54 protein-coding genes, 2 pseudogenes and 1 CRISPR repeat array (2 of these 57 cut by a window edge) are annotated in these 57,671 nt (G+C 40.2%); of the genes and pseudogenes, 41 read left to right on the forward strand and 15 right to left on the reverse strand.

Annotated features, from left to right (window positions below; translation table 11 throughout):
• The 14 genes and pseudogenes from D2908_RS07915 to rpsD form a co-directional block, all read left to right on the forward strand.
• On the forward strand, positions 1 to 820 hold the 3' portion of the coding sequence (locus D2908_RS07915; RefSeq protein ID WP_117306161.1) for an aldose epimerase family protein. Its footprint begins 218 nt before the window's first position; the window shows 820 of its 1,038 coding nt (coding positions 219-1,038); the start codon falls outside the window, past its left edge; it ends in the stop codon at positions 818 to 820.
• Positions 820 to 1,620: pseudogene (locus tag D2908_RS07920) on the forward strand (choline-binding protein C); the annotation flags it as partial. The gene D2908_RS07915 and the pseudogene D2908_RS07920, both read left to right, overlap by 1 nt.
• A gap of 191 nt (positions 1,621 to 1,811) precedes the next feature.
• A complete protein-coding gene (locus D2908_RS07925) occupies positions 1,812 to 2,666 on the forward strand; it encodes a VOC family protein (RefSeq protein WP_117306163.1) in 855 nt (284 codons plus the stop codon).
• Positions 2,667 to 2,771: 105 nt separating this feature from the next.
• The gene (locus D2908_RS07930) at positions 2,772 to 3,329 is read left to right on the forward strand and encodes a sugar O-acetyltransferase (RefSeq protein WP_117306165.1); all 558 of its coding nucleotides are present in this window, start codon (positions 2,772 to 2,774) and stop codon (positions 3,327 to 3,329) included.
• Between the two features lie 347 nt (positions 3,330 to 3,676).
• Complete coding sequence (locus D2908_RS07935; protein WP_117306167.1) at positions 3,677 to 4,927, forward strand: dicarboxylate/amino acid:cation symporter; 1,251 nt, start codon at positions 3,677 to 3,679, stop codon at positions 4,925 to 4,927.
• A gap of 14 nt (positions 4,928 to 4,941) precedes the next feature.
• Positions 4,942 to 5,880, forward strand: a complete 939-nt coding sequence (locus tag D2908_RS07940) for an alpha-L-glutamate ligase (RefSeq protein WP_117306169.1) — start codon at positions 4,942 to 4,944, stop codon at positions 5,878 to 5,880.
• Positions 5,881 to 6,182: 302 nt separating this feature from the next.
• Positions 6,183 to 6,947: a nucleoside phosphorylase gene (locus tag D2908_RS07945; RefSeq protein ID WP_117306171.1), complete on the forward strand. Its 765-nt coding sequence runs from the start codon at positions 6,183 to 6,185 to the stop codon at positions 6,945 to 6,947.
• Between the two features lie 33 nt (positions 6,948 to 6,980).
• On the forward strand, positions 6,981 to 8,360 hold the full coding sequence (locus D2908_RS07950) for a potassium transporter TrkG (RefSeq protein WP_117306173.1): 1,380 nt from the start codon (positions 6,981 to 6,983) through the stop codon (positions 8,358 to 8,360).
• A 13-nt stretch (positions 8,361 to 8,373) separates the two neighbouring features.
• Positions 8,374 to 9,039: a TrkA family potassium uptake protein gene (locus D2908_RS07955; RefSeq protein WP_117306175.1), complete on the forward strand. Its 666-nt coding sequence runs from the start codon at positions 8,374 to 8,376 to the stop codon at positions 9,037 to 9,039.
• Positions 9,040 to 9,380: 341 nt separating this feature from the next.
• Complete coding sequence (locus D2908_RS07965) at positions 9,381 to 10,397, forward strand: glycosyltransferase family 2 protein (RefSeq protein ID WP_117306177.1); 1,017 nt, start codon at positions 9,381 to 9,383, stop codon at positions 10,395 to 10,397.
• Between the two features lie 115 nt (positions 10,398 to 10,512).
• Positions 10,513 to 12,777 carry a fibronectin-binding SSURE repeat-containing protein gene (locus D2908_RS07970; RefSeq protein WP_117306179.1) on the forward strand — a complete coding sequence of 755 codons (2,265 nt, stop codon included), beginning with the start codon at positions 10,513 to 10,515 and terminating at the stop codon, positions 12,775 to 12,777.
• A gap of 124 nt (positions 12,778 to 12,901) precedes the next feature.
• Positions 12,902 to 13,597 (forward strand): response regulator transcription factor, encoded by a 696-nt coding sequence (locus D2908_RS07975; RefSeq protein ID WP_117306180.1) that lies wholly within the window; start codon positions 12,902 to 12,904, stop codon positions 13,595 to 13,597.
• Positions 13,597 to 14,637 carry a HAMP domain-containing sensor histidine kinase gene (locus tag D2908_RS07980; RefSeq protein ID WP_117306182.1) on the forward strand — a complete coding sequence of 347 codons (1,041 nt, stop codon included), beginning with the start codon at positions 13,597 to 13,599 and terminating at the stop codon, positions 14,635 to 14,637. Before D2908_RS07975 ends, D2908_RS07980 begins: the two co-directional genes overlap by 1 nt.
• Positions 14,638 to 14,831: 194 nt before the next feature.
• The gene (gene rpsD, locus D2908_RS07985) at positions 14,832 to 15,443 is read left to right on the forward strand and encodes a 30S ribosomal protein S4 (protein WP_008810013.1); all 612 of its coding nucleotides are present in this window, start codon (positions 14,832 to 14,834) and stop codon (positions 15,441 to 15,443) included.
• 132 nt (positions 15,444 to 15,575) lie between these two features.
• Here the strand turns inward: rpsD and D2908_RS07990 are convergent.
• The 3 genes and pseudogenes from D2908_RS07990 to rpmF all read right to left on the reverse strand — a co-directional run bounded on the left by D2908_RS07990 (position 15,576) and on the right by rpmF (position 16,520).
• Positions 15,576 to 16,076, reverse strand: a pseudogene (locus tag D2908_RS07990) (HXXEE domain-containing protein).
• 96 nt (positions 16,077 to 16,172) lie between these two features.
• Entirely contained in the window at positions 16,173 to 16,322 is a 150-nt protein-coding gene (gene rpmG, locus D2908_RS07995) for a 50S ribosomal protein L33 (protein WP_001265622.1), read from the reverse strand.
• 15 nt (positions 16,323 to 16,337) lie between these two features.
• A complete protein-coding gene (gene rpmF / locus D2908_RS08000) occupies positions 16,338 to 16,520 on the reverse strand; it encodes a 50S ribosomal protein L32 (protein ID WP_117306184.1) in 183 nt (60 codons plus the stop codon).
• 230 nt (positions 16,521 to 16,750) lie between these two features.
• Between rpmF and ilvD the strand changes: the two genes are divergently transcribed.
• A complete protein-coding gene (gene ilvD / locus D2908_RS08005) occupies positions 16,751 to 18,454 on the forward strand; it encodes a dihydroxy-acid dehydratase (RefSeq protein ID WP_117306186.1) in 1,704 nt (567 codons plus the stop codon).
• A 257-nt stretch (positions 18,455 to 18,711) separates the two neighbouring features.
• Here ilvD and D2908_RS08015 read toward each other — a convergent pair whose 3' ends face one another.
• Entirely contained in the window at positions 18,712 to 19,053 is a 342-nt protein-coding gene (locus tag D2908_RS08015) for a metal-sulfur cluster assembly factor (RefSeq protein ID WP_117306188.1), read from the reverse strand.
• A 123-nt stretch (positions 19,054 to 19,176) separates the two neighbouring features.
• Between D2908_RS08015 and D2908_RS08025 the strand changes: the two genes are divergently transcribed.
• The 11 genes from D2908_RS08025 to D2908_RS08080 all read left to right on the forward strand — a co-directional run bounded on the left by D2908_RS08025 (position 19,177) and on the right by D2908_RS08080 (position 28,414).
• Entirely contained in the window at positions 19,177 to 20,028 is an 852-nt protein-coding gene (locus tag D2908_RS08025; RefSeq protein ID WP_117306190.1) for an Rgg/GadR/MutR family transcriptional regulator, read from the forward strand.
• Positions 20,029 to 20,340: 312 nt separating this feature from the next.
• Positions 20,341 to 21,588 (forward strand): transporter, encoded by a 1,248-nt coding sequence (locus D2908_RS08035; RefSeq protein WP_117306192.1) that lies wholly within the window; start codon positions 20,341 to 20,343, stop codon positions 21,586 to 21,588.
• A gap of 77 nt (positions 21,589 to 21,665) precedes the next feature.
• Positions 21,666 to 22,946 carry a histidine--tRNA ligase gene (gene hisS / locus D2908_RS08040; RefSeq protein WP_117306194.1) on the forward strand — a complete coding sequence of 427 codons (1,281 nt, stop codon included), beginning with the start codon at positions 21,666 to 21,668 and terminating at the stop codon, positions 22,944 to 22,946.
• Positions 22,946 to 23,410, forward strand: coding sequence for a hypothetical protein (locus D2908_RS08045; RefSeq protein WP_117306196.1), 465 nt, complete (start codon positions 22,946 to 22,948; stop codon positions 23,408 to 23,410). The genes hisS and D2908_RS08045 overlap by 1 nt, the downstream gene beginning before the upstream one ends.
• Before the next feature lie 9 nt (positions 23,411 to 23,419).
• Positions 23,420 to 23,626 (forward strand): helix-turn-helix transcriptional regulator, encoded by a 207-nt coding sequence (locus D2908_RS08050; protein WP_117306198.1) that lies wholly within the window; start codon positions 23,420 to 23,422, stop codon positions 23,624 to 23,626.
• On the forward strand, positions 23,626 to 23,814 hold the full coding sequence (locus D2908_RS08055) for a hypothetical protein (RefSeq protein ID WP_117306200.1): 189 nt from the start codon (positions 23,626 to 23,628) through the stop codon (positions 23,812 to 23,814). Before D2908_RS08050 ends, D2908_RS08055 begins: the two co-directional genes overlap by 1 nt.
• Before the next feature lie 11 nt (positions 23,815 to 23,825).
• Positions 23,826 to 24,560 carry a DUF3169 family protein gene (locus D2908_RS08060; RefSeq protein ID WP_117306202.1) on the forward strand — a complete coding sequence of 245 codons (735 nt, stop codon included), beginning with the start codon at positions 23,826 to 23,828 and terminating at the stop codon, positions 24,558 to 24,560.
• 11 nt (positions 24,561 to 24,571) lie between these two features.
• A complete protein-coding gene (locus D2908_RS08065) occupies positions 24,572 to 25,213 on the forward strand; it encodes a type II CAAX endopeptidase family protein (RefSeq protein WP_117306204.1) in 642 nt (213 codons plus the stop codon).
• A gap of 17 nt (positions 25,214 to 25,230) precedes the next feature.
• A complete protein-coding gene (locus tag D2908_RS08070; protein WP_033682917.1) occupies positions 25,231 to 25,461 on the forward strand; it encodes a hypothetical protein in 231 nt (76 codons plus the stop codon).
• A gap of 270 nt (positions 25,462 to 25,731) precedes the next feature.
• Entirely contained in the window at positions 25,732 to 27,495 is a 1,764-nt protein-coding gene (gene aspS, locus D2908_RS08075) for an aspartate--tRNA ligase (RefSeq protein WP_117306206.1), read from the forward strand.
• Positions 27,473 to 28,414: a YitT family protein gene (locus tag D2908_RS08080; protein ID WP_117306208.1), complete on the forward strand. Its 942-nt coding sequence runs from the start codon at positions 27,473 to 27,475 to the stop codon at positions 28,412 to 28,414. The genes aspS and D2908_RS08080 overlap by 23 nt, the downstream gene beginning before the upstream one ends.
• A 29-nt stretch (positions 28,415 to 28,443) precedes the next feature.
• On the opposite strand, the gene D2908_RS08085 is transcribed toward D2908_RS08080, so the two are convergent.
• The 5 genes from D2908_RS08085 to D2908_RS08105 form a co-directional block, all read right to left on the reverse strand.
• A complete protein-coding gene (locus tag D2908_RS08085) occupies positions 28,444 to 29,430 on the reverse strand; it encodes a LacI family DNA-binding transcriptional regulator (protein ID WP_117306210.1) in 987 nt (328 codons plus the stop codon).
• 9 nt (positions 29,431 to 29,439) lie between these two features.
• The gene (locus tag D2908_RS08090; RefSeq protein ID WP_117306212.1) at positions 29,440 to 30,240 is read right to left on the reverse strand and encodes a DUF1189 domain-containing protein; all 801 of its coding nucleotides are present in this window, start codon (positions 30,238 to 30,240) and stop codon (positions 29,440 to 29,442) included.
• A gap of 260 nt (positions 30,241 to 30,500) precedes the next feature.
• Positions 30,501 to 31,343, reverse strand: a complete 843-nt coding sequence (locus D2908_RS08095) for a sugar ABC transporter permease (protein WP_117306214.1) — start codon at positions 31,341 to 31,343, stop codon at positions 30,501 to 30,503.
• A 1-nt stretch (position 31,344) separates the two neighbouring features.
• A complete protein-coding gene (locus tag D2908_RS08100) occupies positions 31,345 to 32,637 on the reverse strand; it encodes a sugar ABC transporter permease (RefSeq protein ID WP_165847476.1) in 1,293 nt (430 codons plus the stop codon).
• A 108-nt stretch (positions 32,638 to 32,745) separates the two neighbouring features.
• Positions 32,746 to 34,017: an extracellular solute-binding protein gene (locus D2908_RS08105; RefSeq protein WP_117306217.1), complete on the reverse strand. Its 1,272-nt coding sequence runs from the start codon at positions 34,015 to 34,017 to the stop codon at positions 32,746 to 32,748.
• Positions 34,018 to 34,491: 474 nt separating this feature from the next.
• On the opposite strand from D2908_RS08105, the gene malQ reads away from it, so the two are divergent.
• From malQ to D2908_RS10290, 9 genes are all read left to right on the forward strand, one after another.
• The gene (gene malQ, locus D2908_RS08110; protein ID WP_117306219.1) at positions 34,492 to 36,009 is read left to right on the forward strand and encodes a 4-alpha-glucanotransferase; all 1,518 of its coding nucleotides are present in this window, start codon (positions 34,492 to 34,494) and stop codon (positions 36,007 to 36,009) included.
• Between the two features lie 25 nt (positions 36,010 to 36,034).
• A complete protein-coding gene (glgP, locus tag D2908_RS08115; RefSeq protein WP_117306221.1) occupies positions 36,035 to 38,293 on the forward strand; it encodes a glycogen/starch/alpha-glucan family phosphorylase in 2,259 nt (752 codons plus the stop codon).
• A gap of 240 nt (positions 38,294 to 38,533) precedes the next feature.
• Complete coding sequence (locus D2908_RS08120) at positions 38,534 to 39,436, forward strand: XRE family transcriptional regulator (RefSeq protein WP_165847477.1); 903 nt, start codon at positions 38,534 to 38,536, stop codon at positions 39,434 to 39,436.
• A gap of 150 nt (positions 39,437 to 39,586) precedes the next feature.
• Positions 39,587 to 40,489, forward strand: a complete 903-nt coding sequence (locus tag D2908_RS08125) for an XRE family transcriptional regulator (protein ID WP_117306225.1) — start codon at positions 39,587 to 39,589, stop codon at positions 40,487 to 40,489.
• Positions 40,490 to 40,567: 78 nt separating this feature from the next.
• Positions 40,568 to 41,464: an XRE family transcriptional regulator gene (locus D2908_RS08130; protein ID WP_117306227.1), complete on the forward strand. Its 897-nt coding sequence runs from the start codon at positions 40,568 to 40,570 to the stop codon at positions 41,462 to 41,464.
• A gap of 158 nt (positions 41,465 to 41,622) precedes the next feature.
• Entirely contained in the window at positions 41,623 to 41,844 is a 222-nt protein-coding gene (locus D2908_RS08135) for a hypothetical protein (protein WP_033679542.1), read from the forward strand.
• A 41-nt stretch (positions 41,845 to 41,885) separates the two neighbouring features.
• A complete protein-coding gene (locus tag D2908_RS08140; protein ID WP_117306229.1) occupies positions 41,886 to 42,710 on the forward strand; it encodes an ABC transporter ATP-binding protein in 825 nt (274 codons plus the stop codon).
• Positions 42,703 to 43,458: an ABC transporter permease gene (locus D2908_RS08145; protein WP_117306231.1), complete on the forward strand. Its 756-nt coding sequence runs from the start codon at positions 42,703 to 42,705 to the stop codon at positions 43,456 to 43,458. Before D2908_RS08140 ends, D2908_RS08145 begins: the two co-directional genes overlap by 8 nt.
• A gap of 531 nt (positions 43,459 to 43,989) precedes the next feature.
• Positions 43,990 to 44,196, forward strand: coding sequence for a hypothetical protein (locus D2908_RS10290; RefSeq protein WP_117306233.1), 207 nt, complete (start codon positions 43,990 to 43,992; stop codon positions 44,194 to 44,196).
• Positions 44,197 to 44,550: 354 nt separating this feature from the next.
• Here the strand turns inward: D2908_RS10290 and D2908_RS08155 are convergent, their stop codons facing one another.
• The 4 genes from D2908_RS08155 to tyrS form a co-directional block, all read right to left on the reverse strand.
• Complete coding sequence (locus D2908_RS08155) at positions 44,551 to 45,399, reverse strand: putative RNA methyltransferase (RefSeq protein WP_117306235.1); 849 nt, start codon at positions 45,397 to 45,399, stop codon at positions 44,551 to 44,553.
• 54 nt (positions 45,400 to 45,453) lie between these two features.
• Positions 45,454 to 46,155 (reverse strand): ABC transporter permease, encoded by a 702-nt coding sequence (locus D2908_RS08160; protein WP_117306237.1) that lies wholly within the window; start codon positions 46,153 to 46,155, stop codon positions 45,454 to 45,456.
• On the reverse strand, positions 46,148 to 46,975 hold the full coding sequence (locus D2908_RS08165; RefSeq protein ID WP_117306239.1) for an ABC transporter ATP-binding protein: 828 nt from the start codon (positions 46,973 to 46,975) through the stop codon (positions 46,148 to 46,150). The genes D2908_RS08160 and D2908_RS08165 overlap by 8 nt, the downstream gene beginning before the upstream one ends.
• Before the next feature lie 234 nt (positions 46,976 to 47,209).
• Positions 47,210 to 48,466: a tyrosine--tRNA ligase gene (tyrS, locus tag D2908_RS08170; RefSeq protein ID WP_117306241.1), complete on the reverse strand. Its 1,257-nt coding sequence runs from the start codon at positions 48,464 to 48,466 to the stop codon at positions 47,210 to 47,212.
• A 141-nt stretch (positions 48,467 to 48,607) separates the two neighbouring features.
• Between tyrS and pbp1b the strand changes: the two genes are divergently transcribed.
• The 6 genes from pbp1b to D2908_RS08200 all read left to right on the forward strand — a co-directional run bounded on the left by pbp1b (position 48,608) and on the right by D2908_RS08200 (position 55,316).
• Entirely contained in the window at positions 48,608 to 51,010 is a 2,403-nt protein-coding gene (gene pbp1b, locus D2908_RS08175) for a penicillin-binding protein PBP1B (RefSeq protein ID WP_117306243.1), read from the forward strand.
• Between the two features lie 56 nt (positions 51,011 to 51,066).
• Positions 51,067 to 51,978, forward strand: a complete 912-nt coding sequence (locus D2908_RS08180) for a DMT family transporter (protein WP_117306293.1) — start codon at positions 51,067 to 51,069, stop codon at positions 51,976 to 51,978.
• A gap of 229 nt (positions 51,979 to 52,207) precedes the next feature.
• Positions 52,208 to 52,906, forward strand: coding sequence for a 2,3,4,5-tetrahydropyridine-2,6-dicarboxylate N-acetyltransferase (gene dapD, locus D2908_RS08185; protein WP_117306245.1), 699 nt, complete (start codon positions 52,208 to 52,210; stop codon positions 52,904 to 52,906).
• Between the two features lie 67 nt (positions 52,907 to 52,973).
• Positions 52,974 to 54,104: an N-acetyldiaminopimelate deacetylase gene (locus D2908_RS08190; protein ID WP_117306247.1), complete on the forward strand. Its 1,131-nt coding sequence runs from the start codon at positions 52,974 to 52,976 to the stop codon at positions 54,102 to 54,104.
• A gap of 11 nt (positions 54,105 to 54,115) precedes the next feature.
• Positions 54,116 to 54,655: a 5-formyltetrahydrofolate cyclo-ligase gene (locus D2908_RS08195; RefSeq protein WP_117306249.1), complete on the forward strand. Its 540-nt coding sequence runs from the start codon at positions 54,116 to 54,118 to the stop codon at positions 54,653 to 54,655.
• Positions 54,639 to 55,316 (forward strand): rhomboid family intramembrane serine protease, encoded by a 678-nt coding sequence (locus D2908_RS08200; RefSeq protein WP_117306251.1) that lies wholly within the window; start codon positions 54,639 to 54,641, stop codon positions 55,314 to 55,316. Before D2908_RS08195 ends, D2908_RS08200 begins: the two co-directional genes overlap by 17 nt.
• Before the next feature lie 60 nt (positions 55,317 to 55,376).
• Positions 55,377 to 56,599: a CRISPR direct-repeat array (repeat unit 36 nt; unit sequence GTTTTGGAACCATTCGAAACAACACAGCTCTAAAAC).
• 90 nt (positions 56,600 to 56,689) lie between these two features.
• Here D2908_RS08200 and csn2 read toward each other — a convergent pair.
• Together csn2 and cas2 are read right to left on the reverse strand one after the other, a co-directional pair.
• Positions 56,690 to 57,352, reverse strand: a complete 663-nt coding sequence (gene csn2, locus D2908_RS08205; protein ID WP_117306253.1) for a type II-A CRISPR-associated protein Csn2 — start codon at positions 57,350 to 57,352, stop codon at positions 56,690 to 56,692.
• On the reverse strand, positions 57,342 to 57,671 hold the 3' portion of the coding sequence (gene cas2 / locus D2908_RS08210; protein ID WP_117306255.1) for a CRISPR-associated endonuclease Cas2. It continues 15 nt past the right edge of the window; only the last 330 of its 345 coding nucleotides appear in the window; its start codon lies beyond the right edge, outside the window — the gene reads right to left on this strand; its stop codon occupies positions 57,342 to 57,344. Before cas2 ends, csn2 begins: the two co-directional genes overlap by 11 nt.

Here is a 57,671-nt window from a genome sequence, read left to right on the forward strand (position 1 = left end):
GAGCGTAGGTCCTGTGGCAGGCCGTATTGCAGGTGCGACCTTTGAGCTCAATGGTAAGAACTATGACCTTGAGGTCAACAATGCTAGCAACTGTAACCACAGTGGTTCAACAGGTTGGGATTCGAGCTTGTTTGAACTAGTTGAGGTAAGCAATCATGGCTTGACCCTCTACACAGAGCGTACAGATGGGACAGGAGGATTTCCTGGCAATCTCAAGATTTGGATCAGTTACCACTTAGAAGAAACTGGTGCCTATGAAATCAGCTACAAGGTAACGACTGATCAGGATACGCTGGTTAATCCAACCAACCACAGCTATTTCAACTTGTCTGGTGATTTCACGCAGACGATTGACCGTCATGTCTTCCAACTAAACACAGAGGGGATTTACCCAATTGCTCCCGACGGTGTTCCGGCTAAAACTCCAGATGCCAACCGTGATGTGGTCAAACACATCTATAATGGTGCCTTGTTGAAGGATATCTTTGCAGAGGAAGATGAGCAAATCCAGCTGGTATCTGGCTTGGATCATCCATTTGCCCTTCCTACAAGTCATGACAATGCTGGTTTTCTTTATGATCAAAACTCAGGTCGTTTCCTGCTTTTCAAGACAGAGGCTCCTTGCTTTGTAGTCTACACAGCAAACTTTGTAGATGAGAGTGTCATCATAGGAGGTCAGCCAATGGTACAGCACAATGGAATTGCTCTTGAAGCGCAAGCTTTACCAGATGCTATTCATAGTGACCTCAAAGACCAAGTCATTCTTAAAGCTGGTCAAACCTTCACCAGTAAGACACGTTATGAACTTGTTGTGAAATAAATAGTATAAAAGGAGAAGCTTTAGATGTGAACTATGAAGGTTTTCTAAAAGCAATTGAAAACTGGAATGCTGAGAAGGCGAATTATGTAGCGAAAAAGAAGGGTGGAACATCTAAAGAATTTACAGGTTATTATGAGCTTCTAATCAATACTAAATTTACCTATGTGGGACTTGCAGCCTTTAGAAATTCAGCTAGTTCTCAGAAAGTAGCAACGATTTCTCTAGCTTTAGGTGATGATGCTTCTTCAGAGGAATTGGCTGGTGGATATGGTTCTGCTATTCAGTATACAGAAGTGACTGCATCAAACCTTTCAACAGTTAAAAGTAAAGCTACAGTTGTAGAAAAACCGCTGAAAGAATTTAGAACTTCTAGTTCAGAACAATCTGGTTGGGTGAAATCAGGGGGTAACTGGTATTTTTATGAGTCTGGTGATGTAAGGACAGGCTGGGTGAAAACAGGTGGCAAATGGTACTACTTGAATGGTTTAGGTGTCATGCAGACTGGATTTGTAGAAGTTGATGGAGCATGGTATTTCCTTGATAGTTCTGGCGCAATGTTTACAGACTGGGGAACAGATGGTAGCAGATGGTTCTACTTTGATGGCTCAGGTGTCATGAAGACAGGTTGGTATAAGGAAAATGGTGCTTGGTATTATCTGGATCAATCAGGTGTCATGAAGACAGGTTGGTTTAAAGTAGGCAAGTACTGGTATTATGCATATGGTTCAGGAGCTTTGGCAGTTAACACAACAACACCCGATGGTTACCGTGTAAATGGTAATGGTGAATGGGTAAACTAGGCTGAAAATAGCCAGTTATAGGTACAGTATTCATCTTACCTAGGAAAAAGAATGAACGATAAGAAAGAGGTTGATGGTGAACGTTGACCTCTTTTTCTTGGAATAGAGGCCTCAAGTTGTCTGGCTTGACTTTCCTGATGGAAATTATATAATAGTTGTAACAATAAAAATTACAACAAAGGAAACATCCTATGACTTATGAATACAAGAGCCACATTTATTTGGCAGAGGCAGTTTTAAATGTAAAGGATTTGGCAAGCCAAACAGCCTTTTATCAGCAAATTATTGGTTTAGAAATCTTATCTCAAACTGAGACAGAGGTCATTCTAGGCCTTAGTGGAAAAGCCTTGGTGCAGCTGGTTCAAGCACAAGAGAGCGGTGAAGTAAGGGAACATTATGGCCTTTACCATCTGGCCATTCTTTTGCCGACACGAAAGGCATTGGCTGATGTCTTGAAACACCTGACAGATTTACAGATTCCTCTTGTCGGCGGTGCAGACCACGGTTATAGTGAGGCTATTTATTTGGAAGATTTGGAGGGAAACGGCATTGAACTCTATCGAGATAAGCCGGTTTCCACATGGGATATTCGAGATGATGGACGCATTATTGGGGTGACTGAGGCCCTTGCGGCACAGGACATCTATGAGTTGGGGGAAAGAGTAGAGCCCTTTACTTTAGCAGAGGGTACGAGAATGGGGCATATCCATTTGTCCGTCAAGGATAGTCAAAAGTCCAGCCAGTTTTATCAAAAGGTGTTAGGACTAGAGGATAAATTTAGTGTGCCTAGCGCTAGTTGGATTGCAGCTGGGGACTATCATCATCATTTGGCAGTCAACGAATGGGGAGGAAAAGGTCTAGCTCCGCGTAAGCAAGGCTTGTCAGGTTTGGCCTACTATGTCATTGAAGTCGCTCGTAAAGAAGAACTGTTATCGATTGCCCAGCGAGCACAAGAAATTGATGCACCAATCAAATGGCTGACATCTAGACAGTTGGAACTTACAGACCCAGATGGAATCGTGACTCGTATTCGTTTAGCAAGATAGACTGAATGTGATGAAAATCAAAGCATAAATTGTAGAAAGCAGCCCTTATCCTAGTCAAATAGGTAGAAAATTTGATATGATAGTGGAAATAAGGAGAAGAATACAATGACTAGTGAATACCAGAAAATGATAGCGGGAGAGGTTTACTGTCCATCGGACCCAGAATTGCGGGCCTTGGCTCAGGCTTCTCGTCAAAAACAGGCTGCTTTTAACCAGGAACCAGACCCCTTGAAAGGGGCGGAGATTATCAAGACTTGGTTTGGGTCAACGGGGAAAAATCTCTATATCAATCCACGCCTGGTGGTCGATTATGGGGTCAATATCCATCTAGGGAAAAATTTTTATTCTAATTGGAACTTGACCATGCTGGATGTTTGCCCTATTCACATCGGAGACAATGCCATGATTGGTCCCAACTGTCAGTTCTTAACTCCCCTCCATCCACTAGATCCGCAGGAACGTAATTCAGGTGTGGAGTACGGCAAGCCTATCACCATCGGTGATAATTTCTGGGCTGGAGGCGGTGTCATTGTCCTTCCGGGAGTAACACTGGGCAATAACGTTGTTGCTGGAGCAGGGACTGTAATTACCAAGTCCTTTGGAGACAATGTTGTTCTAGCCGGCAACCCTGCGCGCGTGATTAAGGAGATACCTGTGAAATAAAGAGGTTGGTAAAAAGGTTTTTAAGATAAGAAAAAGGCATAATATCAGGTGTTGAAAAACTTGATATTATGCCTTTTGTTGTGGGAAGATTTACTTTATTTTCTCCAGTCTTATTGTAGTGGAACCACTCTTCTTTACTATTATGGAATTGTGCATCTTGTTGAGTAGTTGAGATGGTAATGTTTTTCTAGATTTACAAAAATTCATAATGGATAGCGAAATAAATATGACGGCACTTTGAGATGTTGTCATAAATCTTTTTTATGGTCACAATAGAAAATATATATTAGTCAAGCCAGAAGATTCGTAGTAGAATAATTAGCAAATAAAAGCAAAGAGGTTATTTTATGAAATTAGTTAATTTATGGTCAAAACTTTCACTTGGTTTGCAATTATTGCTAGCTTTGATTTTAGGTGTTATTGTTGCAGTAATCTGGCCACAATTTGCAGGTTTTTATCAATTTCTAGGACAAGCGTTTATTAAATTGGTGAACATGGTCATTGTTCCACTGATATTTCCAATTATAGTAGTTGCAGTGGCTAGTGTTATTGGAAAAAAATCGTTTGGTAAAATTTTAACGAAGACCTTACTCTACTTTTTTGCTGTTACAACTGCGATTACTTTATTATTTGTATTTGCTAGTTATTATTTGGGATTTGGTCAAGGTGTGAATATTGGCCAAACTGGTGGTAATATTGATGGGATAGCTAATAATGTCCAATTGAGTGAGTTTTTACTTGGTTTTATTCCTTCAAATATTGTGAAGTCAATTTCAGAAGGCTCTCTTCTTCCAATTATTGTTTTTGCTATATTTCTTGGTTATGGAATTGGTAGCTTGAAGAGTGATAAAACCCAAAAAATTCTTGAAGGTTTCCAGATCTGGATTGAAGCTATTTATAAAATTATAACTGTTATTGTAAAATTATCTCCTGTCGGAATATTTGGCTTTATTGCAAAAGATGTCGCAAGTACAGGAATTGATAAGTTAGTTGGACTTGGTCAATTTGTTATCGGAACATATTTGGCTTATGGAGTTCTCATTTTAGTTGTTTTCCCTCTGATTGCCTCTATCTTTAAAGTTCCATATTTGACTGCTTTTCGTGAAAATTGGAGCCTCTTGACTCTAGCATTTATTTCAGGTAGTTCGAGTGTTGTGTTGCCGTCCCTATTGAAGGATTTAAAGAAACAGGGACATGATGAGAATACGATTGATTTGGTTGTCCCTTTAGGATATACCTTTAATCTAGAAGGGGCAGCTGTCTATTTTTCAGTAGCCACTGTTTTTATCGCACATGCTTACGGTATTCAATTTTCATTATCAAGTCTCTTATTTACAGTTTTACTTTTGACCTTAATTGGGAAAACTGCAGCTACTGTTCCATCAGGAGCTATCGTAGTTTTGTTGGCAGCAGCACCCCAGCTTGGATTGCCAGTAGAAGGAGTAGCCTTGATTTTTGCAGTTGATTTCTTTGTGAATGCTGGCCGTACAATGATCAATGTTTTGGGTCAAATCTTAACAGTCAGTGTCATTGAAAAAACAGAAGGTTATAGTTTAGAGGAAGACAAGCAACATCAATTGTCAGTTAACTTTTCTTAAAGGAGATAGGAGTTATGAGTAACGCAAAAGTTTATGTGATTCATGAAAATATTGAATGGACACAGCATTTAGTAAAATGGTTAGAAAAAATACAAGTACCTTATGAATTATGGGATCTGTCGAGTGGGATATTAGATCTTCAAAGTCCACCTCCACAAGGAATTTTTTATAATAGGATGTCCGCATCTTCTCATACGAGAGGGCATCGCTATGCACCAGAGTTTACGGAGCAGGTGCTTACATGGCTAGAGGCTCATGGACGTAAAGTAATTAATGGAACTGGAGCCGTCAACCTAGAAATCAGTAAGGTGAAACAATATTTGAAATTAAATGAATCTGGTATTGAAACTCCAGCAACAGTTGCTGTTTTGGGACCGGAAAATATTATTGAAGCAGCAAGAAAATTGAATATCTATCCTTTGATTACCAAGCATAATAGAGCAGGAAAAGGATTAGGAGTTCAACTTTTCCAAAATGAAGAGGAACTTGAAGATTATGTTAATAGTCCCCTCTTTGAACCTTCAGTGGACGGGATTACCTTGTTACAAGCCTACATCAAACCAAGTGATGGTCGTATCCGTCGTTCAGAGTTTATCAATCAGAAGTTTCTTTATACTGTTTCAATTGATTCTTCAGATGGTTTCCAACTTTGTCCAGCAGATGGTTGTCAAATCGGTAAGAGGCCAGAACAACTGGAAACTTCTGAAAAATTCCAAATTATAGAACCTTTACCAGAATCTCAAAAAGAAGCTTATGAAGCCTTCCTTAAAAATGCTCATATTGATGTGGCAGCGATAGAATGGGTTCAATCAGAAAGCGGAGATATTTATGTGTATGATGTAAATACTAATACAAACTATAATCCTACGGCGGAACAGAATGCTGACATCTTTGCTCATCAACATCTGGCTGAATATTTAAAGAGGGAGTTAGAAGTTCTTTATAGTGAATGATCATCTTGGAAGTTAATCTTTTAAAAATTTGATAATAACTTTCAGATAGAGTGCGATACAAATACTTTTCTTTCAATGTAATAGTTGTCAGCAACAACTACTAATATATAACGCCCCTCTGAAGATTTTAATTACAGAGGGGCTACATTTGTGATGTTCACTCTAATTCCTTATGATTTATGAAATCACTGTATGTTGAGAATTCCAAGAATACTGAGATTATTTCCCCTTGGTTCCTCAGCTTCCTCCTTGACACTTTGCCATCTTTTGATACAATAGTACAAAATTAGAGGAGGTAGGCTATGATTCAGAAACATGCGATTCCTATTTTAGAGTTTGATGACAATCCTCAGGCGGTCATTATGCCCAATCACGAGGGACTGGACTTGCACTTGCCAAAGAAGTGTGTCTATGCTTTTTTAGATGAGGAGATTGACCGCTATGCGGGGGAAGTCGGGGCGGACTGTGTGGGCAAATTCGTTTCTGCCACCAAGACCTATCCAGTCTATGTCGTGAACTACAAAGGCGAGGAGATTTGTCTGGCTCAGGCTCCTGTGGGGGCAGCTCCAGCAGCCCAGTTTATGGATTGGTTGATTGGCTATGGTGTGGAGCAGATTATTTCCACCGGAACCTGTGGTGTGCTGGCTGATATAGAGGAAAACGCCTTTCTCGTTCCTGTTCGTGCTCTGCGAGATGAAGGAGCTAGTTACCACTATGTGGCCCCTTCCCGTTATATGGAAATGCAGCCAGAGGCTATTGCTGYTATTGAGCAAGTTTTGGAAGATAGAGGGATTCCTTATGAAGAAGTCATGACCTGGACCACAGACGGTTTTTACCGAGAAACTGCTGAAAAGGTGGCTTATCGTAAGGAGGAAGGCTGTGCTGTTGTGGAGATGGAGTGTTCTGCGCTTGCGGCAGTAGCCCAACTGCGTGGGGTCCTCTGGGGAGAATTGTTGTTCACAGCTGATTCCTTAGCAGACTTGGATCAGTACGATAGTCGTGACTGGGGTTCAGAAGCATTCGAGAAGGCCTTGGAACTCTGCCTTGAGATAGTCTCTCAGTTCTAGCTACTCTCCTACTTTTTATGGTACAATGGATGTATGTTATTCAAATTATTTGTGAAAAAACTTGAAAGGGTCTTTGGCGGACTTTCGCCTGCTCGTCGCATTTTGTTAAGTTTCGCTGGAGTTATTTTTATAGGCTCTCTCCTTTTGAATTTGCCTCTTGTCCAGGCGAGTGGTTCGCAGGCTACTTATTTTGACCATCTCTTTACGACGGTTTCTATGGTCTGTGTAACTGGCCTTTTTACGCAACCAGTAGCTACTACCTATAATGTTTGGGGGCAGTTGATTTGTATGCTCTTGATACAGATTGGTGGTCTGGGGCTCATGACTTTTATCGGGATCTTTTATATTCAGGGGAAGCAAAAACTCAGTCTTCGCAGTCGTGAAACTATTCAGGAGAGTTTTAGTTATGGGGAGACTCGGTCGCTGAAGGCCTTTATGCGCTCCATCTTTTTGACGACTTTTCTGGTGGAGAGCTTGGGTGCCTTCCTGCTAAGTTTCCGTTTTATTCCTGAGTTCGGCTGGGGACGGGGCATTTTTACCTCTATCTTTTTAGCCATTTCAGCCTTTTGTAATGCTGGTTTTGATAATTTCGGCAGTAGCAGTTTAGTGGCTTTTCAGACGGATCCCTTGATCAATTTGGTCATTGCTGGCTTGATTATCACAGGTGGTCTCGGCTTTATGGTCTGGTTTGACTTGGCAACCCAGTTTGACAAGAAGAAAAAACGCCGTCTGCGTTTCCACACCAAGCTGGTTCTCTTCTTGACTGCAGGGATCTTGCTGTTTGGGACGGTATCCACACTCCTTACGGAATGGCACAATCCAGGGACTATTGGAAATCTCAGTGTTCCAGAGAAAGTGTTGGTCAGCTTTTTCCAAACCGTTAGCATGAGAACAGCTGGCTTTGCTTCTATTGACTATACCCAAGCTCGGCCTGTTACCTTGTTTATCTATACCCTGCAGATGTTTCTCGGTGGGGCGCCTGGAGGGACGGCTGGAGGGCTCAAGATTACGACTTTCTTTGTTTTGTTGGTCTTTGCTCGTAGTGAGTTGTTGGGCTTGCCTCATACCAATGTTGCACAGAGAACCATTGAGGCTCGCACAGTCCAAAAATCCTTTAGTGTCTTTATTATCTTTTTGATGACCTTCTTGTTGGGCTTGATGTTGTTGGGAATTACGGCAGAAGGAACACCGCAATTTATCTACCTCATGTTTGAGACCATTTCAGCCCTTGCGACAGTTGGGGTAACGGCAAATCTGACACCAGAATTGGGCAAGTTAGCTCTCAGCATTGTCATGGTGCTCATGTTTATTGGCCGTATCGGTCCCTTGACCTTGCTGGTTAGTCTAGCAGATTACCAGCCTGATAAGAAAGATTTGATTCAATATATGAAAGCAGATATTAGTATTGGATAAGAAAGGAAGAACGATGGCAGATCGTACGATTGGAATTTTAGGTTTGGGGATTTTCGGGAGTAGTGTCCTAACGGCCCTAGCCAAGCAAGATATGAATATCATTGCCATTGACGACCACGCAGAGCACATCAATCAATTTRAACCTGTTTTGGCGTGTGGAGTTGTAGGCGATATTACAGATGAGGAACTCCTCAGAACAGCAGGAATTGATACCTGTGATACGGTTGTAGTGGGGACAGGAGAAAACCTGGAGTCGAGTGTGCTTGCAGTCATGCATTGTAAAAGTTTGGGGGTGCCAAGGGTTATTGCCAAGGTCAAAAGCCAGACAGCCAAGAAGGTGCTGGAAAAAATTGGTGCCGACTCGGTGATCTCGCCAGAGTATGAAATGGGGCAGTCCCTAGCGCAGACCATTCTCTTTCATAACAATGTTGATGTCTTTCAGCTGGATGTAAATGTGTCTATCGTGGAGATGAAAGTTCCAAGTGTTTGGGCAGGTCAAAGTCTGAGCCAGCTAGATCTACGTGGCAAATACAATCTCAATGTCCTAGGATTTCGTGAACACGAAAATTCACCGCTGGATGTTCAATTTGGTCCCAATGATCTCTTGAAGGCAGATGTTTATATCTTGGCGGTCATTAATAATCAGTATCTAGATGACTTGGCAGAATTAAATTCGTAAGGAGGGGCACCCCTCTTTTTTGATGTCCTAGATAGCAAATAGAGAGAAACCTTTTTACCGACTGAAGCTAGAACTCCTTGTAGCCTAGTAAAAGTTCTTCAAAAACGGAACTTTATGGTAGAATAGAAAGAAGTGACAAGAGAGAGTAATATTCTTCGAAAATCTCTTTAAACCACGTCAACGTCGCCTTGCCGTAGGTATCATGGGTATAGGTAACTGACTTCGTCAGTTTTATTCACAACCTCAAAACCGTGCTTTGAGCAACTTGCGGCTAGTTTCCTAGTTTGCTCTTTGATTTTCATTGAGTATAAGAAGAAATCATTCCCTTAAAGGAGTAGATTATGAAGTTATTGTCTATCGCCATCCCTAGCTATAATGCAGCAGCCTATCTTCATTACTGTGTGGAGTCGCTAGTGATTGGTGGTGAGCAAGTTGAGATTTTGATTATCAATGATGGGTCTCAGGACCAGACTCAGGAAATGGCTGAGCGTTTAGTCAGCAAATATCCTAACATCGTTAGAGCCATCTATCAGGAAAATAAAGGCCATGGCGGTGCGGTCAATCGTGGCTTGGCAGAGGCTTCTGGACGATATTTTAAAGTAGTTGATAGTGATGACTGGGTGGATCCTCGTGCCTATTTAAAAATTCTTGAAACCTTGCAGGAACTTGAGAGTGATGATCAAGAGGTTGACGCCTTTGTGACTAATTTTGTCTATGAAAAGGAAGGACAGTCTCGTAAGAAGAGTATGAGTTACGAATCAGTCTTGCCTGTCCAGCAGATTTTTGGCTGGGACCAGATTGGAAATTTCTCAAGAGGCCAGTATATCATGATGCACTCGCTGATTTATCGGACAGATTTGTTGCGAGCGAGTCAGTTCCAACTGCCTGAGCATACCTTTTATGTCGATAATCTCTTTGTCTTTACCCCCCTTCAGCAGGTCAAGACCATGTACTATTTGCCTGTCGATTTCTATCGTTATTTGATTGGGCGTGAGGACCAGTCTGTCAATGAGCAAGTCATGATTAAGCGCATTGACCAGCAACTAAAGGTCAATCGACTCTTGGTAGACCAGCTTGATTTGTCCCAAGTGAGCCACCCCAAAATGCGAGAATATCTGTTGAATCATATTGAGATTACGACGGTGATTTCTAGTGCCCTGCTCAACCGAGCAGGAACAGCGGGGCATCTGGCAAAAAAACGGGAGCTGTGGACCTATATTCAGCAGGAAAATCCAGAGGTCTTTCAGGCTATCCGTAAGACCATGCTCAGCCGTTTGACCAAACATTCAGTCTTGCCAGCTCGCAAACTTTCCAATGTTGTTTATCAAATCACCAAGTCTGTTTATGGATTTAATTAATATAAGTATTTCATAAGATGGATTTAAGAAAAATTTTAACTTTTTCTTAATCCTTTTTAATTTTAGGAGATTATACTAGAGTCATCAAATAAAGAAAAACTCTAAGGAGAATCCTATGAAATTCAATCCAAATCAAAGATACACTCGTTGGTCTATTCGCCGTCTTAGTGTCGGTGTTGCCTCAGTTGTTGTGGCCAGTGGCTTCTTTGTCCTAGTTGGTCAACCAAGTTCGGTGCGTGCTGATATGGTCAATCCAACCCCTGCTCAAGTTGTGCCAGACGCACCTTCGGTGAGTGAAAAGAACGACTTACCAGCAGAGGTTCTCAAAAAAGCAGTCGATGTAGCTCTTCCTTCAGAACAGGCAGAATCAGCACCTAAAGCAAGCTTGGATGCTACAAGCTCTCCAGAAAAAGCAGATGCAGGTGCTAAAGACCCAGTAGTAGCACCAAAAGAAGAAGCGCAAGCAAAACCAGAATCTAAGAAAGAAACAGAAAATGCGGTTAAACCTGTGGAAAGTCCTGCAGCTACAGTTGCTGGACAAGACCGTGAAGCAAGTGAAGCGCAACCAGCAACTACTCCAGCTGAAGTGCAAAAAGGTGTGGCTGACAATACTAAAGACACAGTAGATGTCCCAGCTACTTACTTGGATAAAGCTAACTTCCCTGGACCGTTCACAGCTGGTGTTAACCAAGTTATTCCATACGAATTCTTCGCTGGTGACGGTATGTTGACTCGTCTGATCTTGAAGGCTTCAGACAAGGCTCCATGGTCAGACAATGGCTCAGCTAAAAATCCAGCCCTTCCACCAGTAGAGAAATTGGGCAAAGGCCTTTACTTCTATGAAGTAGACTTGGCAGGTACTCAAGGTAAATCAGATAAAGAACTACTTGACCTCTTGAAACAAAACGGCACTCAAAGCTATAAAGCTACCATCAAAGTGTACGGTGCCAAAGACGGCAAGGCTGATTTGAGCAATCTCGTAGCGACAAAAGATTTGGATGTCAACTTGAATGGCCTAACTACTCCAGCTGAAGTGCAAAAAGGTGTGGCTGACAATACTAAAGACACAGTAGATGTTCCAGCTGCTTACTTGGACAAAGCTAACTTCCCTGGTCCATTTACAGCTGGTGTCAACCAAGTCATTCCATACGAATTCTTCGCTGGTGACGGTATGTTAACTCGCCTTATCTTGAAAGCATCAGACAAAGCTCCATGGTCAGACAATGGCTCAGCTAAAAATCCAGCCCTTCCACCAGTAGAGAAATTGGGCAAAGGCCTCTACTTCTATGAAGTAGACTTGGCAGGCACTCAAGGTAAATCAGATAAAGAATTGCTTGATCTCTTGAAACAAAACGGCACTCACAGCTATAAAGCTACCATCAAAGTTTACGGTGCTAAAGATGGCAAGGCTGATTTGAGCAATCTCGTAGCGACTAAGGATTTGGATGTCAACTTAAACGGCTTGACTACCCCAGCTGAAGTGCAAAAAGGTGTGGCTGACAATACTAAAGACACAGTAGATGTTCCAGCTACTTACTTGGATAAAGCTAACTTCCCTGGACCATTTACAGCTGGTGTCAACCAAGTCATTCCATACGAATTCTTCGCTGGTGATGGTATGTTAACTCGCCTTATCTTGAAAGCATCAGACAAGGCTCCATGGTCAGACAACGGTTCAGCTAAAAACCCAGCCCTTCCACCAGTAGAGAAATTGGGCAAAGGCCTTTACTTCTATGAAGTAGATTTGGCAGGAACTCAAGGTAAATCAGATAAAGAACTACTTGACCTCTTGAAACAAAATGGTACTCAAAGCTATAAAGCTACCATCAAAGTGTACGGTGCCAAAGACGGCAAGGCTGATTTGAGCAATCTCGTAGCGACAAAAGATTTGACAGTGAACTTAAATGGACATCAGTCTCATACTCCGATGCAATCAGGTGTCGCCCCATCTTCTAATGGTTCAGCTATGCCGGCTCCAATGATGAATAGTCATCAAGATGCGTCTAAGATGAACGCTCAAATGCCTAGTGCCAATCAAGATGAGATGAAATCTAAAATGCCAGCTGCTAGTCAGGATAAGATGATGCCTAACAAAGAGCAGGATAAAACCATGAATGCTAGCCAGCCTATGGCAACACCAAGCATGAAACAAGATCAAGCTCCAGCAGCATCAAGCAAAATGTCTGATGGAGGCAAGATGGCATCTACTAACAAGGTGTCAACTCCAATGATGGCTGATCAAATGAAAGACCAAAAAGACATGCTTCCATATACTGGTGAAGCTCAAACATCAATGGCTACTATTGGATTCTTTGGATTAGCCTTGGCTGGACTGCTAGGTGGACTCGGTTTGAAAGCTAAAAAAGAGGAAAATGACTAGTCTAGTGACAGACTTTATATCTAGGATTTGAAAAATCCAGATATCGTTTAGAATGTTCGTAAAGAGATTAAAATAGTGTTATACTTAAAGCAGTATAGCACTGTTTTTTTCAAAGGAGATACAGATGGGAAAGACAATTTTACTCGTTGACGACGAGGTAGAAATCACAGATATTCATCAACGTTATCTGGTTCAGGCAGGATATCAGGTTTTGGTGGCCCATGATGGAGTAGAGGCCTTAGAAATCTTCAAGCGAAAACCAATTGATTTGATTATTACAGATATCATGATGCCTCGGATGGATGGTTATGATTTGATTAGCGAAGTTCAGTATCAATCTCCGGATCAGCCTTTTCTCTTTATCACGGCAAAGACCAGTGAGCAGGACAAGATTTACGGCCTAAGCCTAGGGGCAGATGATTTTATTGCCAAGCCCTTTAGTCCACGTGAGTTAGTTTTACGTGTCCACAATATCTTGCGTCGCCTTCATCGTGGAGGTGAGACAGAAGTCGTCAGTCTTGGGGATTTACGGATGAACCACAGTAGTCACGAGGTCCAAGTCGGAGATGTGGCGCTTGATTTGACCGTCAAATCCTTCGAACTTCTATGGCTTTTAGCTAGCAATCCAGAGCGAGTTTTCTCTAAGACAGACCTCTATGAAAAGGTCTGGCAGGAAGACTATGTGGATGATACCAATACTTTGAATGTTCATATTCATGCTCTGCGACAGGAGTTGGCTAAACATGCTAGTACAGAAACACCGAACATCAAAACCGTCTGGGGCTTGGGCTACAAAATTGAGAAAGCACGAGGTAGTTAATGAAATTAAAAAGTTATATTTTAGTGGGGTATATTATTTCAACACTCCTAACGATTATCGTGGTTTTTTGGGCTGTTCAAAAAATGCTGATTGCGAAAAGCGAGATTTACTTTTTACTTGGGATGACTATTGTTGCCAGCCTTGTCGGTGCTGGGATTAGTCTTTTTCTCTTGTCGCCGGTATTTACGTCGTTGGGCAAACTTAAGGAACATGCCAAGCGGGTAGCGGACAAGGATTTTCCTTCAAATCTGGAGGTTCAAGGCCCTATAGAATTTCAGCAATTAGGGCAAGCTTTCAATGAAATGTCCCATGATTTGCAGGCCACCTTTGATTCCTTGGAAGAAAGCGAACGAGAAAAGGGCTTGATGATTGCCCAGCTATCGCATGATATCAAGACTCCCATTACTTCGATTCAAGCGACAGTAGAAGGGATTTTGGATGGGGTTATCAAGGAAGGAGAACAGGATCATTATCTAGCAACCATTGGGCGTCAGGCGGAAAGACTCAATAAACTGGTTGAGGAGTTGAATTTTTTGACTCTAAATACAGCTAGAAATCAGGTCGAAACAACCAGCAAGGACAGTATTTTTCTGGACCAGCTCTTAATTGAGTGCATGAGTGAATTTCAGTTCTTGATTGAGCAGGAGGAGCGAGATGTCCATTTGCAGGTAATCCCAGAGTCTGCCCGGATTGAGGGAGATTATGCCAAGCTTTCTCGTATCTTGGTGAATCTGATCAATAACGCTTTTAAATACTCAGCACCAGGAACTAAATTAGAAGTGGTGGCTAAGCTGGAAAATAACCAGCTTTCAATCAGTGTGACCGATGAGGGGCAGGGCATTGCTTCAGAGGATTTGGAGAGTATTTTTAAACGTCTTTATCGTGTTGAAACTTCGCGTAATATGAAAACAGGTGGTCATGGCTTAGGACTTGCGATTGCGCGTGAATTGGCCCATCAATTAGGTGGAGAAATCACAGTCAGCAGTCAGTACGGTCTAGGAAGCACCTTTACCCTTGTCCTCAATCAAAATAAAGCTTAAAACCCCTTTACAAATCTAGCTATTCATGGTAGAATAAACTTTGTGTGAAATATCAGCAGGAAAGCATGAAGCTCGTCAACAGGTGTCTTATGATAAGTAACCTTGGCTGTTTAGGCGAAGGGCATCTGCACGAATCAGGGCTTTCTAAGTGACTATTTCCACCGAAATATTATTTATATCAGGAGGACATACACATGTCACGTTATACAGGACCATCTTGGAAACAAGCTCGTCGCCTTGGCCTTTCACTTACAGGTACAGGTAAAGAATTGGCACGTCGTAACTACGTACCAGGACAACACGGACCAAACAACCGTTCTAAATTGTCAGAATACGGTTTGCAATTGGCTGAAAAACAAAAACTTCGTTTCACTTACGGTGTAGGTGAAAAACAATTCCGTAACTTGTTCGTACAAGCTACTAAGATTAAAGAAGGAATCCTTGGTTTCAACTTCATGCTTCTTTTGGAACGTCGTTTGGATAACGTTGTTTACCGTCTTGGTCTTGCGACTACTCGTCGTCAAGCTCGTCAATTCGTAAACCACGGTCACATCCTTGTTGACGGAAAACGCGTTGATATCCCATCATACCGCGTAACTCCAGGTCAAGTGATCTCAGTTCGTGAGAAATCATTGAAGGTTCCAGCTATCCTTGAAGCAGTAGAAGCTACTCTTGGACGTCCAGCATTCGTATCATTCGACGCTGAAAAATTGGAAGGTTCATTGACTCGCTTGCCAGAACGCGACGAAATCAATCCAGAAATCAACGAAGCACTTGTCGTTGAATTCTACAATAAAATGCTTTAAGATAAGACTTTATATTGTAAGAAGCCTACAACAGTGGGCTTTTTGCTTTGTCTTAAAAACTATAGAACACTTCTTAACTGTGAAGGAGGATAAAAAAAGTTCCTTGCAAAATAAAATTGCAAGGAACTTTTGTTAATGGTTATGGGCAAGCCAGGCGGAATACTTTACCTCAAGCCAGAGAGCAAAAAGGAGATTGATGACGACGATGCCTGAACCGACCAGTGAAAATAGGAAAAATTCGCTGGTCGAAACTCGCCACAAATGCACGATGTCTGTAATCAAATAAGCACTGATAGGAAAACAAAGGATAGAAGTAATCAGAGCAGGGATATACTTGCGGAGAAAAATTGATTGTCCAATATGGAGCAAGAGATGAAGCGCAAAGGCTACAAATTCCCCTAACTAAACTAATTCGAACGCCCTAGATTGACTAAAATACGCTAATAAAGTGATGGATAAGACAATGATAAACTCCTCAAAAACAGCAAGGGCAAATCCTTCTGTTGTCATTTCTTTATGGATCTTGAGAATAATTGGAGCTTTTTGGGTCAGTAAGGTTTTGTTGAGACGGATCCAAGGGACAAGACCGATAATTTCTTCCATATCGTGAAAGATAAAGAGTGGAGGAAACATTCAAAGATAAAACGCCATAAATCTCTCCTGAAAAGTTATAGACTGCAAGCAAATAAAGCAAAAAACGCCCAGTAAGGCGTTTTGAGTTAGGTGTGCTTACTTAACTTCTGTAAACACAACATGTTTGCGAAGTTTTGGTGAGTATTTCTTCAATTGAAGACGGTCTGGAGTGTTACGTTTGTTTTTAGAAGTAAGGTACAAGCGTTCACCAGATTCTTTGTGTTCAAGTGTAATATTTACGCGCATGGTATCTCCCTTCTATTATTCAGCTGATGCAGCTTTAGCGATTTTACGTCCTTTGTAGTATCCTTTAAGTGATACACGGTGAGAACGTGAGTAATCTCCAGTAGTTTCGTCAAAGTTTACAGATGGAGCTGTTACTTTGTAGTGTGTACGACGTTTGTTTTTCTTCGCTTTTGAAGTGTGACGTGCAGGTACTGCCATTTTGATTTCTCCTTTAGGTATTTATATTCGATTCAATCTACTGATTTTCATCAACCATACTAGGATAACACATTTTTTTTGTAAAGTAAAGTTACTTGACAAAAAAAGATGAAAAAATTAGAAGGTCATTAACTAAATTAATCGAAATTTTCTGAAAATTCAAGAATTTTCTTCTGTTCATTGCTTTTAAAATGTGCTATAATAGTAAAAACTGAAATGGGAGGGAACAAATGACTGAATTGGATAAACGTCACCGCAGTAGCATTTATGACAGTATGGTAAAGTCACCAAACCGTGCCATGCTTCGTGCGACTGGTATGACAGATAAGGACTTTGAGACACCGATTGTGGGAGTGATTTCGACTTGGGCAGAAAATACGCCATGTAACATTCACTTACATGATTTTGGGAAATTAGCTAAAGAAGGTGTAAAATCAGCAGGTGCTTGGCCTGTGCAGTTTGGGACAATTACCGTAGCGGACGGGATTGCCATGGGAACGCCTGGTATGCGTTTTTCCCTAACATCTCGTGATATCATTGCGGACTCTATTGAAGCGGCGATGGGTGGTCACAACGTGGATGCCTTTGTCGCTATCGGTGGCTGTGACAAGAACATGCCTGGTTCTATGATTGCCATTGCCAATATGGATATCCCAGCTATTTTCGCCTATGGTGGAACTATTGCACCGGGAAATCTTGATGGCAAAGACATCGACTTGGTTTCTGTCTTTGAGGGTATCGGAAAATGGAACCACGGTGACATGACAGCTGAGGACGTAAAACGTCTTGAATGTAATGCCTGTCCTGGCCCTGGTGGCTGTGGTGGTATGTATACTGCTAATACCATGGCGACTGCTATTGAAGTTCTCGGTATGAGTTTGCCAGGATCTTCATCTCACCCAGCTGAATCAGCTGATAAGAAAGAAGATATCGAAGCAGCAGGACGAGCTGTTGTTAAGATGCTGGAGCTTGGTCTCAAACCATCAGATATCTTGACCCGTGAAGCCTTTGAAGATGCCATCACTGTAACTATGGCTCTCGGTGGTTCTACAAACGCCACTCTTCACTTGCTTGCCATTGCCCATGCTGCCAATGTTGACTTGTCACTTGAGGACTTCAACACGATTCAAGAGCGTGTGCCTCACTTGGCTGACTTGAAACCTTCTGGTCAGTATGTCTTCCAAGATCTCTACGAAGTCGGTGGTGTGCCTGCGGTTATGAGATATCTCTTGGCAAATGGTTTCCTTCACGGGGACCGTATCACATGTACTGGTAAGACTGTTGCTGAAAACTTGGCTGACTTTGCAGACCTCGCACCAGGTCAAAAAGTTATTATGCCACTTGAAAATCCAAAACGTGCGGATGGTCCGCTTATCATCTTGAACGGGAACCTTGCTCCTGACGGTGCGGTTGCCAAGGTATCAGGTGTTAAAGTGCGTCGCCACGTTGGACCAGCTAAGGTCTTTGACTCAGAAGAAGATGCTATCCAGGCTGTTCTGACAGATGAAATCGTTGATGGTGATGTTGTCGTTGTTCGTTTTGTTGGACCTAAGGGTGGTCCTGGTATGCCTGAGATGCTGTCACTTTCATCAATGATCGTCGGTAAAGGTCAAGGAGACAAGGTTGCCCTCTTGACAGATGGTCGTTTCTCTGGTGGTACTTATGGTCTGGTTGTTGGACATATCGCTCCTGAAGCTCAGGATGGTGGACCAATTGCCTACCTCCGTACAGGCGATATCGTTACAGTTGACCAAGATACCAAAGAAATTTCCATGGCCGTATCCGAAGAAGAACTTGAAAAACGCAAGGCAGAAACAACCTTGCCACCACTTTACAGCCGTGGTGTCCTCGGTAAATATGCCCATATCGTATCATCTGCTTCACGCGGAGCCGTGACAGACTTCTGGAATATGGACAAGTCAGGTAAAAAATAAACTCATACTCTTCGAAAATTAAATTCAAACCACGTCAACGTCGCCTTGCCGTAGGTATGATACTGACTTCGTCAGTTCTATCTGCAACCTCAAAACGGTGTTTTGAGCTGACTTCGTCAGTTCTATTTACAACCTCAAAGCAGTGCTTTGAGCAGCCTGCGGCTAGTTTCCTAGTTTGCTCTTTAATTTTCATTGAGTATCAAAAAGCAAGCCAACTTCGGCTTGCTTATTTTTATTTTCAAAAGTGCTTTGCCTGCTTAACGAGGCGGTAGTCCAAGGGCAATGCGGCCGTAGCGACTGATTCGTGTGATTTTCCAAGCAGGCGACCAAGTAACTTCAACCATGACATCTTCGATACCCTCGATTTGTTTCAGACTTGCCACGATTTCGATAGGCAGGCTTTCGGCACAATCACAGGCGGTGTCGGTGAAGGTCATGACAATCTTGCAGAGCCCAGTTTCATCCAGATTGATTTCATAAATCAGCCCTAGATTGTAAACATCCAATTCCACATCTGTATCAAAAACCTTCTCTAGTTTTTCGATAATTTGGTCTTTTAAGGCCAAAGCACGGTCATTGATTTTGATATCGTCTCTCATTACAGTCCCTCCACGTGATAAATATCCTCTATTTTCTCATAATTCTGACAATTTGGCAAGTTTTTGATGAATTTTCTGAAAAATATGATAAAATGAAGAAAATACGGAATCAGGGAGAAGTCTATGGAGCAGATTGGAAAAGTCTTTAGACAATTACGAGAGTCAAGAAATATCTCGCTGAGACAAGCAACTGGGGGACAATTTTCGCCGTCTATGTTGTCCCGCTTTGAAACAGGTCAGAGTGAGCTTTCGGTGGAAAAGTTTCTATTTGCGCTGGAAAATATATCTGCCAGTATGGAGGAAATCCTCTTTTTGGCGAGAGGTTTTCAGTATGACACAGATTCTGAGTTGAGAAAAGAAATCATAGATGTCTTGGATCCAAAGAATATAGCACCTCTTGAGGACTTGTATCGTAGGGAGTATCAAAAGCATGCCCATTCTCAAAACAAACAGAAACATATTTTAAATGCCATTATGATCAAGTCGTATATGAAGAGCATGGATGAAAGGGTAGAGTTAACAGCAGAGGAAGGGAAAGTTCTTCATGATTATTTGTTTTCTACCGAGATCTGGGGAATCTATGAACTCAATTTATTTTCAGTTAGTTCACCCTTCTTATCTATTTCTCTTTTTACTAGATATGTACGAGAAATGGTCCGAAAATCTGATTTTTTAATGGAGACGAAGGGAAATCGAAACATTTTTCACACTATACTATTGAATGGCTTTTTAGCTAGCATTGAGTGTGAAGAATTTACCAATGCCTCTTATTTTAAACGTGTTATCGAAGAGCATTTCTACGAGGAAAATGAGACCTATTTCCGAATTGTCTATTTATGGGCAGAGGGTCTCCTTGACAGCAAGCAAGGTAGAGTCAAGGAAGGTCAGAAAAAGATGGAGGATGCTGTCCGTATTTTTGAGATACTAGGCTGTAACAAATCTGCCGAATACTATAGAAAAATCCCCGATTGTTGAATATCTGCAAACCAAGAAAATGATTTGAAATTTTAAGCGATAGAACTCTTGACCTCTCTTAGGTCACTAGAGAAGTTCTATCGTTTTTTTGCTCATTTTGTGTGTTGCATATATTCAAAATCTCTTCCTCTAAAATTTCTAAGTGCTATACTATAGCCATACTTCATATAGAACTTATACTCTTCGAAAATCTCTTCAAGCCACGTCAGCTTTATCCCCAATATCAAAACAGTGTTTTGAGCAACCTGCGGCTAGTTTCCTAGTTTGCTCTTTGATTTTCATTGAGTATTCGAACAAGAAGGGAGATTATCTATGAAACTATTACTTAGAAATCAAGCTTATCGACTCTTGACTTTGTCACGCTTCTTCAATGCTTTTGGTGCTTCGATTTTCAACCTGGTCTTTATCGTCTATGCATCGACCCTGCCACAGGCCTCGTTTGCTGTTGCTATGGCGAATATTGTCATGATTATTCCGACTCTCTTTACAGTTTTTGTAGGGATTCGGGCAGATTACACGAGGGACAAGGTCAAATGGATGGTCTATAGCGGTTTGTTTCAGGCGGTTTTATTTTTTCTGGCAGCCCTAGTTGTTCAGCAAGCTAGTCTCTTTGCCTTTTCTAGCCTGTGTTTGATCAATGTCATTAGTGATGTCATCAGTGACTTTGCAGGTGGCTTGCGCATGCCTCTTATTAAGGAAAAAGTAGCTGAAGATGATCTGATGGAGGCTTATTCTTTTTCTCAATTCATCACCTATATTTCAGCTATTGGTGGTCAAGCTTTTGGAGTTTGGCTCTTAGGTCTATCGGTCAACAATTTTTCTCTCGTTGCGGGAATCAATGCCTGCTTTTTCCTTGTATCAGCCTCTATTCTCTTTTTAGGAAAAAGCAAATTGAGCCTGTCAATTTCATCTGCTGCTGGTGAATCACTAAAAAATGAGAAGCCTTCTATCAAAGACCAATTTCTAACAATTTACCGAAATTTACGCCTCGTTTTTCTTAAAAGTGGACAGAAAAACTTTGGTTTTATGCTCTTTGCTGTCTTGCTGATCAATGCCTTGGGTGGCGCTTTGGGTGGAATTTATAATATCTTCTTTTTGAGCCATTCTCTCTTGCATTTTTCTTACACAGAGGCATTATTTATCAGTCAATTCTGTGCTTTAGTAGCAGTCATCATCAGTAGTCTTACGGGAAATGATTATTTTGGGAAGCAGTCCCTGCCTAGATTGATGATGTGGGCGACTGTAGGACTCAGTCTAGTTGGTCTGGCTAACGTATTCAATCAAGTCGTGCTTGGTTTGCTATTTCTCTTTTTAACTTTGTATGTGTCTGGTAAAGTTTCACCAAAGATTAGTGCCATGCTCCTGAAAAATCTAGCTCCAGAGGTTCTAGCTCGTACCAGTAATTTTTTAGGTTTATTGTTTACCTTATCTGTACCTGTGGGAACAGCCTGTTTTTCACTAGTAGCTGTATGGAATATAGAGTTGACTTGGATGCTATTTGTTGGTCTTTCCTTGCTAGCTATTTTTTTGACAGTTCTTAATCTCAAAAATGATATTTGAATCCTAATTTTTTTCTCGCTGTTTTAATCCCTTTATTTATGGTAAAATAAGACTATTAAGTTTAAAGAGGATTCCCTATGAAATTACAAAAACCAAAAGGAACGCAGGATATTTTACCTGCTGAGTCTGCTAAATGGCAGTACGTTGAGGGCTTTGCCCGTGAGATTTTCAAGCGCTATAACTATGCAGAAGTTCGCACGCCTATTTTTGAGCACTACGAGGTTATCAGCCGCTCTGTCGGAGATACAACGGATATCGTAAGCAAGGAAATGTATGACTTCTATGACAAAGGCGACCGCCATATCACCCTCCGTCCAGAAGGAACTGCGCCCGTTGTTCGTTCCTATGTGGAAAATAAACTTTTCGCCCCAGAAGTGCAAAAGCCAAGTAAGTTCTACTACATGGGACCGATGTTCCGTTATGAGCGTCCACAGGCAGGACGTTTGCGCCAGTTCCATCAGATTGGTGTTGAGTGCTTTGGCTCTAGCAATCCAGCTACCGATGTGGAAACCATCGCGATGGCAGCCCATTTCTTGAAAGAAATCGGCATCCAAGGTGTCAAATTGCACCTCAACACTCTTGGAAACCCTGAGAGCCGTGCAGCCTACCGTCAAGCCTTAATTGACTATTTGACACCGCTCAAGGAGACCTTGTCTAAGGATAGCCAACGTCGCTTGGAGGAAAATCCTCTTCGTGTCCTAGACTCTAAGGAAAAAGAAGACAAGGTGGCAGTAGAGACTGCGCCGTCTATCTTGGACTTCCTTGATGAAGAAAGCCAAGCTCATTTTGATGCTGTGCGTCAGATGTTGGAAAATCTTGGAGTAGACTATATCATCGATACCAATATGGTGCGTGGTCTGGATTACTACAACCACACCATTTTCGAGTTTATCACAGAGATTGAGGGCAATGACCTGACAGTCTGTGCGGGTGGTCGTTACGATGGTTTGGTTTCTTACTTTGGAGGCCCGGAAACTGCTGGCTTTGGTTTTGGACTTGGTGTAGAGCGCCTTCTTCTAGTCCTTGAAAAACAAGGTGTGGCCCTCCCTATCGAAAACGCCCTAGATGTCTATGTCGCAGTCTTGGGAGAAGGAGCAAATATCAAGGCCTTGGAGTTGGTACAAGCCCTTCGCCAACAAGGTTTCAAAGCAGAGCGTGATTATCTCAACCGTAAACTCAAAGCTCAGTTTAAGTCTGCCGATGTCTTTGCGGCTAAGACCCTCATCACCCTAGGAGAGAGTGAAGTCGAAAGCGGACAAGTAATGGTCAAGAACAACCAAACCCGAGAAGAAGTGCAAGTGTCACTTGAGACAATCAGCCAAAACTTCTCAGAAATCTTTGAAAAACTAGGATTTTAATAACAGATAAACTGGTCAGGATTTTATTCCTGACCTTTTTCTTTTGCAAAATGACAAAAATCATAAACTTTTTGACAAATATACTTGTCAAAAAGAAAAAGATATGTTACAATGTAAGTAAGTTAAGAGAAAAGGAGAAAGGAGCTATGATGTGGGTAGTAGTATTTATACTATTTCTGATTTTCTTTTATTCTAATAATTCTGAAAAAATCAAGAAACTAGAGAAGAAAATCAAAAAGCTTGAGCGAAAAGAGAAAGGAAACGCAGAAATGTCGAGATTATTGCAAGAATTAATTGGGAAAAATCCAACAATCGTTGGACAAGTGTTTGGAACATCTTTATGGGAAGTTGTGGATGTTGATGAGGAGTGGGTCAAACTACGTAGTGTTGATAAAGAGGGGAAAGAAAAATTCAAGTTGCAACGTATTGAGGATATCCAAGCTGTTGAATTTGACGGAGAGTAGGTGTGTAACATGCAACTAAAAAACCGTTTAAAAGAGCTTCGAGCTCGCGATGGTCTCAATCAAACCGACCTAGCCAAGCTAGCTGGGGTTTCCAGGCAGACCGTTAGCCTACTAGAACGGGATGAGTACACCCCATCTATTATCATTGCCCTGAAAATATCTCACATTTTCAACGAAACAGTCGAATCGGTATTTCGCTTGGAGGAGGACGAGTGATGAACAAGTATAAAGTAATCTATTATGTAGTTGCCATAGCTCTATTAGTCAGCGTGTTTGTACTAATTGGGATGGATCTAGGCTGGTTTAATCCCTATCAAAGTGACCAATTTATTTGGGCCTACTTTGCCCTCATCCCAGTAGTTGAATGGATTGAAAAGAAATCCAAAAACCTAGCAAGTGAATAAGGAGAATGAATATGAAAAAGAAACGAGGATTGTTATTTTTGATGTCTATTGTCTTGGGAGGTTTCTTGGGCATGTTTGTAGGGATGTTTAAGGCACGTGCTGAATCCCACGAAATTATGTTAGATGTGAAAGTCTTGATACCATGGATATCAGGTATTTGTTTACTGATAGGTTTCATTAGTCTTCTTTTGACTTTCAATTTCTTAAAGAAAAGCAGAAAATTTCACTCCTTGTATCAAGAGGAAATGGATGATGATCTGAATGAAACCTATTATGTGCAGATGTATCGGAATCTCGAGTTTGGAACTATTGCTTTTAATAGTGCAAGCGTAGCGATTTTATTGGCTCTCTTCATTTCAGGAAGTGAAGTAATTGTACTCGATATTAGCCATATAACCTTATCCCTTTCCTTTTTGGGATTAGTGTTGGTTTTCAATGCTCAAAATTATCTTTTTAAGACTATTGCGATTGTTCGTCAGATTGGTTTGGTGTTTTTCTCTACACCAAAGGATATCTTGGAGCATTTCGATTCTTACGATGAAGGGGAGCGCAAGGCTAATTTGGAACAGAGTTTTCGGATTTTATTCCAATTAAATAACTATGTCTTGCCAGCTTTGTACTTTCTGATTGCTCTCTTTTCTTTACTGACAGGAGAGATTCAGTTACTAGCCTTCTTGCTTGTAGGAGCAATCCATATTTATATCAATGTGATGCAGTTACCTATGGTGAAACGTTATTTTAAATAAAGGAGTTATCTATGAAATTACTTAAAAACCTTGGCTGGTTTGTTCTTGCTTTCTTATCATTTTTGTTTATCTATGGGACCGTTCAGAGTGGGGCTGTAGAAGCTTTGAAACTAGGCGCTTCACCCTATGCTGTTACCTTGCTCTATGTGGCCTTGGCTGGAGTTTATGTGTACGGCATTTACAAATGGTATCAGAAAGGTCCTGTTCGTATTGAGAAGAGTGGCTTCAACCGATTTATTTGGCTTCCTGCCTTGGTTTGGTTCTTATCTCTGGTTGTCCAGTTTTTCTTGCCAAATGATCCTTCAGTAAATCAACAAATGGCGATAGACTTGACCTTGTCTCAACCACTTTTCTCATTCTTTGCGGTCGTTATTTTTGCTCCTTTGACGGAAGAGCTTATCTTTAGAGGAATTTTGGCGCGCTATCTCTTTCCTAAGCAGGACAATAGTAAACAAACTCTGATTTTCATTCTGGTATCTAGTCTTCTGTTTGCCTTGATTCATTTTCCAGGTGATGTGCAACAATTTTTTGTCTATTTTAGCCTTGGTTTTAGTTTAGGCTTGGCTTACATTAGCAGAAAAGGTCTGGTCTACAGTATTTCTCTCCACGCTTTGAATAATTTAGTCGGCTTTTTGATGATTCTCATGCTATAATAGAGTCAGGAGGTCACATGAAACGAGTAATTTTATTAGCAGTGATTCAGGCAGTTGTTCTATTTTTCATCATTGGGGCGCTAGCTTATGCCTTCAAAGGTGATTTCTTCTACAGCCATCTAGCAGTAGTCTTTGCCCCTATTGCTGGTATCTGGCGTTTTGGGACAGCTTACACAACGGAAATTGTCTTGCCTCGAAAGGCAGCTGAAATCGCTGAAAAGCGTAAAGCAGGCAAAAATTCAAAATAAAAGAGTCCGGTGATGTGTTCATCGGATTTTTGTATTATACTCAATGAAAATCAAAGAGCAAACTAGGAAATAAGCTGCAGGTTGCTCAAAGTACAGCTTTGAGGTTGGAGATGAAGTTGAAGTGGTTTGAAGAGATTTTCGAAGAATATTAGCGCTAATTTTTAGGGACTTTACCTGATTTTTTAAGACTGGCAAACTTTTCTGATGATTTTCATGAAGAGCCTGCGCTTTTATGGTAAAATAGTAACAGAATAAAAGAGGAGAGAAACAATGAAACGTAGTATGTATGCTGGTCGTGTTCGTGAGGAACACATCGGACAAGAAATGACTTTGAAAGGATGGGTTGGCCGTCGTCGTGACCTTGGTGGTTTGATCTTTATCGACCTTCGTGACCGTGAAGGAATCATGCAGTTGGTTATCAACCCTGAAAAAGTCTCTGCAGAGGTTATGGCAACAGCTGAAAGCCTTCGTAGCGAATTTGTTATCGAGGTGACTGGACAGGTCGCTGCGCGTGAGCAAGCCAATGATAAGTTGCCAACTGGTGCAGTTGAGTTAAACGTGACGGCTCTGACAGTGCTGAATACAGCTAAGACAACCCCATTTGAGATTAAGGATGGCATTGAGGCCAATGACGATACACGTTTGCGTTACCGTTACCTTGACCTTCGTCGTCCAGAAATGTTGGAAAATCTGAAACTTCGTGCCAAGGTGACCCACTCTATCCGCAACTACTTGGATGAGTTGGAGTTTATCGACGTGGAGACACCATTTCTTTCTAAGTCAACGCCAGAAGGGGCGCGTGACTATTTGGTACCGTCTCGTGTTAATAAAGGGCATTTTTACGCTCTTCCTCAAAGTCCACAAATTACGAAACAGCTCTTGATGAATGCTGGTTTTGACCGTTACTACCAAATCGTTAAATGTTTCCGTGATGAGGACTTGCGTGGAGACCGTCAGCCTGAGTTTACTCAGGTCGACTTGGAAACGTCTTTCCTTACTGAGCAAGAAATCCAAGATATCACAGAAGGCTTGATTGCGCGCGTGATGAAGGAAACAAAAGGCATCGAAGTGACGCTACCATTCCCTCGTATGAAATACGATGACGCGATGGCTCTTTATGGTTCTGACAAGCCAGATACTCGTTTTGACATGTTACTTCAGGACCTGACAGAAGTGGTCAAAGGTGTAGACTTTAAAGTCTTTTCAGAAGCGCCTGCAGTTAAAGCTATTGTCGTTAAAGGAGCTGCGGACAACTATTCACGTAAAGACATCGACAAGATGACCGAAGTAGCCAAACAGTATGGTGCCAAAGGCCTTGCTTGGGTCAAGGTGGTTGATGGAGAATTAAACGGACCAGTTGCCAAGTTCTTGACTAGCATCCAAGCAGAATTGACAGCAGCACTTACGCTTGAAGATAAGGACTTGGTTCTCTTTGTGGCGGATACGCTTGAAGTGGCCAATGCAACACTTGGTGCCCTTCGTGGACGTATTGCCAAAGAGCTTGGCTTGATTGATAACGATAAATTCAACTTCCTTTGGGTGGTTGACTGGCCAATGTTTGAATGGTCTGAAGAAGAAGATCGCTACATGAGTGCCCACCATCCATTTACCCTTCCACAGGAAGAGACTGCTCACGAATTAGAAGGCGATTTGGCTAAGGTTCGTGCCATTGCTTACGATATTGTCTTGAACGGTTATGAGCTTGGTGGTGGTAGCCTTCGTATCAACCAAAAAGACCTTCAAGAACGTATGTTCAAGGCTCTTGGTTTCTCAGCTGAAGAAGCCAATGACCAGTTTGGCTTCCTTCTTGAAGCCATGGACTATGGTTTCCCACCACATGGTGGTTTGGCTATCGGGCTTGACCGATTTGTCATGCTTTTAGCAGGAGAAGAAAATATCCGTGAAGTCATTGCCTTTCCTAAGAATAACAAGGCAACTGATCCAATGACACAAGCTCCTTCAACAGTAGCTCTCAAACAACTAGAGGAACTCAGCTTACAAGTAGAAGAAGATGAAACAAGCAAAACGAATTAAGCGGTGGCGCTATTATCTGCGCCGCTTTGCTCATCAGATAAAAATTTTACGTGTCTTACAAAGCATCTCTCGCGAAAAATATGATGAGAAGATTTTGGCCTCTCTGGTCTATGGTTTTTTATCAGCAGTAGCGGTCAATTTCTTTTTCCAACCAGGGCATGTGTATTCGAGTGGTGCGACAGGTCTGGCACAGATTATCTCTGCCTTGAGTAATCACTGGTTTGGTTTTCACCTTCCGATTTCGCTGACCTTCTACGCCATTAATTTTCCTTTGATGGTCTTGGCTTGGTATCAGATTGGCCATAAGTTCACTGTCTTTACCTTTATCACGGTGTCCATGAGTTCCTTCTTTATCCAGTTTATTCCTGTGGTGACCTTGACGGAGGATCCCATCATCAATGCTCTTTGTGGGGGTGTTGTCATGGGCTTGGGAATTGGTTTTGCTCTTCGCAACAATATCTCCAGTGGTGGGACGGATATCGTCAGTCTGACCATTCGCAAGAAAACAGGGAGGAATGTTGGTAGTATTTCTTTCTTGGTAAATGGGACTATCATGCTGATAGCAGGTTTGACCTTTGGTTGGAAATATGCTCTCTATTCTGTGATTACCATCTTTGTTTCTAGCCGTGTGACAGATGCGGTCTTTACCAAGCAAAAACGCATGCAGGCTATGATTGTGACCAATCATCCAGACAAGGTAATTGAAAAAATTCATAAAAAATTGCATCGTGGTGCTACCATGATCCACGATGCAGAAGGAACCTATAATCATGAGAGAAAGGCAGTCTTGATTACCGTTATCACACGAGCAGAGTTTAATGAATTTAAACAGATTATGAAACAGGTGGATCCAGGTGCCTTTGTCTCTGTATCTGAGAATGTTCATATTCTGGGACGATTCGTTGAAACAGAAAATTAGTGATCAAAAAAACCAGCGCGAGCTGGTTTTTATTTTTCGATAATTTTGTGGGCGATTAACTGACGATAACAAATTTGTTTATTGCTTTTAGCATCGTTGATAATCTGGAGAATGGTTTCAAGGGAAACACGACCAAGTTCCAGACTATTGATATCAACATAAGCCGCCAAGTTGAGCTTGGGCTTGACCGAGTCGAAGCTGAGAACAGGGACATCCAGTTGGTGTTTAGCAATATAGTCACAGACCCCCTCAGCCAGGAGACTATCAGTTGTAATGATAGCATCAATCTGTGGATCATGCTGAAAGAGGAGTTTACTAAATTGATACCCTTTTTCTTCTAAGAACTCCGTTGCAAAATAGGTCAAATTTCCGTCAATAGGCAGTTGGTGTTGTTTGAGGGCTGACTCATAGCCTGTTAAACGGTCTTGCGTCACGAAGAGTCGCTTCGTCCCTCCAATGAAGGCAATTCGTTTGCAGCCTTTTTTGATGAAATATTCGGTTGCATCAAAACCAGCTTGGACATTGTCGTTATCGACAAGAGGGATAAAAGGTGAGATGGATTTCCCTAGGATGAGGAAGGGGAACTGCTCATCAGCGACCAGCTTGACCAAGGGATCTTCCTCTTCGGCATAAAGGAAAATCAAACCATCCACGCGTTTACCGTAAACCATCTGTGAAATCGCTTTAAGGCGTTCTTTTTCATCTTTACCAGTGGCAATCTGAATGGCGTAGTGGTTTTCAGAGGCGACTTGAGCGATACCACGGAGGACAGATGGGAAGAAAGGATTTTGATAGAAGGCGTCTGAATCGTCAGGAAGCACCAAGCCGATAACTTGGGTATAACTGCTAACCAAGCTACGAGCGTTGAGGTTGGGGTGGTAATTGAGCTCCTTCATAGCCTTGCGAACGCGTTTTTTTGTTTCGTCGCTAATGGTTGATTTATTTTGAATAACACGGGTTACGGTTGAAGGTGAAACACCAGCAGCCTTGGCCACATCTTTAATCGTAACGGGCATAAAAATCTCCTATTTATGGTAATCTGGATCACGGAAATGTGTTTTATAAAAAATAGTGACCAGATATAGAACAAAAAGAATGTTTTGTACAGTGATGAGGGTTGTCATATTTTGACCAAATAATCCCAAAATAAGCGTAATCAGAGTTGGTAATCCTAAACAGTTCAAGATAAAATGGTAGCACTCTTTAAAGGTTCTAAATGAAAAGAGGCGTGATTTCTTAGTGATATAAAGGAGAAGACTAGCTCCTAGAGAGACAATGAAGAAATTTAAACCAAAGAGGACACTGGCACCGAGAACTAAGAAGAGACTGATATAGACACGATTCTGCTGGTACCAGTCTTTAGAAATTGCTTGGGTCAAGCTGTCTTTACTTTTGAAACTCTCAGTCTCAATCGCTCGGTAAGAGATGCGGGTCAGTTCCTTCCCTTCCTTGCTGATGACTAGTTCTTTTGTATCGAAATGCAGTTGCAAGTCCTTAGGTAATTCCTTGCTTTGACTTGGACCAATCACAACAGAAGGCGCTTGACTAGCTGTTCCTGTATAAGTTAATGTGCCATCAACAATTGCAGCGTGTTTAGAGAGGTCTTGGATAACCTCATCTGTTAATGGTTCATAGACGTTATCGATAAAGGTTTCTAGCGGATAAGTCTCCTGAGAGCTGTTTTGGATGGCAATGGGCACCATAGACAAGCTGATAAGGAAGATGCTGGTAAAGAGCAACTGAAACCAGTTGAGTCCGAAACGTTTGGACAGGGGCTTACGAAATCCCCAAATACTTGAAAAATAGGAAAATGGATATGGAAGCATTTGTATCTTTCTAAAAGGTGTTTTCTATATGAGTATTATTATATAGAGAAATGTGCTTTATTTCAAGTCTAGGAGACAAATTGCTTGCTACAAGGATACTATTTACAGTAGCAAGCGCTAATACTCAATGAAAGTCAAAGAGCAAACTAGGAAGCTAGCCGCAGGTTGCTCAAAGCACAGCTTTGAGGTTGCAGATAAAGCTGACGTGGTTTGAAGAGATTTTCGAAGAGTATAAAATGAAAAAGGGTGGCGGGGATATATTATCCCTTGTCGCCACCACTTGTAAGTCCTGAAACAAAGTTCTTTTGTAGGAAGAAGAAGAGAATACAGATTGGAAGGGCGATGAGGATAGCACCTGCTGAGAAGTAGGCAATCTTCATGTTTTTCACATTGCTAACGAAGGTTTGGAGACCGACGGCAACCGTAAAGTATTCTTTCTCACGAAGTAAGAAACTAGAGAGGATGTAGTCCCCGAAAGGTCCCATGAAGGCCCAGAGAGCTTGTACAGCTACCATTGGGCGAACCAGTGGAAGAACAATTTGCCAGAAGCGGCGGAAGTGTCCTGCACCGTCTAGTTTTGCAGATTCGTCTAGAGACATTGGCACTGTATCGAAGTAGCCTTTCATGAGCCAAGCATTCATCGGGATACCTCCACCAACATAAAGGAAGATGAGGAACCAGCTGTGGTTAAGGGCGTTCAACATAAGCGCCATAACGAAGAAGGCTGTCAAAGCGGCCATGGTTGGCACCATTTGGATAATCAAGAAGAAAACCAAACTTTGTTTACGAGCCAAGAAGTTGTAACGGCTGTAGGCATAACCAGCAAGTACGATGATACTTGTTTGAACCGCCATAGTAATCAAGGCGATAATCAAGGTATTGAGATACCAAGTACCGTATAGGGTTTCAGTAAAGAGACCTTTAAAGTTATCAAAATTGAAGTTGATGTTAGTATCGAGTTTAAAGGCTGCGACGTTACCTGCTTTAAAGGCTGACATGATGGTAATCAACAGTGGATAGATAATCACGATTGAGAGACCAATCAAGTAGAGGTAAGTAAGGGTTTGAGTCAGTCTACGTTTGAGTTTGATTGAGTTATTCATCTTAGACGTCCTCCATATCAAATGCGTGTAGTTTCTTGAATGCGATCATAGAGATTGAGATGACAATGATAGAGATAATCAAGGTAACAGCTGCCGCCATTGAGTATTGAGGAGATGTACCTGTTGTCAAACGGTAGATCCATGAGATCAAAATATCAGTTGAACCAGCTCCCCCTCCGACACTACCAGGTCCTCCACCATTGAAGAGGTACATGATAGAGAAGTTGTTAAAGTTGAAGGTGTATTGGCTGATCAAAGTAGGTGCCGCAACTGCCAAGATCATTGGGAAAGTGATGTTGCGGAATTTTTGCCAAGCATTGGCACCGTCAATATAAGCTGCTTCGTAAAGGTCGTTAGGAATAGATTGCAAGATACCCAAAGTTAGAACGTAAATGTATGGGAATCCAAGCCAACCTTGCATCATAATCAAGGCAATCTTAGTCCAAGTTGGGTCTGTTTTCCAAGGAATAAGAGCCCCATCAAGGAAAGGAAGGAATTTAGCCAAGATTGGCAAGACTTGAGTGTTGATAGCTCCGACACTATCGTTAAACATGTTTGAGAATGTCAAGATAGTGATGAAGGCTGGAACAGCCCAAGGAAGAAGGAAAATAACACCGAAGATACGTTTTCCTTTGATAAATGGTTGGTTAGCAATGATAGCTGTGAAGATACCGATGACGATTTGTAAAGTAGAAGCTGCCAAAGCCCAGATGATCGTCCAAGAAAGAACAGACCCAAAGGCTGAACGGAAGGTACTCAAGCTCCAGATATTCGTAAAGTTGGTCAAACCAACCCAGTCCAACAATTTGTTTGGTGGCAAGTGTTGGAAGTCGTAGTTGGTAAAGGCGATCATCAAGGTTACGATAACGGGGAAGATGATCGCAAAAGTCATGGCAACATAAGACGGAATGATCAAGAGGTAAGGGAAGCCATTTTCATAGATTCCTTTGATCATATCTTTTAGCGTAAGTGGTACTGGAATTCCATTGTTAATACGTTTTGCGATTGTATGTGCATCTTTGATATTTGCGAAATAAAAGAGTACATAAACGACTACAAAGATTAAATGGAAGGCACCACGAATCAGCATAAAGAGGGAATTATCACGACCTGGTTTGTCACCAAGAGTGATGAGATTGCTCAATTCAGGGGCTGCAAGTGCTAGGAAATAAAGGACAAATACGATGGTTACACCAAGAAAGATAAAACCTTTGGCTTTTTGTTTATTGTAAATCTGTCCTAACCCAGGAATGATAGACAGCAGGGCTGCTTTACTAGGTTGTTGCTTTTCCATAATAACTCCTTTCATAGGATACTAATTTCTAGTCAAAGACTAAATTATATATGTTTTTATCGATAAATTCAAAGGGGGATTGAATTCCACCCCCCTTGAACAAATTTTTTATTCACCAAATTTTTGTTTGATTGTTTCTTTGATCAATGTTACAGCATCGTTAGCAGCTGTTTTAGCATCTTTTTGACCACTTACAGCATCAAAGAGCATATTTTTCGATGGATCCCAAACTGCAGACATTTGAGAGATGTTTGGTAGTGGTTGAGTGTTCTTGAACTGTTTGATAACAGCTGTTGTCAACTCATCGTTTTTACCTTCAGCGTATGAACGAGCCTCAGTATTTGCTGGGATTTCGTTAGTCTTATCATATAATACTTTTTGTTGTTCAGTTGAAACAAGGAAGTCTACAAATTTTTGAGAAGCTTCAAGGTTCTTAACGGCTTGAGGAATGACCCAGGCTTTACCACCACCGAAGGCAGTATATTCTTTTCCGTTTGGAAGAGTTGGAATAGTCGCAACTCCGTAGTTTACTTTAGCATCTTTAAAGGCTTGAGCTTTCCAAGGTCCGTCGATGATAGCAGCTGTTTTACCTTCTTGGAAATGAGTTTGGATTAAGTTTGGAGCTCCTTCAGTATCTTGCATACCTTTAGGCCATTTTTCGTACCAAGATTTAGCATAGTTGATACCTGCGATAGAACCTTCGTTTGCAAGTCCGATGTCTTTAGGATCTTTACCGTTTTGGCCGAATACGTAAGCACCGTTACCAGCAAGAAGTCCGTATGCATAGTAGAAGTTTGTCCAGTCAGCTAGGAAGGCAGTCGTTTTGCCATCTTCACCAGCAAAGGCATATTTGCTATCTTTAGCAAGGTTTTCTAAGTCAGCAAAAGTTTTTGGAGCTTCTTTTATCAAGTCTTTGTTGTAGTACATAACGAGTGACTCGATAACGGCAGGAGCACCGTAAACTTTACCATTAGCAGACGTTACAAGAGATTTAGTTGTGTCGTCTGTTTTAGCACCATCGCTCAATTTCACTTCTGAAAGTTGTCCGTCAGAACCAAGGCTACCTACACGGTCGTATGGTGCCATCATGATATCAGGGACATTACCAGATTGGTTGTCAAGGGAAAGTTTATCAAGACCTCCTAGGGCGTCACCAGTTTTAACAGTAACTTTTACTCCAGAATCTTTTTCATAAGCTTTAGCAACCTCTTCAATATAGCTCTTGTAACCCTCGTCTACATATACAGTGAGTTCTTTCGCTTCAGATGAACCAGAATCAGCCGCTTTATCAGCAGTTTTGCTTCCGCAAGCTACTAAAAGCAAGCTAGCTAGAGTAACAGTTCCGAGCACAGCAGCGCTCTTCATGAATTTAGATGACATAGTGTATTCCTCCTAAAGAATAACAAATTTTATAATGAGGAAACGCAAACGTTTTCCTTTATGGGACTAGTATAGCACAATCGGAAAGCGGTTGCAAGTGTTTTTTGTAAAAATTTTTAAAAAAATTGAAGAAAAAGTAAACGCTTCATCGTCTTATATATAGTAGAAAATCTCAAAAATCGCTTTTGTTTTAAATTTAAAAAAAGTTGAGAAAACGATTGCCTAATTTACAAATGGAAACTAAAGAGATTTGCTTCTTTCTTGCTAATAAGATAAGTGAAAACCTTATTCCTATTTTGTTTGTTTCTGAAAAGAATATATATACGTGCAAGAAGAAAAAAATTAAAAAAATAATCAAAAAACTTATTTAAAGTCGCTTGCATTTATAGAGAAAATAAGCTATACTAGCAATGGCGCAAACGTTTGCGTTCGTAAAAATGTAATATCTAACTATAAACACATGAGGTGCTTATTATGAAAAAACGTCAAAGTGGTGTCTTGATGCACATTTCTTCTCTCCCAGGAGCATACGGAATCGGATCATTTGGTAAAAGTGCTTACGACTTCGTTGATTTCTTGGTTCGCACAAAACAACGTTACTGGCAAATTCTTCCACTAGGAACAACTAGTTACGGAGACTCTCCTTACCAATCGTTCTCAGCCTTCGCAGGGAACACTCATTTTATCGATTTAGATATTTTGGTGGAGCAAGGCTTACTCGAAGCTAGTGACCTTGAAGGGGTTGACTTTGGTAGTGATGCGTCTGAAGTTGATTATGCGAAAATCTACTATGCACGTCGTCCTCTTTTAGAAAAAGCGGTAAAACGTTTCTTGGAAGTAGGAGATGTTAAAGATTTTGAGAAGTTTGCTCAAGACAACCAATCATGGCTTGAACTCTTTGCAGAGTATATGGCTATTAAAGAACATTTTGACAATCTTGCTTGGACTGAATGGCCAGATGCAGATGCTCGTGCTCGTAAAGCTTCAGCCCTTGAAAGCTACCGTGAGCAATTGGCAGATAAGTTGGTTTACCACCGTGTGACTCAATACTTCTTCTTCCAACAATGGTTGAAATTGAAAGCTTACGCTAACGACAACCACATCGAAATTGTTGGGGACATGCCAATCTACGTAGCGGAAGATTCAAGCGATATGTGGGCAAATCCACATCTCTTCAAGACAGATGTCAACGGTAAGGCGACTTGCATCGCAGGATGTCCACCAGATGAGTTTTCTGCAACTGGTCAGCTTTGGGGTAACCCAATCTATGACTGGGAAGCAATGGACAAAGACGGTTACAAATGGTGGATTGAACGCTTGCGTGAAAGCTTCAAAATCTACGACATCGTTCGTATCGACCACTTCCGTGGTTTCGAGTCTTACTGGGAAATCCCTGCTGGTTCTGAAACAGCGGCACCTGGTAAATGGGTAAAAGGACCTGACTACAAACTCTTTGCAGCCGTTAAGGAAGAACTTGGTGAGCTAAACATTATCGCAGAAGACCTTGGTTTCATGACAGACGAAGTTATTGAATTGCGTGAACGTACTGGCTTCCCAGGAATGAAGATTCTTCAATTTGCCTTCAACCCAGAAGACGAAAGCATCGATAGCCCACACTTGGCACCTGCTAACTCAGTTATGTACACAGGAACACACGATAACAATACGGTCCTTGGTTGGTACCGTAACGAGATCGATGATGCGACTCGTGAGTACATGGCTCGTTACACGAACCGCAAAGAATACGAAACAGTGCCACATGCTATGCTTCGTACAGTCTTTTCATCAGTTAGCTTCATGGCAATTGCCACTATGCAAGATTTGCTAGAATTGGATGAATCGGCTCGTATGAACTTCCCATCTACTCTTGGTGGCAACTGGTCTTGGCGTATGACTGAAGACCAATTGACACCCGCTGTCGAAGAAACTTTGCTTGACTTGACAACAATCTATCGCCGAATCAATGAAAATTTGGTAGAATTAAACAAATAAGACAATATCAGGAGATACCTTAAACATGTTATCACTACAAGAATTTGTACAGAATCGTTACAATAAAACCATTGCAGAATGTAGCAATGAAGAGCTTTATCTTGCTCTTCTCAACTACAGCAAGCTTGCAAGCAGCCAAAAACCAGTTAACACTGGTAAGAAAAAAGTTTACTACATCTCAGCTGAGTTCTTGATTGGTAAACTCTTGTCAAACAACTTGATCAACCTTGGTCTTTACGACGATGTTAAAAAAGAACTTGCAGCTGCAGGTAAAGACTTGATTGAAGTTGAAGAAGTTGAATTGGAACCATCTCTTGGTAATGGTGGTTTGGGACGTTTGGCTGCCTGCTTTATCGACTCAATTGCGACTCTTGGTTTGAATGGTGACGGTGTTGGTTTGAACTACCACTACGGTCTTTTCCAACAAGTTCTTAAAAATAACCAACAAGAAACAATTCCAAATGCATGGTTGACAGAGCAAAACTGGTTGGTTCGCTCAAGCCGTAGCTACCAAGTGCCATTTGCTCACTTCACATTGACATCAACTCTTTACGATATCGATGTACCTGGTTACAAGACAGAAACGAAGAACCGCTTGCGTTTGTTTGACTTGGATTCAGTTGATTCTTCTATCATTAAAGACGGTATCAACTTTGACAAGACAGATATCGCTCACAACTTGACTCTCTTCCTTTACCCAGATGATAGTGACCGTCAAGGTGAATTGCTCCGTATCTTCCAACAATACTTCATGGTTTCAAACGGTGCGCAATTGATCATCGATGAAGCAATCGAAAAAGGAAGCAACTTGCATGACCTTGCTGACTACGCAGTTGTACAAATCAACGATACTCACCCATCAATGGTGATTCCTGAATTGATCCGTCTTTTGACTGAACGTGGTATCGAACTGGACGAAGCAATTTCTATCGTTCGTAGCATGACTGCCTACACAAACCACACAATCCTTGCTGAAGCCCTTGAAAAATGGCCTCTTGAATTCTTGGAAGAAGTGGTTCCTCACTTGGTACCAATCATCAAAGAATTGGATCGCCGTGTGAAAGCAGAATACAAAGATCCAGCTGTTCAAATCATCGATGAGAGTGGACGTGTCCACATGGCTCACATGGATATCCACTACGGATACAGCGTAAACGGAGTTGCAGCTCTTCACACTGAAATCTTGAAGAACTCTGAGTTGAAAGCCTTCTACGACCTTTACCCAGAAAAATTCAACAACAAAACAAACGGTATCACATTCCGCCGTTGGCTCATGCATGCGAACCCACGCTTGTCACACTACTTGGATGAGATTCTCGGAGAAGGTTGGCACCATGAAGCAGATGAGCTAGAAAAACTCTTGGCATACGAAGACAAAGCAGCTGTCAAAGAAAAATTGGAAAGCATCAAGGCTCACAACAAACGTAAATTGGCTCGTCACTTGAAAGAACACCAAGGTGTGGAAATCAATACAAACTCTATCTTTGATATCCAAATCAAACGTCTTCACGAGTACAAACGCCAACAAATGAACGCTTTGTACGTGATCCACAAATACCTTGACATCAAAGCTGGTAACATCCCTGCTCGCCCAATCACAATCTTCTTTGGTGGTAAAGCAGCTCCAGCCTACACAATCGCTCAAGACATCATTCACTTGATCCTTTGCATGTCAGAAGTGATTGCAAACGACCCAGCAGTTGCTCCACACTTGCAAGTAGTTATGGTTGAAAACTACAACGTTACTGCAGCAAGCTTCCTTATCCCAGCATGTGATATCTCAGAACAAATCTCACTTGCTTCTAAAGAAGCTTCAGGTACTGGTAACATGAAATTCATGTTGAACGGAGCTTTGACTCTTGGTACTATGGACGGAGCTAATGTGGAAATCGCTGAGTTGGTTGGAGATGAAAACATCTACATCTTTGGTGAAGATTCAGAAACTGTTATCGACCTTTACGATAAAGCAGCATACAAATCAAGCGAATTCTATGCTCGTGAAGCCATCAAACCATTGGTTGACTTTATCGTGAGCGATGCAGTTCTTGCAGCTGGAAACAAAGAACGCTTGGAACGTCTTTACAATGAATTGATCAACAAAGACTGGTTCATGACTCTTCTTGACTTAGAAGACTACATCAAAGTGAAAGAGCAAATGCTTACTGACTACGAAGACCGTGACGCATGGTTGGATAAAGTTATCGTCAACATTGCTAAAGCAGGATTCTTCTCATCTGACCGTACAATCGCTCAGTACAACGAAGATATCTGGCACTTGAACTAAGATAGAAATTCAAACTAATACATTTTGTAAAAAAGCGAGTTTCGATTGAAATTCGCTTTTTTGAATGCTTGACTAGAAATAGATCTCTGATACTATATTTAAATGTCTCACTTATATAGAGTGGTGACTTAAAACTATTCCTTATCATTATTTTTTCTGAAAATTATAGGAAAGTGTGTTAAAATGGAATCGTATACAAGTTGTTGTTTGAATATCAAATTAGAATTTAAAGAGGTCATTATGAGTAATTTGGAAATAGGGAAACGGATTCGCACCTTACGAACTGAAAAAGGATTGAGTAGAGAAGCATTTTGTGGAGATGAAAAAGAACTTACTATTCGTCAGTTGGGGCGAATTGAAACGGGAAATAACTTGCCCAGCTTAGCTAAACTAGACTATATAGCAGAAGTGTTAGGGGTTCCGATGTCTCAGTTAATTGATGAACGATTGCTAATCGTTCCCAAAGAGTATCTAAAACTAAAAACAAAATTGATACGTCAATCTATTCATGGAGATGAAGAAAAAGTCCGCCAACGTGAGGCTATCTTTGAAGAAATTCAGGAACGATTTTATGACCAACTGCCTGAAGATGAGCAAGTATCCGTTGAAGTCCTACAAGCCATTGATGATGTATATGTTTCTGAAAACGCTGAATTTGGGGAAGGTTTAATTGAGGAGTATTTTGAGCAAACTTTGCTACAAACGGAGTATTCTGTAAATGATTTATTGATCTTATATTTATATTTTTTATCAAATGCTATTAGTTTTAAACGAAATGATGACGTTTTTAAAAAAGTAAGAAATAATATCGTGACCATAATTGACTGTTCAGATAACACTTACATGCATCTACTACAAAGAGTATTAATTGCAATACTGTTGTATCAACTGAGAAACGAATACTACGAAGATATCTCGATTATTTTTAGTTTTTTCAGAGAAATTATGATGGAAATTCAAGATTCAAACTTAAAACCAACTGTAGACTACTTTGAGGCTAAATATTACTTATATGGAGAAAAAGATAAAGAAAAAGCCCTGCAATACTATGAAAAAGCTATCAATGGAGCAGAATTTTTGAATGACATGAATTTTAAAAATCGAGTGATAGAGGAGATGAAAGAAGAGTTTCCTGATATGTAAAAAAACTCTTTGTTTATTGTTGAGGGTTGCTGATAGGCAATATGGGGAGCTTTGTTAGTAAGAATTTAATATATTTGAAATAATAGATGATAACAAATAGCATAAGTACTTTTATTTTTATGTACAAAAGACTATTTACAGAGGAATAAGATGAAAAATTTGGAAATAGGAAAAAGAATTCGTACCTTACGGACTGAAAAAGGATTGAGTCGGGAAGCCTTTTGTGGCGATGAAAAAGAGCTTACTGTTCGTCAGTTAGGAAGAATTGAAACAGGAAATAACTTACCCAGTTTAGCGAAACTAGACTATATAGCTAAAGTATTGGGAGTTCCAATATCTCAGTTAATTGACGAGGGCTTGTTAATTGTTCCTAAAGAGTATTTAAAACTAAAAACGAAATTGATTCGTCAATCTATTCATGGAGATGAAGAAAAAATCCGCCAACGTGAAGCTATATTTGAAGAAATTCAGGAACGTTTTTATGATCAACTCCCTGAAGATGAGCAAGTAGCAGTTGAAGTTTTACAAGCTATTGATGATGTGTATGTTTCTGAAAACTCTGACTTTGGAGAAGGTTTAATTGAGGAATATTTTGAACAAACAATATTACGAACAGAATATTCGACAAATGATCTACTGATATTGTACTTATATTTTTTATCTCTAGCTGTTAATTCAGAACGAGATGAAATAACTTTAAAAAAAGTTTGTCTAAATATTGTATCTCAAACAAACTATGATGATACAAACTATGTTCACTTGCTTCAAAGAGTACTACTAGGTTTAATATTTTATCAACTTGACATCGATTATCATGAATTTATACCTGAAATATTGAGTATGTTAAGAGAAATTATGATTGACATCGGAGATACTAGTTTAAAACCAACTGTAGACTTCATTGAAGCAAAATATTACTTATACGGAGAAAAAGATAAAGAAAAAGCCCTGCAATACTATGAAAAAGCTATCAATGGGGCAGAATTTTTGAATGACATGAATTTTAAAAATCGAGTGATAGAGGAACTTAGAAAAGATTTACCTGATATGTGAAAAGTCTCTTTTTCATTGTAATGCCTTGATAAATAGTTATCAAGATAATCATAATGAAGATTGAGTAAAGAGGATGATATGAGTAATTTGGAAATAGGGAAAAGGATTCGTACCTTACGGACTGAAAAAGGATTGAGTAGAGAGGCCTTTTGTGGAGATGAAAAGGAACTTACTGTTCGTCAGTTGGGCCGAATTGAAACTGGAAATAATTTGCCCAGCTTAGCTAAACTAGACTATATAGCCAAAGTATTAGGAGTTCCGATATCTCAATTAATTGACGAGGGATTGTTAATTGTTCCTAAAGAGTATTTAAAACTAAAAACAAAATTGATTCGTCAATCTATTCATGGAGATGAAGAAAAAATCTGCCAACGTGAGGCTATCTTTGAAGAAATTCAGGAACGCTTTTACGACCAACTGCCTGAAGATGAGCAAGTAGCAGTTGAAGTTTTACAAGCTATTGATGATGTGTATGTTTCTGAAAACTCTGACTTTGGAGAGGGATTGATTGAGGAGTATTTTGAGCAGTTACTTTTAAAAACAAATTATGACACCAATGATTTACTAATTTTACACCTATATTTTTTAAAGTGCACTTTGAATGCCAAGCCAATTGATAATATATTTGAAAATATCTATTCTAACATCTTAGGGCAAACTAATTTCTCTGATACCAACAATATTCATTTGATTCAAAGGGTTATTGTATCAATTGTTTTATATCACTTTAATATTGAATATTATGATTTAATGCCTCAAACGCTAAGTGCTGTACGAGAAATAATAGATGAAGTCCAAGATTTTGCTTTACTACCTACAGTAGATTTTTTTGAAGCCAAATATTATATTCATACTAATCAGAATAAAGATCTTGCTTTGGACTACTATAATAAAGCAATAAACGGATCGGAATTATTAAATGATAAATCATTTAGGGATAGAGTGATAGAAGAAAAAAATAAGGATTTTCCATAATTTCAATTTAAAAACAGGACATAAATGTCAGTGGACAAAAATGTCCTGTTTTTTTACTTTCGTAAGGTATATACTGTTAGTGTAAATAAGTTAAGCAGAACGCAATGCTAGAAACATTTCTATTTAACGGGATGTAGATTAACAGGCGGGAGGAAAATATGGTAAAAACAATTGACTATTATATGGATGAAAAGTTTGTCAAGAAGGACTATCTGATTATCAAAAATAGTCTAGATAGCAGACGCCTATGTAAAGTAACACTTGATGAGAAGCTACTAAAATTAGTTCTCTTACTTCCAAATGAAATGAGAGAAATCAAAATGGACTCCAACTTAAAGCCTAGAATTAGAGTTGTTGACATAACCGATGGGAGTGAGTGAAGTTTTTAAAATACAATTTATCATTAGAAAGAGGTAATAAAATGATTAAGGTAGAAAGAGTTACAAAGCGATTTGGAGATAATATTGCTTTAAATCAAATTAGTTTTTCAATAAACGAAGGAGAAATTTTTGGATTCCTAGGTCCATCTGGTTCAGGGAAAACAACAATGATCAATATTCTGACAGGACAGCTACAGGCTAACAGCGGAAAGACAGAATTATTAGGAAAAGATTCTCAAAAATTACTTCCGTCAGATTTTGAAGAGTTAGGCTTAGTAGGTGACACAAGTGGTTATTACGAAAAATTAAGTTTGTACAATAACTTGTTGCTATTTGCAAGACTATACGGAGTTTCAAAATCTCGAATTGAAGAAATTCTAAAACAAGTTGGTCTGTATGATAGTAAAGACACTCCAGCTGAGAAACTTTCTACAGGAATGCGTCAACGAATGCTTTTAGCTCGTGCTTTAATCAATTACCCTAAAGTTCTATTTTTAGATGAACCTACAAGTGGGTTAGATCCCACCACCTCAAAGAAGATTCACAAATTACTACAGGAGTTAAAGGAAAGAGGAACAACCATTTTCTTAACTACTCATGATATGAATGAGGCGACTTTATTATGTGATAACCTAGCTCTTTTGAATAAAGGTGATCTTATTGAACAAGGAAGCCCAAGCGAAATTATCCAAAAATACAACACGGAAAAAAATGTTGCAGTAACTTATAGTGATTCTACTAAAAAGGTAGTGCGCTTTGAAGACTTGCAGCAAGAAGATTATAAAAAAATGATGACGATTCACTCATGTGAACCAACTTTAGAAGATATTTTTATTAAATTGACAGGAGAAAAATTAGATGTTTAAGAGAATTTTAGCCCTTATCTGGTTGAGGACACAAGTATTATTAACAAACAAAAACACTTTGGTACAAGTAGTATTCCCATTCTTTCTGGTTCTACTCTTCCAAAATTTTATGAATACAGATGGTACTCAAGGGAAAACACTATTGTATAGTTCTTTAACAATGGCATTCTCATTTTCTTCTGGGTCAATGATTTCAAACTCTATTGCAGAGGAAAAAGAAAAAAGAATTTTTAAAACACTCATTTTAAGCGGAGTTCGCCGTGGAGAATATCTTGTTTCCGTGTTGTTTTATCCTGTAATCTTTGCCTTGGCTGCAGTTATTTCTTTCCCTATTATGGTTGAAGTGGATTTCGCAAAAGATTATCCTGTATACCTTGTAGTAGCTTCTCTGGTGGCATTATGTACAATCCTCTTAAATTTAGTGATTGGAGCTATTTCAGAGACACAAACTCAGGCTCAGGTTTATGGTTTGATTCCAATGCTTGGTCTCTCATTCTTGCCAATGTTTTCTCAAGTTAGCTCAGAGATCAAGAAATTTATGGATACAACTTTCTTAGGAGTTTATGTAGATTTCTTTAATAAACCAGATTTCAAGTTGAATTTTGACAGTTTGGGAATCACTTTTGCTTGGGTTATAGCATTACTTGCCCTTAGTTATTGGGGGTTGAAAAATAAAAAAAGAGTACAGTTTGGAAAATTAACAATTAATCAACTTCAAAAACTAACTTTTTTTAAAGCTAAGTGTTAATGAGCTTGTAAGAAATCTAGTTTAAAACAGTAAACCAGCGCTTAAAATGCTGGTTTACTGTCTTTCATTCTCATGATTCTTGTATTCGCTTACATAAAGTGTTATAATATAATTGTAGGAAAGAAGGTGTTCTTATGATGTATATAAAATTGGGGTTGTTTGTTACCTTTCTTGTGTTATTAATCTTGTTACCTGATAAGATTAATGGAAAAAATAAAAAAATTTGGAAAATAGTTCTTGCAATATTGACGGCGGCGGCATCATTGTCATTTTTGTACTAAGTTATTTTAAGAATGTAGGGTTTATTTCCCTACATTCTTTTTAGTTTTTTCTGTTTTATAAATTCTATTTATCCAAGCGCTTCAAAAACTAACTTTTTTAAAAGCTAAGTGTTAGTAAGCTTGCAAGAAATCTAGTTTAAAATAGTAAACCAGCGCTTAAAATGCCGGTTTTACTGTTTTTCATCCTCAAATTTATTGTATTCGCTTACATAAATTGTTATAATGTAATTATAAGAAAGAAGGTGTTCTTATGTGGAAAAAATATTTTTCAAAATATAAATGGACGGATTTATCTTGGATTCTATTTGTTATCTTAACATGCCTCTATATAGGTAACCACGATTTGTTTCCTCTCAATCATCAAGAAATCTCTTTTCGTGGTAGCTTGTGGGGGTTGGTACTGGCATTATATCACTTGTTATTTATTGATAAGTTTGTTATCTCGAATCGAAAATAAAGATTAGAACTATGCTTGACTGTGTACTTTTAATATTGATTTTGGAGGAAGATTTTGTCTCTATTATTTATTATTTTAAATTTGTTTATCTTGTACAAGATCTATTCTTTGAGACGGGAGAAATCGAAGTATTTGATTTATATGGCCTATATCATATTTGGAGTAAATATACTATATGGTATTCAATGGTTATTAAGAGAATTTATCTCAACTATTTCCCCTTAATATATATAAAAACTTCAGTGATTCATTCATAACAAAACGCATAAGATCACGATTTTTGAGTACCTGTTCTTATGCATTTTTGTAATATTAAAGATTTTTTGTAAGTTGTCTGCCTTTGGGAGGCCTAATTCAGAGTGCTTTCCCAACCAGAATCTCAGCCTCAATAGTAATCTCTGTCAGTTGGCTCCAGTCAATCTTAGTCTGGTCGATGTGAAAGAGTAGGGGCGTCATGCTGAGTAGGGCTTGGAGTTGCTCTGCTGTGATAGTTTTAGTCAGAGAGGCAGTTTGACTAGATAGGATGGTAAAGTGTTCCTGGAAATGATTTTTGATATCTTGATTAGAATAATCCTTGTTTGTCAGCTGGTCTTGTACCTTCTGACGGATTTCCTTGAGGTGATTTTCAGTTGGAATAACCTTTATCAAGATGCCGTCTTTGGATAAAACGCGACGAAATTCTCCATAGTTGGCAGGTGAGAAGATATCAAGCAGAATGTCCATGCTGGTGTCTTTTATAGGGAGACGAGCTAGGTCGCCTACAAACCAATTGACTGCCCAGTTGGGTTCACTTTTAGCAGCGATTTGGACTGAATCTTTTGAAATATCAAAGGCATAGAAGGTTTTATCAGAGTGACTTTCTTGGAGTTTGCGAGAGTAAAAGCCTTCACCACAGCCGATATCCAAGACAGTTTTTGCGGATGGATTCGTTGCTAGGAAGTCCGAGATGGTTTCTAAGATAGCCTGATAAAATCCAGCTTCTAGGATTTGCTGGCGATTTTGGAAGTTTTCCTTGTCGTAGTTGGCAGATTGCTTGATTTGAGGTGCCAGATTGACATAGCCGAATTTTGCCAAGTCAAAGGAATGACGGTTGCAGCACTTGAGACTGCTCTCTACCAGAGTCAGCTTTTCTTGGCAGATAGGACAGGCAAAGGCAGTCGCAGAAGCAAAGCGCTGGAGTTTGGGTTTTAGGTTTGTATTCATAGTTTAAGTCTAGCAAAAAAAGGACTGGATGGCAAATGCCTCCAGTCGGCGAAACTATAAGTGATCCTTTCCATTCCATTTAAAGGCATAGTGAGTAAGAATTATAAGGCAGATAACCCAGAAAATGGTGGCGATCATACTAGAACTAGTTATAGTGAATGAGTCCGGTCTTGTCAAAAATTCTGTATTTGCTCCAATAAAAGAATATTGAGTAATATAAAACAACAAGGAGTTACTATTATCTATTGCAATCATTGGTAAAAAAGTAGCGATAAGTAAAACCAACATACTAAATAAACTAGCATGAACTTGCGTTTTTGCAAAAAGTCCTATAAGGAGATTGATAAGGATAAATATCAATGAAGTCATCATAACAACAAGACAATAAATAGTAAACTGTTGAATATGTATTCCGAAAAAAATTGGCATAGAAATAGCCGTAAGAGCTGAAAAGAAGAAAGGAAAGGCTAAAGTAGATAAAATATACTCTGTTCTAGTTACACCCGTTAAAATAAGAGTTCTTAACATTTTCTTCTCTTTTTCTTCGGAAACCATCAAAGAAGTGAATGAACCTGCCGTTAAACTATAAACTAAATCTAAACCTATATTTAAAAAGAATATTTCTCCATGTATGAAAGGGATTGTCTGTAAGATGAGAAAATCTAAAAAAGGTGTCACAACACAGACAAAGAGTAAAACTTTATTTGTAATTAGATACTGCCAACGAAACCAGAACAGAGATTGTAATCTATTCATGTTTTTCTCCTTTCGCTAGATTGATGAAAATATTCTCTAAAGATTCTTCCAAGGTATGTATACTAATTACATCTGATGAATTAATGTAGTTAGCAACCATTTCTTTAGAAATAATTTTTGTATCTTGATTTTTAAAACGAATTAATACTTTATTACTAGGGCTATACTTATCAATAATATCTTGTGGTGCCCCATACTCTATGAGATGACCAGAGTACAATAAGCCGATTGTATCACAAATTTTTGTGGCTTCATCCATATTGTGGGTAGTTAAAAAAATAGTGCACCCTTCTTCTTTCAGTGTCTGTAAAATATGATGTACTTTATTAGTTAGAATTGGATCGAGTCCAGAGGTTGGTTCATCTAAAAATAAAATTTTGGGGTGATGTAAAATAGAACGAATCAATAGCATACGTTGCCTCATTCCAGTAGATAATCTATCTGATCTAGTATTACGATCTTTAAAAAGATCTAATTCTTTTAACAAAAAATCTAGACGATCTGTTTTTATTTGATGGAATTTAGCAAAAAAGAGTAAATTTTGATAGACTGTCATTTTCTCATAGAAACCAACAGTATCACTCATAATTCCAATTTCTCCAAAATCTAAAGAATTTAATTTGTTGGTATCTTTTTCTAAAACTGTTGCTATTCCTTGATCGGGGACAAGTTGTCCTGTCAAAATATGGATTGTCGTAGTTTTACCAGCACCAGAAGGACCTAGGAAACCAAATATTTCCCCGCTTTTTACTTCAAACGATACGTTTGATAATGCAACTTTTTCTCGAAATTTTTTAAAAATGTGGCTTACTTTAATCATACAAACTCCTTTAATATAATACAGTAGGAATTTTTCAAATTAATCTTACTTTATTGATGTCCTAAAAGAATGAAGTCATTATTTTAAGAACATCATCTAAAAAAATAAAATTATCTATTTATTATTTTATCATAAAAAATAGCACAAATCATATAGGAATAGTAATAAACACAACAAAAAGGAGTTACCTTTCTCGAGGTTAACTCCTTTGTTTATAGGTAAATGTTGAATAGTTTAGTAAGTCAATACAAAGTATTTTTTCTTCCCACGACGGATAACAGTCAGTTCGTTCTCTAACTTATCAGCGTCACTTAAGACATAGTCAAGGTCTTGGATGCGGTCGCCGTTGACGTAGATTGCTCCGTTTTGTACGTCTTCACGGGCTTGGCGTTTTGAGTTAACCACGCCAGAAGATACGAGAAGTTCAACGATATTGTGGTTTTCGTCTGCTTGTACTTGGTAGTTTGGCACACCACGAAGTCCTTGTTTGAGTTCTTTGACAGAAAGGTTTTTGATATTTCCTGCAAAGAGTTGCTCTGTGATGTTAAGGGCTTCTTTGTAAGCTTCTTCTCCGTGAACAAGTGTCACGACTTCACGAGCGAGGACTTTTTGAGCCAAACGTTCGTGTGGAGCGGCCTCAAACTGTTTACGGATGTCTTCGATTTCATCGAGTGACAAGAAGGTAAAGATTTTCAAGAAGCGAACAGCGTCAGCGTCCATAACGTTCATCCAGAATTGGTACATTTCGTATGGTGAAGTTTTTTCAGGGTTGAGCCAAACTGCGTTTCCTTCTGATTTACCAAATTTCTTACCAGTTGCATCTGTGATCAGTGGAACAGTGATAACGTGGCCAGTCTTGTCAGCTTTACGACGAAGCAATTCGGTACCAGCTGTCATATTGCCCCATTGGTCAGAACCACCGATTTGTAGCGTTACATTGTGGTCTTGGTTAAGGGCGAAGAAGTCGTAACCTTGCATGATTTGGTAAGCAAACTCAGTATAAGAAATCCCTGTTTCAATCCGTTTTTTCACAGACTCCTTACTCATCATGTAGTTGACAGTGAAGTATTTTCCGATATCACGGAGGAAGTCAATGAAGCTGATGCTGCCAAACCAGTCGTAGTTGTTGACCATGACAGCTTTATTTTCACCATTTTCAAAGTCAAGAAAGCGAGAAAGTTGTCCTTGGATAGACTTGACCCAGCCATCTACTGTGTCTTTTGTTTGGAGACTACGTTCAGCATCTTTGAAGGACGGATCTCCGATGAGACCTGTAGCACCGCCAACGAGCGCATAAGGTTTGTGACCTGCTAGCTGCAAGCGACGACTTGTCAAGATTGCGACAAGGTGGCCTAGGTGAAGGCTGTCAGCAGTTGGATCGTAGCCAGTATAATAAGAGACTTGACCTTCTTCTAGGGCTTTACGCAAAGCTTCTTCATCAGTCGTTTGAAAAATCAAACCACGCTCTTTTAGCTCATCAAAAATGTGCATGTGTCTTTTCTCCTTTTTAAAAATATTGTTTCTACCTATTGTATCACAAACTTGGGCAATAGCCTAGTAGAATAGGGAAGAAAGTGGCTATTTTATTGAAAGTTTACCTTTTATGGTATAATAGAAAAAATGAGGAAATCCATGCAAAATCAATTAAATGACTTAAAACAAAAAATGCTGGAATTTTTCCAGCTAGTAAAATCAAAAATAAAGCATAAAAAATCAGAGAAAGTCTCAGAAGAGAAGCAATCGGATTGGACAAGAGGGAGAATTCTGTCTATCCTAGGAAGAGCTTTAGTTGCTATTAAGGGAATTTTGAATGCTCTCTTTATTCTAGGCTTTATCGGTGGGCTTTTTGGTGCTGGTGTAGCTCTTGGTTATGGGGTTGCTTTGTTTGACAAGGCTAAGGTTCCCCAAGCGGATAGTTTGGTCAAGCAGGTTAAAAATATTTCTTCCATCTCAGAAATTGTTTATGCAGATGGAAGTGTCATTGCTTCTATCGAAAGTGACCTACTGAGAACTTCTGTTTCATCTGAGGAAATATCGGACAATCTTAAAAAGGCTATCGTTGCAACTGAGGATGAACATTTTCTTGAACATAGTGGGGTTGTGCCCAAAGCTGTGATTCGGGCGACTTTGGGAACCTTTGCAGGTTTGGGCTCATCTAGTGGGGGCTCGACCTTGACACAGCAGCTAATCAAGCAACAAGTGGTCGGAGATGCTCCTACTTTAGCTCGTAAGGCTACAGAAATTGTCGATGCCCTTGCTTTGGAACGCAACATGAGCAAGGATGAAATCTTGACTACTTATCTCAATGTTGCTCCCTTTGGTCGAAATCATAAAGGCCAGAATATTGCAGGTGCCCAGCAAGCTGCTGAAGGAATTTTCGGTATCGATGCCAACAAGCTGAGTATTCCCCAAGCGGCCTTCTTAGCAGGTTTGCCACAGAGTCCGATTACTTATTCTCCTTATGAAAATACTGGAGAGTTAAAGAGTGATGAAGACTTAGAACCTGGTTTGAAGCGGGCCAAGGATGTTCTCTACAACATGTACCGTACGGGTGCTCTGACTCAGGAAGAATACGACCAGTATAAGGATTATAATCTCAAACAAGACTTCTTGCCGTCAGGTACTGTCAATGTTGTTTCGAGGGATTATCTTTACTTTACAGCTATGGCTGAAGCGACAGATCGCATGTATGATTATTTAGTTCAACAGGACAATGTTTCTAGCCAAGAGTTGAAAAACGAGTCGATTCAAAAGGCTTATCACGAGCGAGCTGAACAGGAATTGAGTAACGGTGGCTACAAAATCACGACAACAATCAATAAAAAAATCCATAACGCCATGCAACATGCAGTTGCTAACTACGGTCATTTGGTAGATGATTCGACTGGGGAGCCTGAAGTAGGGAATGTTTTAATGGACAATCAAACGGGGGCTGTTCTAGGCTTTGTTGGTGGTCGTAATTACCAGACTAACCAAAACAATCATGCCTTTGACACGAAGCGCTCGCCAGCCTCTACAACCAAACCTTTGTTGGCCTACGGTATTGCCATTGACCAAGGTTTGATGGGGAGCGCTAGTATCTTGTCCAATTATCCGACAAAATTCTCTAATGGAAATCCTATCATGTATGTGAACAGTCCAGGTACAGGCATGATGACTTTGGGTGAAGCCCTGAACTATTCGTGGAATATCCCAGCCTATTGGACCTATCGCATGCTTCGTGAGAAGGGTGTGGATGTCAAGAGCTACATGGAGAAAATGGGTTACGAGATTCCAGAGTACGGTATCGAAAGTTTGCCTATGGGTGGTGGGATTGAAGTCACAGTTGCCCAGCATACCAATGGTTATCAAACAATTGCCAATAACGGTGTCTACCATCAAAAACATGTGATTTCTAAGATTGAATCATCTGACGGTACAGTAATCTATGAATTCCAAGACAAACCTGTTCAAGTGTACTCGAAGGCAACAGCAACGATTATGCAGAGTTTGCTTCGTGAGGTGATTTCATCTCGGATCACTTCAAGTTTCCAAACGGACTTGGCTTCTATCAATTCAAGCTTAGCGCGTGCAGACTGGATTGGTAAGACTGGTACAACCAATGAAGATGAAAATATGTGGCTTATGCTTTCGACACCAAAATTGACTCTAGGTGGTTGGCTAGGTCATGATGACAATCACCCAATGGCTAAGGGGGCCGGGCACCATAGAAATGCCAAATATATGGCTTACTTAGTAAATGCTATCCAACAGGCTGAACCTGGTGTTTGGGGCAATGAACGCTTTAATCTTGATCCTAGTGTAACCCAATCTCAGGTCCTCAAATCTACAGGGCAGAAGCCAGGCAAAGTATCCGTTAATGGAAAAACAGTTGATCTTTCAGGTTCTACTGTAACGAGCTATTGGGCTACCAAGGCGGGAGCTCCTACGACAAGCTATCACTTTGCTATTGGAGGAAGTGAAGCAGATTACCAAAACGCTTGGTCCAGTATTATTGGTAGTTTCTCATCTACACAATCAAATAGTAGAAGATAGGAAAGTGGTATTGATTGCCACTTTTTTCTTTTTTCTTTTCGTGTTACAATAAAGGTATGAATCAGTATCAGAAAAAGATTGTTAACGGAACTATTTACTCGCTCCTATCCGGCTTAATCTGGGGCATCTGTGGAATTTTAGGAGAATATTTCTTTACTCATTATCCAGTGTCTTCGGGCTGGATTACCTCTATGCGTTTGACACTGGCAGGGAGTCTTGTGCTCATTTGGTCTGCAATGCAATTAAAGTCACAAGTGTTAGATATCTGGCGAGACAAGAAAAATTACCTGCCCTTTTTGGCCTATGCTATTTTGGGGATTTTTTCAGTTCAGTATTTTTTCTATCTCTGTGTAGAGCACTCAAATGCAGCGACAGCAACTATTTTACAGTTTATCAGTCCTGTCTTTATCCTCTTTTACAATCGTTTAGTTTATCAAAAACGAGCGTCAAAAAGCGCCATTTTCTATGTTTTGATCGCCATGTTGGGTGTTTGCTTGATGGCGACAAAGGGAGATCTCTCCCAGTTATCTGTGACTCCGCTAGCCCTTATAACGGGTTTACTGAGTGCCATGGGTGTTATGTTTAATGTGATTTTGCCTCGGTCTTTCGCTAAAAGATACGGTTTTGTACCGACGGTTGGGTGGGGGATGATTTTGGCAGGTTTATTTAGTAATGTCCTCACGCCAGTGTATCAGCTTTCCTTTACTCTTGATATTTGGAGTATCTTGATTTGCCTCATTATCGCTTTCTTTGGGACGGCTTTTGCTTTTTTCATTTCCATGAAGGCTGTGTCCATGGTTTCTCCTTTGGTGGTTTCCGTTATCAGTGCCAGTGAACCTTTATCGTCTGCTCTATTGAGTGCTTTATTTTTAGGCTTGGTAGTGGATTGGTCCCTCCTTCTAGCTATGGTCCTGATTATTTTACCCATGATTTTCTTATCGATAGAAGAAGTAAAAGAAAGTAAATAAAAAGTCTTTTCTTAATTCTAAAAGTGTGCTATACTAGAATGGTCAATAAAACACGGGGAGATAGTTGTGAAGAGTGTTTTTAGGTTGTATCGGTAGGGGGCTTGCTTTTACCGACAGCACGTTTTATCTCATATCCCTAAAAATCATACCTAAAAACAAACAAAAAGGCTTCAAATTTGAGGCCTTTTTTGGTAGAATAGGTATCATTATAATGAACCAGGAGGCGCCTATGACTGCTACAAAAATGAACGCTCAAGAAATTATCCAATTTATCGCCAATGCTGAAAAGAAAACCAGGGTTAAAGTAACCTTTGAAGGACAACTTGCAACTGCTGTACCTAGCTCTGTTGTCAAATTAGGGAATGTCTTGTTTGGTGACTGGAAGGACGTGGCTCCGCTTCTCGATGGTTTGGTAGAAAATCAAGACTATGTTGTTGAGCAAGATGCTCGTAATTCTGCCGTTCCTTTGCTAGATAAACGTGCTATCAACGCTCGTATCGAGCCAGGTGCTATTATCCGTGACCAGGTTGAAATTGGTGCCAATGCTGTTATCATGATGGGAGCAGTCATTAACATCGGTGCTGAAATTGGTGCAGGAACCATGATTGACATGGGTGCTATCCTTGGTGGCCGTGCTATTGTGGGGAAAAACAGTCATATTGGTGCAGGTGCCGTTCTTGCAGGTGTGATTGAGCCAGCTAGCGCAGAACCAGTCCGTGTTGGAGACAATGTTCTCATCGGTGCCAATGCTGTGGTTATCGAAGGGGTCCAAATCGGTAGTGGTTCAGTTGTCGCAGCAGGAGCTATTGTTACCCAAGATGTCCCAGAAAATGTGGTGGTAGCAGGTGTTCCAGCTCGTATCATCAAAGAGATTGATTCCCAAACCCAACAAAAAACAGCGCTAGAGGATGCGCTTCGTACCTTGTAATTGTAAAAGTAATAAAGAGGCGGAATCCTTTTTCCAGCCTCTTTCTGCTATATAGGAGGACAGATAGATGTTAGATTTGATTCAGACTAGACGAGATTTGCACCAGATTCCAGAGATTGGCTTGGAGGAGTTCAATACTCAGGCTTATTTACTGGATGTGATTGAGAAATTGACTGCAGGCAAGAATTTTGTCCAAATCCGAGCTTGGCGGACAGGGATTTTGGTTTATTTGCAGGGAAGTCAGCCGAAGCGTACCATTGGTTGGAGAACAGATATTGATGGCCTGCCCATCGTTGAACAAACAGGCTTGCCTTTCGCTTCTCAGCATCAAGGTCGTATGCATGCTTGTGGCCATGATTTCCACATGACTATTGCTTTGGGCTGTCTTGAGAGAGCCCTTGAGGAGCAACCAAAGAACAATCTGCTCTTTCTGTTTCAACCTGCTGAAGAAAATGAAGCTGGTGGCATGCTCATGTATGAGGATGGCGCTTTTGGAGATTGGTTGCCAGACCAGTTTTATGGGCTCCATGTTCGGCCAGATTTGAAGGTTGGGCAGATTGCGACCAATACTCATACACTCTTTGCAGGAACTTGCGAAGTGAAGATTCGATTCAAAGGCAAAGGGGGACACGCAGCTTTTCCACATGAAGCTAATGATGCCTTGGTGGCGGCTAGCTATTTTGTAACTCAAGTCCAGTCAGTTGTCAGCCGTAATGTCAATCCTATAGAGGGGGCTGTCGTCACTTTCGGTGTCTTTCAAGCTGGAACAACCAACAATGTCATCACAGACACAGCCTTTTTGCATGGAACTATTCGGGCATTAACTCAGGATATGAGTCTCTTGGTGCAAAAGAGGGTCAAAACAGTTGCAGAAGGAGTTGCAGCTGCCTTTGATATGGAAGTTGAAGTCGAACTCAAGCAAGGTGGTTACCTGCCTGTTGAGAACAATCCAGCCTTGGCGCGTGAACTGATGGATTTCTTTGAAGAAAAAGAGGGAATTGAGCTGATTAATATCGAACCTGCTATGACAGGTGAGGATTTTGGTTATCTCCTTTCAAAAGTTGATGGCGTTATGTTTTGGCTAGGTATTGATAGTTTCTACGCCCTTCATCACCCTCAAATGAGTCCTAAGGAAGAAGCCTTAGCTATTGGGGTGGATGCGGTCTCTAGTTTCCTGACAAAGAAGGCAGCAGAGTAGGAGGATTGTTTATGAAATCGGAATTACGTAAGCTAGTCTTGCAAGAAATGAAGGCTATATCTCAAGAACAAAAACAGGCTATAGGCCAAGCTTTAACCGAGCGACTTTTACAACACCCCTTTTACCAAGAAGCTAAGGTCATCGCAACCTACCTCTCTTTTCCTCATGAGTTTTACACGCAGGAACTGATTGAGCAGGCGCTGAAGGACGGCAAGAAGGTTCTGATACCTAAAACCTATCCCAAGGGGCGCATGGACTTTGTAGTCTATGATCCGCAGCAGTTGGTAAAAACTTCCTTTGGCTTACTGGAGCCACAGGGAGATTTGGAAGTGGTGGATGCCTCTCAGATTGATTTGATTCATGTTCCTGGTCTGGCTTTTACGACGGAAGGCTATCGGATTGGCTATGGTGGAGGTTATTATGACCGCTATCTAGAACATTTTTCTGGTCATACTTTGAGTACGGTATATCCTTGTCAAATTCAGGGCTTTATCCCTGAAAAGCATGATATTCCTGTTCAGGAGGTTCTGATTGATGAAGGAAATCTTTGATAGACGTTATCCTGTAACGAGTTTTTTCCTCTTAGTAACGGCCTTGGTATTTCTACTAATGCTGGTGACTACAGGTGGAAACTTTGATAGGGCAGATACCCTATTTCGATTTGGAGCCATGTATGGGCCAGCTATTCGCCTCTTTCCTGAGCAGGTTTGGCGTCTCTTTTCTGCCATTTTTGTTCATATTGGGTGGGAACATTTCATTGTTAATATGCTTTCACTCTATTATCTTGGTAGGCAAGTAGAGGAAATTTTCGGATCCAAGAAGTTTTTCTTTCTCTATCTCTTATCTGGAATGATGGGCAACCTCTTTGTTTTTGTATTTAGTCCAAAATCCTTAGCAGCAGGAGCTTCGACTTCTCTCTATGGATTATTTGCTGCGATTATCGTTCTTCGCTATGCAACGCGTAATCCTTATATCCAGCAGCTAGGGCAATCTTATCTGACACTTTTTGTGGTTAACATTATTGGAAGTGTTCTGATTCCAAGAATCAGCCTAGCAGGCCATATCGGTGGTGCAGTTGGTGGCGCATTTCTAGCAATTATCTTTCCAGTTCGAGGAGAAAGACGGATGTATAGCGCTAGTCAGAGACTGGTAGCGTTAGTGTTGTTCGTAGGATTCGAAGTCTTGCTTTTCTACAGGGGAATGGGGTTGTGACGACTAATATTTAAACTTGAATAAGAAAAAAGCTACTTAAAAATGAGTAGCTTTTAATGTGGGTTGGAACCATTCGAAACAACACAGCTCTAAAACATTGTTGGATTTGAGCCTTTCCGTCAAGTGGTTTTGGAACCATTCGAAACAACACAGCTCTAAAACGAAGGCCGTATCACTGCTGAAGTTGGAACTGTTTTGGAACCATTCGAAACAACACAGCTCTAAAACTCGTAATTCCATAGTTCTTCATCTTATTTTGTTTTGGAACCATTCGAAACAACACAGCTCTAAAACGCTATTAGGAACTGGCGCAGTGATTTTAGGGTTTTGGAACCATTCGAAACAACACAGCTCTAAAACGCACTCATGAAGAACAGAAGAATGGCTGATGTTTTGGAACCATTCGAAACAACACAGCTCTAAAACCGATTGATAAGATCTCTATTGCAGATATGAGTTTTGGAACCATTCGAAACAACACAGCTCTAAAACACGTCCACCGATAACAAAATTAAGATACTGGTTTTGGAACCATTCGAAACAACACAGCTCTAAAACATTAAGATTATCAATACACTCTTGTAGTTTGTTTTGGAACCATTCGAAACAACACAGCTCTAAAACCTTCTAACTTCAAGCGTGTGCTTGCGTTAAGTTTTGGAACCATTCGAAACAACACAGCTCTAAAACTTACAGTTAAAATTTTCAACATCAACAAGCGTTTTGGAACCATTCGAAACAACACAGCTCTAAAACAAGTAGATAAGCTTTGAGATAGCAAACGAGTTTTGGAACCATTCGAAACAACACAGCTCTAAAACCTGTTTTTTGAAATTCTGTTTTAGCCAGAGGTTTTGGAACCATTCGAAACAACACAGCTCTAAAACTTTAGGTCAGCAAGATGAAATTATGAAACAGTTTTGGAACCATTCGAAACAACACAGCTCTAAAACTTCATTGCGGACATTGCTAAGATAGCAAAGGTTTTGGAACCATTCGAAACAACACAGCTCTAAAACTAGTTGTAATTCTTGCGTTTTGTGTTGATTGTTTTGGAACCATTCGAAACAACACAGCTCTAAAACATCAGCGTGCAACAAATCGGAAATGACTTAGTTTTGGAACCATTCGAAACAACACAGCTCTAAAACCGCAAAGCTCAGTCGTTCCAATCAGCAGTTGTTTTGGAACCATTCGAAACAACACAGCTCTAAAACTTCTGGCTTAATCACTTCTGGCTTATGTTTGTTTTGGAACCATTCGAAACAACACAGCTCTAAAACCTCGTAGAAAAATTTTTCTCACGAAATTTTGTAATCGCGCCATTCGTCCCAGCTAGACTTCAGATCGTCAGGTCCCAATTCTTACTTTTATTATACCATATTCTCGGGGTTCAAGAAATAGTCTTGATCCAATACATACTGCGGAAAATCATAGATTTTCCGAGGCTCAACAAACAAGACGGACAGTTGATTGAGTTGGACATACTCTATCAAATTTACTAACTCATCCTTTGATAGATAGGCGGATGCATTGATGAAAACAAGGAGTTTCTTTTTAGAGAGATATTTAAAAACCTGGACAATTTCTAGCATCTTTTCAAAAGGTGTATCACTCAGGGTTTCGACTTTGACACCAAGTGCATCGATTAACTCTAGAATGGTAATTTCATCATACTCTAGGTCTAACTCGTTTTCCAAACACTCAAATGACAACAATTCTGTAATCGTAGCAACCAACTTTTCAATCATAGACTTGACTTCGGGCTTGTCATTGAGTTGATTTTCAAGGTCAGCATGTATCAGCTTGAGCATGGCAGGTGAGTTGAGATTGTATCCTAAGACATCCGTTATCACTAGTAATTCTGATTCTTTCAGAGATTTTAGATTTCTATCAAACAACTTCAACTCTCCATCATCAGTGTACTGGTAGAATTGCTTGACGATAGTTGAAAAGGTAAACTGGTCTTCCAACACTAAAAAAGTTGCATTTTCAATAGATAATGGTTCATCCAATAGTGGGAAATTAATCTTCATCTTTAGGCTCCTCTCCTAGAAAGACCAAGCGTGCGTCGGAGTTTGCTACGCTGGTATTTCGTTCACCATTTAAGTAAATCATGCGAGAAAACTGCTTTTCTGTAACGGTTAAGAGAGTAATATTCCCTTTTTTAGGGTTATGAGTCTTGAGTCGCTCAATCATGGCGCTATTAGCAGAGTTGTTGAGTAATAGCTTACTATAAATGGAGAATTGGTGCATGATAAATCCCTCATCTATTAGGAACTTCCGAAATTTCCGATAGGCCTTGCGTTCCTCTACGGTATCAACTGGCATATCAAACATTAAAATCATACGCAT

This window comes from Streptococcus sp. LQJ-218 (assembly GCF_003428885.1).
Classification (GTDB): domain Bacteria; phylum Bacillota; class Bacilli; order Lactobacillales; family Streptococcaceae; genus Streptococcus.

Coding starts and splice junctions, on each gene's coding strand:
- D2908_RS07925 (WP_117306163.1), top strand. CDS start 1,812: ATGACTTATGAATACAAGAGCCACATTTATTTGGCAGAGGCAGTTTTA.
- D2908_RS07930 (WP_117306165.1), top strand. CDS start 2,772: ATGACTAGTGAATACCAGAAAATGATAGCGGGAGAGGTTTACTGTCCA.
- D2908_RS07935 (WP_117306167.1), top strand. CDS start 3,677: ATGAAATTAGTTAATTTATGGTCAAAACTTTCACTTGGTTTGCAATTA.
- D2908_RS07940 (WP_117306169.1), top strand. CDS start 4,942: ATGAGTAACGCAAAAGTTTATGTGATTCATGAAAATATTGAATGGACA.
- D2908_RS07950 (WP_117306173.1), top strand. CDS start 6,981: ATGTTATTCAAATTATTTGTGAAAAAACTTGAAAGGGTCTTTGGCGGA.
- D2908_RS07965 (WP_117306177.1), top strand. CDS start 9,381: ATGAAGTTATTGTCTATCGCCATCCCTAGCTATAATGCAGCAGCCTAT.
- D2908_RS07970 (WP_117306179.1), top strand. CDS start 10,513: ATGAAATTCAATCCAAATCAAAGATACACTCGTTGGTCTATTCGCCGT.
- D2908_RS07975 (WP_117306180.1), top strand. CDS start 12,902: ATGGGAAAGACAATTTTACTCGTTGACGACGAGGTAGAAATCACAGAT.
- D2908_RS07980 (WP_117306182.1), top strand. CDS start 13,597: ATGAAATTAAAAAGTTATATTTTAGTGGGGTATATTATTTCAACACTC.
- rpsD (WP_008810013.1), top strand. CDS start 14,832: ATGTCACGTTATACAGGACCATCTTGGAAACAAGCTCGTCGCCTTGGC.
- rpmG (WP_001265622.1), bottom strand. CDS start 16,322: ATGCGCGTAAATATTACACTTGAACACAAAGAATCTGGTGAACGCTTG.
- rpmF (WP_117306184.1), bottom strand. CDS start 16,520: ATGGCAGTACCTGCACGTCACACTTCAAAAGCGAAGAAAAACAAACGT.
- ilvD (WP_117306186.1), top strand. CDS start 16,751: ATGACTGAATTGGATAAACGTCACCGCAGTAGCATTTATGACAGTATG.
- D2908_RS08015 (WP_117306188.1), bottom strand. CDS start 19,053: ATGAGAGACGATATCAAAATCAATGACCGTGCTTTGGCCTTAAAAGAC.
- D2908_RS08025 (WP_117306190.1), top strand. CDS start 19,177: ATGGAGCAGATTGGAAAAGTCTTTAGACAATTACGAGAGTCAAGAAAT.
- D2908_RS08035 (WP_117306192.1), top strand. CDS start 20,341: ATGAAACTATTACTTAGAAATCAAGCTTATCGACTCTTGACTTTGTCA.
- hisS (WP_117306194.1), top strand. CDS start 21,666: ATGAAATTACAAAAACCAAAAGGAACGCAGGATATTTTACCTGCTGAG.
- D2908_RS08050 (WP_117306198.1), top strand. CDS start 23,420: ATGCAACTAAAAAACCGTTTAAAAGAGCTTCGAGCTCGCGATGGTCTC.
- D2908_RS08055 (WP_117306200.1), top strand. CDS start 23,626: ATGAACAAGTATAAAGTAATCTATTATGTAGTTGCCATAGCTCTATTA.
- D2908_RS08060 (WP_117306202.1), top strand. CDS start 23,826: ATGAAAAAGAAACGAGGATTGTTATTTTTGATGTCTATTGTCTTGGGA.
- D2908_RS08065 (WP_117306204.1), top strand. CDS start 24,572: ATGAAATTACTTAAAAACCTTGGCTGGTTTGTTCTTGCTTTCTTATCA.
- D2908_RS08070 (WP_033682917.1), top strand. CDS start 25,231: ATGAAACGAGTAATTTTATTAGCAGTGATTCAGGCAGTTGTTCTATTT.
- aspS (WP_117306206.1), top strand. CDS start 25,732: ATGAAACGTAGTATGTATGCTGGTCGTGTTCGTGAGGAACACATCGGA.
- D2908_RS08080 (WP_117306208.1), top strand. CDS start 27,473: ATGAAACAAGCAAAACGAATTAAGCGGTGGCGCTATTATCTGCGCCGC.
- D2908_RS08085 (WP_117306210.1), bottom strand. CDS start 29,430: ATGCCCGTTACGATTAAAGATGTGGCCAAGGCTGCTGGTGTTTCACCT.
- D2908_RS08090 (WP_117306212.1), bottom strand. CDS start 30,240: ATGCTTCCATATCCATTTTCCTATTTTTCAAGTATTTGGGGATTTCGT.
- D2908_RS08095 (WP_117306214.1), bottom strand. CDS start 31,343: ATGAATAACTCAATCAAACTCAAACGTAGACTGACTCAAACCCTTACT.
- D2908_RS08100 (WP_165847476.1), bottom strand. CDS start 32,637: ATGGAAAAGCAACAACCTAGTAAAGCAGCCCTGCTGTCTATCATTCCT.
- D2908_RS08105 (WP_117306217.1), bottom strand. CDS start 34,017: ATGTCATCTAAATTCATGAAGAGCGCTGCTGTGCTCGGAACTGTTACT.
- malQ (WP_117306219.1), top strand. CDS start 34,492: ATGAAAAAACGTCAAAGTGGTGTCTTGATGCACATTTCTTCTCTCCCA.
- glgP (WP_117306221.1), top strand. CDS start 36,035: ATGTTATCACTACAAGAATTTGTACAGAATCGTTACAATAAAACCATT.
- D2908_RS08120 (WP_165847477.1), top strand. CDS start 38,534: ATGAGTAATTTGGAAATAGGGAAACGGATTCGCACCTTACGAACTGAA.
- D2908_RS08125 (WP_117306225.1), top strand. CDS start 39,587: ATGAAAAATTTGGAAATAGGAAAAAGAATTCGTACCTTACGGACTGAA.
- D2908_RS08130 (WP_117306227.1), top strand. CDS start 40,568: ATGAGTAATTTGGAAATAGGGAAAAGGATTCGTACCTTACGGACTGAA.
- D2908_RS08135 (WP_033679542.1), top strand. CDS start 41,623: ATGGTAAAAACAATTGACTATTATATGGATGAAAAGTTTGTCAAGAAG.
- D2908_RS08140 (WP_117306229.1), top strand. CDS start 41,886: ATGATTAAGGTAGAAAGAGTTACAAAGCGATTTGGAGATAATATTGCT.
- D2908_RS08145 (WP_117306231.1), top strand. CDS start 42,703: ATGTTTAAGAGAATTTTAGCCCTTATCTGGTTGAGGACACAAGTATTA.
- D2908_RS10290 (WP_117306233.1), top strand. CDS start 43,990: ATGTGGAAAAAATATTTTTCAAAATATAAATGGACGGATTTATCTTGG.
- D2908_RS08155 (WP_117306235.1), bottom strand. CDS start 45,399: ATGAATACAAACCTAAAACCCAAACTCCAGCGCTTTGCTTCTGCGACT.
- D2908_RS08160 (WP_117306237.1), bottom strand. CDS start 46,155: ATGAATAGATTACAATCTCTGTTCTGGTTTCGTTGGCAGTATCTAATT.
- D2908_RS08165 (WP_117306239.1), bottom strand. CDS start 46,975: ATGATTAAAGTAAGCCACATTTTTAAAAAATTTCGAGAAAAAGTTGCA.
- tyrS (WP_117306241.1), bottom strand. CDS start 48,466: ATGCACATTTTTGATGAGCTAAAAGAGCGTGGTTTGATTTTTCAAACG.
- pbp1b (WP_117306243.1), top strand. CDS start 48,608: ATGCAAAATCAATTAAATGACTTAAAACAAAAAATGCTGGAATTTTTC.
- D2908_RS08180 (WP_117306293.1), top strand. CDS start 51,067: ATGAATCAGTATCAGAAAAAGATTGTTAACGGAACTATTTACTCGCTC.
- dapD (WP_117306245.1), top strand. CDS start 52,208: ATGACTGCTACAAAAATGAACGCTCAAGAAATTATCCAATTTATCGCC.
- D2908_RS08190 (WP_117306247.1), top strand. CDS start 52,974: ATGTTAGATTTGATTCAGACTAGACGAGATTTGCACCAGATTCCAGAG.
- D2908_RS08195 (WP_117306249.1), top strand. CDS start 54,116: ATGAAATCGGAATTACGTAAGCTAGTCTTGCAAGAAATGAAGGCTATA.
- D2908_RS08200 (WP_117306251.1), top strand. CDS start 54,639: ATGAAGGAAATCTTTGATAGACGTTATCCTGTAACGAGTTTTTTCCTC.
- csn2 (WP_117306253.1), bottom strand. CDS start 57,352: ATGAAGATTAATTTCCCACTATTGGATGAACCATTATCTATTGAAAAT.